57 protein-coding genes and 3 pseudogenes (1 of these 60 cut by a window edge) are annotated in these 54,742 nt (G+C 62.6%); 38 read left to right on the plus strand and 22 right to left on the minus strand.

Features of this window, described 5'->3' with window-relative positions:
• Positions 1–316: 316 nt before the first annotated feature.
• Entirely contained in the window at positions 317–2,134 is a 1,818-nt protein-coding gene (locus tag J6524_RS00005) for an ABC-F family ATP-binding cassette domain-containing protein (RefSeq protein WP_225668096.1), read from the minus strand.
• Positions 2,135–2,137: 3 nt separating this feature from the next.
• On the minus strand, positions 2,138–2,632 hold the full coding sequence (locus tag J6524_RS00010; protein ID WP_225668097.1) for a YaiI/YqxD family protein: 495 nt from the start codon (positions 2,630–2,632) through the stop codon (positions 2,138–2,140).
• A gap of 142 nt (positions 2,633–2,774) precedes the next feature.
• Between J6524_RS00010 and J6524_RS00015 the strand changes: the two genes are divergently transcribed.
• Positions 2,775–3,575 (plus strand): hypothetical protein, encoded by an 801-nt coding sequence (locus J6524_RS00015; protein ID WP_225668098.1) that lies wholly within the window; start codon positions 2,775–2,777, stop codon positions 3,573–3,575.
• An 86-nt stretch (positions 3,576–3,661) separates the two neighbouring features.
• On the plus strand, positions 3,662–4,042 hold the full coding sequence (locus J6524_RS00020) for a rhodanese-like domain-containing protein (RefSeq protein ID WP_225668099.1): 381 nt from the start codon (positions 3,662–3,664) through the stop codon (positions 4,040–4,042).
• 157 nt (positions 4,043–4,199) lie between these two features.
• Here J6524_RS00020 and J6524_RS00025 read toward each other — a convergent pair whose 3' ends face one another.
• Positions 4,200–6,575 (minus strand): xanthine dehydrogenase family protein molybdopterin-binding subunit, encoded by a 2,376-nt coding sequence (locus J6524_RS00025; protein ID WP_225668100.1) that lies wholly within the window; start codon positions 6,573–6,575, stop codon positions 4,200–4,202.
• Between the two features lie 199 nt (positions 6,576–6,774).
• On the opposite strand from J6524_RS00025, the gene J6524_RS00030 reads away from it, so the two are divergent.
• The gene (locus tag J6524_RS00030; RefSeq protein ID WP_225668101.1) at positions 6,775–7,818 is read left to right on the plus strand and encodes a Ppx/GppA phosphatase family protein; all 1,044 of its coding nucleotides are present in this window, start codon (positions 6,775–6,777) and stop codon (positions 7,816–7,818) included.
• A gap of 149 nt (positions 7,819–7,967) precedes the next feature.
• Here J6524_RS00030 and J6524_RS00035 read toward each other — a convergent pair whose 3' ends face one another.
• Positions 7,968–8,597 carry a phasin family protein gene (locus J6524_RS00035; RefSeq protein WP_225668102.1) on the minus strand — a complete coding sequence of 210 codons (630 nt, stop codon included), beginning with the start codon at positions 8,595–8,597 and terminating at the stop codon, positions 7,968–7,970.
• 211 nt (positions 8,598–8,808) lie between these two features.
• Here J6524_RS00035 and J6524_RS00040 point away from each other — a divergent pair, with 211 nt between their 5' ends.
• From J6524_RS00040 to J6524_RS00050, 3 genes are all read left to right on the plus strand, one after another.
• Complete coding sequence (locus J6524_RS00040) at positions 8,809–9,759, plus strand: alpha/beta fold hydrolase (protein ID WP_225668103.1); 951 nt, start codon at positions 8,809–8,811, stop codon at positions 9,757–9,759.
• A 92-nt stretch (positions 9,760–9,851) separates the two neighbouring features.
• Entirely contained in the window at positions 9,852–10,541 is a 690-nt protein-coding gene (locus J6524_RS00045; RefSeq protein WP_225668104.1) for an RlmE family RNA methyltransferase, read from the plus strand.
• Positions 10,542–10,734: 193 nt separating this feature from the next.
• Positions 10,735–11,574 carry a Crp/Fnr family transcriptional regulator gene (locus tag J6524_RS00050; protein WP_225669283.1) on the plus strand — a complete coding sequence of 280 codons (840 nt, stop codon included), beginning with the start codon at positions 10,735–10,737 and terminating at the stop codon, positions 11,572–11,574.
• Between the two features lie 24 nt (positions 11,575–11,598).
• Here the strand turns inward: J6524_RS00050 and J6524_RS00055 are convergent, their stop codons facing one another.
• From J6524_RS00055 to J6524_RS00065, 3 genes are all read right to left on the minus strand, one after another.
• Positions 11,599–11,820, minus strand: coding sequence for a hypothetical protein (locus J6524_RS00055; RefSeq protein ID WP_225668105.1), 222 nt, complete (start codon positions 11,818–11,820; stop codon positions 11,599–11,601).
• Positions 11,821–11,943: 123 nt separating this feature from the next.
• The gene (locus tag J6524_RS00060) at positions 11,944–12,396 is read right to left on the minus strand and encodes a phasin family protein (protein WP_225668106.1); all 453 of its coding nucleotides are present in this window, start codon (positions 12,394–12,396) and stop codon (positions 11,944–11,946) included.
• Between the two features lie 259 nt (positions 12,397–12,655).
• A complete protein-coding gene (locus J6524_RS00065; protein ID WP_225668107.1) occupies positions 12,656–14,134 on the minus strand; it encodes a DHA2 family efflux MFS transporter permease subunit in 1,479 nt (492 codons plus the stop codon).
• A 138-nt stretch (positions 14,135–14,272) separates the two neighbouring features.
• Here J6524_RS00065 and J6524_RS00070 point away from each other — a divergent pair, with 138 nt between their 5' ends.
• From J6524_RS00070 to J6524_RS00085, 4 genes are all read left to right on the plus strand, one after another.
• Positions 14,273–14,521: a hypothetical protein gene (locus tag J6524_RS00070; protein ID WP_225668108.1), complete on the plus strand. Its 249-nt coding sequence runs from the start codon at positions 14,273–14,275 to the stop codon at positions 14,519–14,521.
• Positions 14,522–14,729: 208 nt separating this feature from the next.
• Complete coding sequence (gene guaB, locus J6524_RS00075; RefSeq protein ID WP_225668109.1) at positions 14,730–16,220, plus strand: IMP dehydrogenase; 1,491 nt, start codon at positions 14,730–14,732, stop codon at positions 16,218–16,220.
• Between the two features lie 276 nt (positions 16,221–16,496).
• Complete coding sequence (curA, locus tag J6524_RS00080) at positions 16,497–17,522, plus strand: NADPH-dependent curcumin/dihydrocurcumin reductase (RefSeq protein ID WP_225668111.1); 1,026 nt, start codon at positions 16,497–16,499, stop codon at positions 17,520–17,522.
• A gap of 117 nt (positions 17,523–17,639) precedes the next feature.
• Positions 17,640–17,909, plus strand: coding sequence for a hypothetical protein (locus J6524_RS00085; protein ID WP_225668112.1), 270 nt, complete (start codon positions 17,640–17,642; stop codon positions 17,907–17,909).
• Positions 17,910–18,008: 99 nt separating this feature from the next.
• Here J6524_RS00085 and J6524_RS00090 read toward each other — a convergent pair whose 3' ends face one another.
• The 3 genes from J6524_RS00090 to J6524_RS00100 all read right to left on the minus strand — a co-directional run bounded on the left by J6524_RS00090 (position 18,009) and on the right by J6524_RS00100 (position 20,905).
• Positions 18,009–18,845, minus strand: coding sequence for a metallophosphoesterase family protein (locus J6524_RS00090; RefSeq protein ID WP_225668113.1), 837 nt, complete (start codon positions 18,843–18,845; stop codon positions 18,009–18,011).
• Positions 18,846–19,087: 242 nt separating this feature from the next.
• Complete coding sequence (locus tag J6524_RS00095; protein WP_225668115.1) at positions 19,088–20,056, minus strand: dienelactone hydrolase family protein; 969 nt, start codon at positions 20,054–20,056, stop codon at positions 19,088–19,090.
• 156 nt (positions 20,057–20,212) lie between these two features.
• Complete coding sequence (locus J6524_RS00100; protein WP_225668117.1) at positions 20,213–20,905, minus strand: acriflavin resistance protein; 693 nt, start codon at positions 20,903–20,905, stop codon at positions 20,213–20,215.
• A gap of 176 nt (positions 20,906–21,081) precedes the next feature.
• Here J6524_RS00100 and J6524_RS00105 point away from each other — a divergent pair, with 176 nt between their 5' ends.
• Together J6524_RS00105 and J6524_RS00110 are read left to right on the plus strand one after the other, a co-directional pair.
• Positions 21,082–21,504 (plus strand): MAPEG family protein, encoded by a 423-nt coding sequence (locus J6524_RS00105; protein ID WP_225668118.1) that lies wholly within the window; start codon positions 21,082–21,084, stop codon positions 21,502–21,504.
• 71 nt (positions 21,505–21,575) lie between these two features.
• Entirely contained in the window at positions 21,576–22,874 is a 1,299-nt protein-coding gene (locus tag J6524_RS00110) for an RsmB/NOP family class I SAM-dependent RNA methyltransferase (RefSeq protein WP_225668119.1), read from the plus strand.
• Positions 22,875–23,162: 288 nt separating this feature from the next.
• Here J6524_RS00110 and J6524_RS00115 read toward each other — a convergent pair whose 3' ends face one another.
• Positions 23,163–23,537 (minus strand): nuclear transport factor 2 family protein, encoded by a 375-nt coding sequence (locus J6524_RS00115; RefSeq protein ID WP_225668120.1) that lies wholly within the window; start codon positions 23,535–23,537, stop codon positions 23,163–23,165.
• A gap of 139 nt (positions 23,538–23,676) precedes the next feature.
• Between J6524_RS00115 and guaA the strand changes: the two genes are divergently transcribed.
• The 3 genes and pseudogenes from guaA (at position 23,677) to J6524_RS00130 (ending at position 27,640) form a co-directional block, all read left to right on the plus strand.
• Positions 23,677–25,275: a glutamine-hydrolyzing GMP synthase gene (gene guaA / locus J6524_RS00120; RefSeq protein WP_225669284.1), complete on the plus strand. Its 1,599-nt coding sequence runs from the start codon at positions 23,677–23,679 to the stop codon at positions 25,273–25,275.
• Between the two features lie 39 nt (positions 25,276–25,314).
• Positions 25,315–26,105, plus strand: a pseudogene (locus J6524_RS00125) (aminoglycoside adenylyltransferase family protein).
• Between the two features lie 285 nt (positions 26,106–26,390).
• Positions 26,391–27,640: pseudogene (locus J6524_RS00130) on the plus strand (serine hydrolase domain-containing protein).
• 701 nt (positions 27,641–28,341) lie between these two features.
• Here J6524_RS00130 and J6524_RS00135 read toward each other — a convergent pair.
• The gene (locus J6524_RS00135) at positions 28,342–29,055 is read right to left on the minus strand and encodes an SDR family oxidoreductase (RefSeq protein ID WP_225668121.1); all 714 of its coding nucleotides are present in this window, start codon (positions 29,053–29,055) and stop codon (positions 28,342–28,344) included.
• A 215-nt stretch (positions 29,056–29,270) separates the two neighbouring features.
• Between J6524_RS00135 and J6524_RS00140 the strand changes: the two genes are divergently transcribed.
• From J6524_RS00140 to J6524_RS00170, 7 genes are all read left to right on the plus strand, one after another.
• A complete protein-coding gene (locus tag J6524_RS00140; RefSeq protein ID WP_225668122.1) occupies positions 29,271–29,549 on the plus strand; it encodes a hypothetical protein in 279 nt (92 codons plus the stop codon).
• 83 nt (positions 29,550–29,632) lie between these two features.
• Positions 29,633–30,334, plus strand: a complete 702-nt coding sequence (locus tag J6524_RS00145) for a methyltransferase family protein (protein WP_225668123.1) — start codon at positions 29,633–29,635, stop codon at positions 30,332–30,334.
• 907 nt (positions 30,335–31,241) lie between these two features.
• The gene (locus J6524_RS00150) at positions 31,242–32,417 is read left to right on the plus strand and encodes a spondin domain-containing protein (protein ID WP_225668124.1); all 1,176 of its coding nucleotides are present in this window, start codon (positions 31,242–31,244) and stop codon (positions 32,415–32,417) included.
• A gap of 479 nt (positions 32,418–32,896) precedes the next feature.
• Entirely contained in the window at positions 32,897–33,334 is a 438-nt protein-coding gene (locus tag J6524_RS00155; RefSeq protein ID WP_225668126.1) for a styrene oxide isomerase, read from the plus strand.
• Between the two features lie 142 nt (positions 33,335–33,476).
• On the plus strand, positions 33,477–34,139 hold the full coding sequence (locus J6524_RS00160; protein WP_225668128.1) for an SRPBCC family protein: 663 nt from the start codon (positions 33,477–33,479) through the stop codon (positions 34,137–34,139).
• The gene (locus J6524_RS00165; RefSeq protein ID WP_225668130.1) at positions 34,139–34,501 is read left to right on the plus strand and encodes an ArsR/SmtB family transcription factor; all 363 of its coding nucleotides are present in this window, start codon (positions 34,139–34,141) and stop codon (positions 34,499–34,501) included. The genes J6524_RS00160 and J6524_RS00165 overlap by 1 nt, the downstream gene beginning before the upstream one ends.
• A gap of 38 nt (positions 34,502–34,539) precedes the next feature.
• Positions 34,540–35,238, plus strand: coding sequence for a DNA alkylation repair protein (locus tag J6524_RS00170; protein WP_225668132.1), 699 nt, complete (start codon positions 34,540–34,542; stop codon positions 35,236–35,238).
• 167 nt (positions 35,239–35,405) lie between these two features.
• Here the strand turns inward: J6524_RS00170 and J6524_RS00175 are convergent, their stop codons facing one another.
• The 5 genes from J6524_RS00175 to J6524_RS00195 all read right to left on the minus strand — a co-directional run bounded on the left by J6524_RS00175 (position 35,406) and on the right by J6524_RS00195 (position 38,447).
• The gene (locus tag J6524_RS00175; RefSeq protein WP_225668133.1) at positions 35,406–35,765 is read right to left on the minus strand and encodes a hypothetical protein; all 360 of its coding nucleotides are present in this window, start codon (positions 35,763–35,765) and stop codon (positions 35,406–35,408) included.
• Positions 35,766–36,089: 324 nt separating this feature from the next.
• Positions 36,090–36,911, minus strand: a complete 822-nt coding sequence (locus J6524_RS00180; protein ID WP_225668134.1) for a phytanoyl-CoA dioxygenase family protein — start codon at positions 36,909–36,911, stop codon at positions 36,090–36,092.
• 94 nt (positions 36,912–37,005) lie between these two features.
• Positions 37,006–37,503, minus strand: a complete 498-nt coding sequence (locus J6524_RS00185) for a peptide deformylase (protein ID WP_225668136.1) — start codon at positions 37,501–37,503, stop codon at positions 37,006–37,008.
• A 30-nt stretch (positions 37,504–37,533) separates the two neighbouring features.
• Positions 37,534–38,010: an RES family NAD+ phosphorylase gene (locus J6524_RS00190; protein WP_225668138.1), complete on the minus strand. Its 477-nt coding sequence runs from the start codon at positions 38,008–38,010 to the stop codon at positions 37,534–37,536.
• A gap of 2 nt (positions 38,011–38,012) precedes the next feature.
• Complete coding sequence (locus tag J6524_RS00195; RefSeq protein ID WP_225668140.1) at positions 38,013–38,447, minus strand: Xre family toxin-antitoxin system antitoxin; 435 nt, start codon at positions 38,445–38,447, stop codon at positions 38,013–38,015.
• 194 nt (positions 38,448–38,641) lie between these two features.
• Here J6524_RS00195 and J6524_RS00200 point away from each other — a divergent pair, with 194 nt between their 5' ends.
• Positions 38,642–39,853: an MFS transporter gene (locus tag J6524_RS00200; protein ID WP_225668141.1), complete on the plus strand. Its 1,212-nt coding sequence runs from the start codon at positions 38,642–38,644 to the stop codon at positions 39,851–39,853.
• Positions 39,854–40,039: 186 nt separating this feature from the next.
• On the opposite strand, the gene J6524_RS00205 is transcribed toward J6524_RS00200, so the two are convergent.
• Together J6524_RS00205 and J6524_RS00210 are read right to left on the minus strand one after the other, a co-directional pair.
• Positions 40,040–40,450: a cupin domain-containing protein gene (locus tag J6524_RS00205; RefSeq protein WP_225668143.1), complete on the minus strand. Its 411-nt coding sequence runs from the start codon at positions 40,448–40,450 to the stop codon at positions 40,040–40,042.
• Positions 40,451–40,515: 65 nt separating this feature from the next.
• Positions 40,516–41,190: a VOC family protein gene (locus J6524_RS00210; protein ID WP_225668145.1), complete on the minus strand. Its 675-nt coding sequence runs from the start codon at positions 41,188–41,190 to the stop codon at positions 40,516–40,518.
• A gap of 148 nt (positions 41,191–41,338) precedes the next feature.
• Between J6524_RS00210 and J6524_RS00215 the strand changes: the two genes are divergently transcribed.
• From J6524_RS00215 to J6524_RS00225, 3 genes are read left to right on the plus strand one after another with little or no spacing between them, the layout of a single operon-like run.
• Positions 41,339–41,869 carry a MarR family winged helix-turn-helix transcriptional regulator gene (locus J6524_RS00215; RefSeq protein WP_225668147.1) on the plus strand — a complete coding sequence of 177 codons (531 nt, stop codon included), beginning with the start codon at positions 41,339–41,341 and terminating at the stop codon, positions 41,867–41,869.
• Positions 41,870–41,922: 53 nt separating this feature from the next.
• Positions 41,923–42,900, plus strand: coding sequence for an SDR family oxidoreductase (locus J6524_RS00220; RefSeq protein ID WP_225668148.1), 978 nt, complete (start codon positions 41,923–41,925; stop codon positions 42,898–42,900).
• A 33-nt stretch (positions 42,901–42,933) separates the two neighbouring features.
• Positions 42,934–43,635 carry a GNAT family N-acetyltransferase gene (locus J6524_RS00225; RefSeq protein WP_225668149.1) on the plus strand — a complete coding sequence of 234 codons (702 nt, stop codon included), beginning with the start codon at positions 42,934–42,936 and terminating at the stop codon, positions 43,633–43,635.
• Between the two features lie 33 nt (positions 43,636–43,668).
• Here the strand turns inward: J6524_RS00225 and J6524_RS00230 are convergent, their stop codons facing one another.
• Positions 43,669–44,121 (minus strand): SRPBCC family protein, encoded by a 453-nt coding sequence (locus tag J6524_RS00230; RefSeq protein ID WP_225668150.1) that lies wholly within the window; start codon positions 44,119–44,121, stop codon positions 43,669–43,671.
• A gap of 114 nt (positions 44,122–44,235) precedes the next feature.
• Between J6524_RS00230 and J6524_RS00235 the strand changes: the two genes are divergently transcribed.
• The 11 genes from J6524_RS00235 (at position 44,236) to J6524_RS00285 (ending at position 52,639) form a co-directional block, all read left to right on the plus strand.
• Complete coding sequence (locus J6524_RS00235; protein WP_225668151.1) at positions 44,236–45,315, plus strand: adenylate/guanylate cyclase domain-containing protein; 1,080 nt, start codon at positions 44,236–44,238, stop codon at positions 45,313–45,315.
• Positions 45,316–45,390: 75 nt separating this feature from the next.
• Positions 45,391–45,744: an ArsR/SmtB family transcription factor gene (locus J6524_RS00240; RefSeq protein WP_225668152.1), complete on the plus strand. Its 354-nt coding sequence runs from the start codon at positions 45,391–45,393 to the stop codon at positions 45,742–45,744.
• A gap of 3 nt (positions 45,745–45,747) precedes the next feature.
• Positions 45,748–46,281, plus strand: a complete 534-nt coding sequence (locus tag J6524_RS00245) for an SRPBCC family protein (RefSeq protein ID WP_225668153.1) — start codon at positions 45,748–45,750, stop codon at positions 46,279–46,281.
• Positions 46,282–46,328: 47 nt separating this feature from the next.
• Positions 46,329–47,078, plus strand: a complete 750-nt coding sequence (locus J6524_RS00250; RefSeq protein ID WP_225668154.1) for a DUF899 domain-containing protein — start codon at positions 46,329–46,331, stop codon at positions 47,076–47,078.
• The gene (locus tag J6524_RS00255) at positions 47,075–47,368 is read left to right on the plus strand and encodes a hypothetical protein (RefSeq protein WP_225668155.1); all 294 of its coding nucleotides are present in this window, start codon (positions 47,075–47,077) and stop codon (positions 47,366–47,368) included. Before J6524_RS00250 ends, J6524_RS00255 begins: the two co-directional genes overlap by 4 nt.
• 67 nt (positions 47,369–47,435) lie before the next feature.
• Positions 47,436–47,849, plus strand: coding sequence for a GFA family protein (locus tag J6524_RS00260; RefSeq protein ID WP_225668156.1), 414 nt, complete (start codon positions 47,436–47,438; stop codon positions 47,847–47,849).
• 205 nt (positions 47,850–48,054) lie between these two features.
• Positions 48,055–48,771, plus strand: a complete 717-nt coding sequence (locus J6524_RS00265; protein ID WP_225668158.1) for an IclR family transcriptional regulator — start codon at positions 48,055–48,057, stop codon at positions 48,769–48,771.
• A gap of 111 nt (positions 48,772–48,882) precedes the next feature.
• Positions 48,883–49,743, plus strand: a complete 861-nt coding sequence (locus J6524_RS00270; RefSeq protein ID WP_225668160.1) for an NAD(P)H-dependent oxidoreductase — start codon at positions 48,883–48,885, stop codon at positions 49,741–49,743.
• Between the two features lie 133 nt (positions 49,744–49,876).
• Entirely contained in the window at positions 49,877–50,227 is a 351-nt protein-coding gene (locus J6524_RS00275) for a Lin0512 family protein (RefSeq protein ID WP_225668161.1), read from the plus strand.
• Between the two features lie 69 nt (positions 50,228–50,296).
• Positions 50,297–52,018, plus strand: a complete 1,722-nt coding sequence (gene ilvD, locus J6524_RS00280) for a dihydroxy-acid dehydratase (RefSeq protein WP_225668163.1) — start codon at positions 50,297–50,299, stop codon at positions 52,016–52,018.
• 78 nt (positions 52,019–52,096) lie between these two features.
• Positions 52,097–52,639, plus strand: coding sequence for a 2'-5' RNA ligase family protein (locus tag J6524_RS00285; RefSeq protein ID WP_225668165.1), 543 nt, complete (start codon positions 52,097–52,099; stop codon positions 52,637–52,639).
• A 40-nt stretch (positions 52,640–52,679) separates the two neighbouring features.
• Here J6524_RS00285 and J6524_RS00290 read toward each other — a convergent pair whose 3' ends face one another.
• Positions 52,680–53,330: an HAD hydrolase-like protein gene (locus J6524_RS00290; RefSeq protein WP_225668166.1), complete on the minus strand. Its 651-nt coding sequence runs from the start codon at positions 53,328–53,330 to the stop codon at positions 52,680–52,682.
• Between the two features lie 21 nt (positions 53,331–53,351).
• Positions 53,352–54,224: an SDR family oxidoreductase gene (locus J6524_RS00295; protein WP_225668167.1), complete on the minus strand. Its 873-nt coding sequence runs from the start codon at positions 54,222–54,224 to the stop codon at positions 53,352–53,354.
• An 80-nt stretch (positions 54,225–54,304) separates the two neighbouring features.
• On the opposite strand from J6524_RS00295, the pseudogene J6524_RS00300 reads away from it, so the two are divergent.
• Positions 54,305–54,742: pseudogene (locus J6524_RS00300) on the plus strand (glutathione S-transferase N-terminal domain-containing protein); it runs 266 nt beyond the window's last position.

Genomic DNA, 54,742 nt, shown 5'->3' on the forward strand with positions numbered 1-54,742 from the left:
AATCCAGCCCACAAGCAAATCGCTGCTGCAGCTTAACAAGGAGACGACAAGTCTTCGAGCGGGTCACGACACCAGCCCTCGAAGCGGAGTCCCTTCGCCGGGACGATGGATCAGGTCAGACCGTTACCCATCCAGTGGCGCTTGCGACCACGCGAAACGTAGATTGGTCGGCCTATCCTCTTCAGACCCCATCAGGTGGCGGCCCTGCGCCGACCCCGTACAGAAGCAAGACCCCGGCGAACGGTACGACGCCAAAAAGGGATTGACCTTCGAAGGCCCGTTACAGAAGGATGGGTAGCGCTTCGCTCCACCCATCCTACGCCTGCTCGATCTCTTCTCGCAAAACTTCCAGCTCCAGCCACCGGTCTTCAGCGGCCGAAAGTTCCTCCTGCGCCTTCGCAATCGCAGCCGAAGCCGCGTCGAACTTCTTGCGATCCTTGGCGTAGAGATCGGGATCGTCAAGCAGCTTCTGCTGTTTTGCGATCTCGGCGTGCAGCTTCGCGATCGTCTTCGGCAGGGTTTCCAGCGCGTGCTTCTCGTTGAAGCTCAGCCGGCGTTTTGGCGCGGCGGCCGAAGGCGTGGCCGCCTTCGCTTCCTTCTTTTCTTCGACAGGCGGCCCCGTCTTCAGCGCTTCCCGCGTCAAATCCTCGCCGCGCTGCGCCAGCATGTCGGTATAGCCGCCGGCATATTCGATCCAGCGGCCGTTACCTTCGGGCACGATCACCGACGTCACGACGCGGTCGAGGAAATCGCGGTCGTGGCTGATCAGAAGCACCGTGCCCTCATATTCGCCGAGCATCTCCTCGAGCACATCCAGCGTCTCGAGATCGAGGTCGTTGGTAGGTTCGTCCAGCACCAGCAGGTTCGATGGTTTTGCGAGTGCGCGCGCCAGCATCAGCCGGCCGCGCTCGCCGCCGGAGAGCGCTTCCAGCGGCGTGCCGCGCTGCTCCTGCGCGAACAGAAAATCCTTCATGTAGCCGATGACGTGCTTCGGCTTCCCGCCGACCATGACATGGTCGCCGCGTCCGCCGGTCAAGGCTTCCGCCAGCGTGGATTTCGGGTCGAGGCTTTCGCGATGCTGGTCGAGGGTTGCCATCTCGATATTGGCGCCAAGCCGCACCGAACCGGTATCTGGCGGATCGGTGCCGATCAGAAGATGAACCAGCGTGGTCTTGCCGGCGCCGTTGGGGCCAACGATGCCGACGCGGTCACCGCGCTGGATGCGGATCGAAAAGTTTTCGACGATCTTGCGGTCGCCATACGCCTTGCCGATATTTTTCGCTTCGATCACCAGCCGACCGGACTTTTCGGCTTCGGCGGCGGCGAGATTGGCATTCCCGGTCGTGCCACGATAATTGCGCCGCTGGTCGCGCAGCGCATGCAGATTGCCGAGCCGCTTGACGTTGCGCTTGCGGCGGCCGGAGACGCCGTAGCGTAGCCAGTGCTCCTCGTTGACGATCTTGCGGTCGAGCTTGTGCTGCTCGCGCTCTTCTTCGGCCAGCACCTCGTCGCGCCAGGCCTCGAACGCGGAGAAGCCGCGGTCGATCTGCCTGATCTGGCCGCGGTCGAGCCAAGCCGTCGAGCGCGACAGGTTAGAGAGAAAGCGGCGGTCGTGGCTGATCAGAACCAGCGCGCATTTGCGGCTTTCCAGTTCGCCTTCCAGCCATTCGATGGTCGGAAGATCGAGATGATTGGTCGGCTCGTCCAGCAGCAGGATGTCGGGTGAGGGCGCCAGCACCCGCGCCAGCGCGGCGCGGCGGGCTTCGCCGCCGGAGATATGCGCGGGATCTTCGTCGCCGGAAAGGCCGAGCTGTTCGACCAGATAGCGCGCCTGGTAATGATCGTCGCCGGGGCCAAGCCCAGCCTCGACATAGGCCAGCGTGGTCTTGTGATCGCCGAAATCGGGCTCCTGGGGCAAATAGCGGATGGTGGCGCCGGGCTGCACGAAGCGGCTGCCGCTATCCGGCTCGACGAGGCCGGCCGCGATCTTGAGCAGCGTCGATTTGCCTGAGCCGTTGCGGCCGATCAGGCAAACGCGCTCGCCTGATGATACCGAGAGTTCGACGCCCGATAGCAGCGGCGTGCCACCAAAGGTCAGGCGAATGTCTTTCAACTGAATCAGCGGCGGCGCCATCGTTCAACCCTGGTTTGGCGCAGGCTGCTGCGCCCGCTGGCGCTGGATGCGGCGGATGGTCTGGTCGAGCGCCGACAGGAACGCCGAGCGGTCGCGCGACGCGAACGATTTCGGGCCGCCGGTCACTTCGCCTGACGAGCGCAGATCCGTCATCAAATTGCGCACCGCCAGCGTCATGCCGATCGAATCTTCCGTGAACGGCTTGCCGTTCGGTGCGATCACCTCGGCGCCTGCTTTCACGCAGCGGCTGGCGAGCGGGATATCTGATGTGATGACGATGTCTCCCTTTCCGGCGCGCTCGGCGATCCAGTTGTCGGCGGCGTCCATGCTGGAACCGGCTGCGATGCGTTCGATCAGCGGATCCTGCGGCACACGGATGAAATTGCCGGCGACCACGCTGACGGGCAGGCCGTGTCTGGCTGCGACGCGATAGATCTCGTCCTTCACCGGGCAGGCGTCGGCATCGACATAGATGCGGGTGGGATTCACGTCAGGCATATCGGTTCGAAAGCACCTTCTTGCCCGCGCGTGTAACCTATTCGATGCCGGAATGCGAGGAAAACAGGGGGTGGAACACGCTTGCCACGGCACATTCTTTGCGTACCATAACCGGCGGAAAAACAACGAAAAACTACAGGAAATGGGAATGTCCATCGCGCCGTATCGCGTCCAGGCCTACAACACCGCCAAACAATCCGAAAACAAGATGCATGACGACACCGTGGCAAAGCGGTTTGGCTTTTCCGGCGGGCTCGTTCCCGGCGTCGACGTGATGGCCTACATGATGCACCAGCCAGTCGCAAAGTGGGGCCGCGCCTTCCTTGAACGTGGCCTGATCGATGCCCGTTTCGTCAAGCCGGTCTATGACGGCGAACTCACGGAGGTGGCGGCGACGGAAAGAGACGGCGTGCTCTCGATAGAAGTGACGAGCCGCGGCGAGCTTTGCGCTAGCGGCACCGCGTCATTGCCGGCCTCCGCGCCCGTGTTCTCACTTGCAGACTACAAGGAAGTTGCAGCGGTGGCAGAGCGCAAACCAGTCAACGCCGCTTCTTATGAAGTCGGCAAGTGGCTCGGCACCATGCCGCGCGACTGGGCAGGAGAAGCGGCCATGGAATATCTGGCCGATATAAGGGAAGCCGATCCGATCTACGCAAAAGAGGGCCTCGGTCATCCCGGCCTGCTGCAGCGGGTGATGAACCGGGTATTGGTCGACAACGCGATCTTGGGGCCGTGGATTCATGTCGGCAGCCGCATGCAGCTTTTGTCGGCTGCGAAGGCCGGCGACGTCATCACCGCCCGCGCCAAGGTGATCGGCAATTACGACAAGAAGGGCCACCGCTTTGTTGAGCTCGACGCGCTGGTGGTCGGCAACGGCAAGACGCCGCTGGCGCATTGTCGTCACATCGCGATCTATCAACCGCGCGAGCAGGCCGCGGCATAGGGGGCGATAAGCCGCATCGACGCAACGCGACCGCAAACATACGCTATGATGCGGGTCTAACGAGAGAGCGCAAACGGAGTAAAATGATGCCGAGTTCAGTGAAGGACCTACTTGCAGCGGCGAACAGTTCGGTTCCAACCATCAGCCCACAGGATGCCAAAGCGCTGATCGAGGGCGGCAAGGCACTTGTGGTCGATGTGCGCGACGGCACTGAATTGCAAAGCACCGGCAAGGTTCAGGGCGCGAAGCATGTCTCACGCGGCATGCTTGAGTTTCGCGCCGATCCCGACAGCCCCTATTATGACAATGCGTTCGATCGGGAAAAGACCGTCATCGTCTACTGCGCCTCCGGGGGCCGGTCCGCGCTTGCAGGCAAAACGCTGCAAGATATGGGCTACAAGGACGTGCGCAATCTCGGTGGCTTCAAAGGCTGGGCCGACAGCGGCGGCGCGGTCGAGAAGGTGTGACCGGTACGATCTCGCCGCACACACAACTCGTCATTCCCCGCGAAGGCGGGGAATCCAGTACGCCGCGGCTTCTCGTTTAACCACTGGCGTCTCTGGAATACTGGGTCGCCCGGTCAAGCCGGGCGATGACAGCCTTGAGCGTGATAGCAGCGCGGCCTCACGCCGCCTGCTTAGCCTTCGCATCCTGGATCGCGCGCCACACCCGTTCCGGCGTCAGGGGCATGTCGATATGGGTGATCCCATATTCCGACAGCGCGTCAACCACCGCGTTGACGATGCAGACGAGGCTGCCGGCGCAGCCGGCTTCGCCGCAGCCCTTGGTGCCCAGCGGATTGGATTTGGCGGGCGAGGGATGGTCGCCGATCTCCATCGGCGGAATGTCTTCCGCGCGCGGCAGCGCGTAGTCCATGAATGAGCCGGTGATCGGCTGGCCGTTAGCGTCGTAACTGACCTGCTCCATCAGGGCCTGGCCGATGCCCTGCGCCACGCCGCCATGTAGCTGCCCGGCGACGATCATCGGATTGACGACCGTGCCGAAATCATTGACGGCGAAATAGCGCACGATTTGCACGACGCCGGTCTCGGGATCGATTTCCACTTCTGCGACATGACAGCCATTGGGGAAGGTGGACGGCGTATCCTTGGTGGCATGGTCGACGTCGAGCGACAGCGGCGCGCCTTCGGGCATCTTGCCCTCGCGCAGGCGCTTCGCCAGATCCATGATGCCGATCGAGCGGTCGGTGCCGGCGATGGTGAAGCGGCCGCCTGTGAACTCGATGTCGGCTTCGGATGCTTCCATCAGATGCGCGGCGGCCTGCTTGCCCTTTGCAATCACCAGCGCGGACGCCTCCACGATCGCCTGACCCGTCGCCGTGATCGAGCGCGAACCGCCGGTGCCGTTGCCGAAGCGGACGAGGTCGCTGTCGTTCTGTTCGATCGTGATCTTCTCGAAGGGAACGCCGAGCTGGGCCGACAGCACCTGCGCGAACGGTGTAGCGTGGCCCTGGCCGTAATCGAGCGTCCCGGTCGTCAGCTTCACCGAACCGTCAGGCTCGAAGGTGATCTTGCCGAGTTCGCCGCTCGGCGGCGCGGTCACTTCGAGATAGGAGCCGACGGCGATGCCACGGAGCTTGCCGTTCTTCTTGCTCTCCTTCTTCCGCTTGGCAAAGTTGGCGTGGTCGGAAATCTCCAGCGCCTTGTTGAACACGCCGGCGAAATCGCCGCTGTCATAGGTGACGCCGCTCGCCGCCGCGAACGGTAGCTGCGAGGGCTTGATGAAGTTGCGCTTGCGCAGCGTCAGGCGGTTGATGCCCATCTCGTCGGCGGCGCGGTCGATCAGCCGCTCCATGTAGTAATTGGCCTCAGGCCGGCCGGCGCCGCGATAGGCGCCCATCAGCGTGGTGTTGGTGAGCACTGTCTTGATGTCGACGCCGAGCAGCGGTGTGCGGTAGACGCTGGCGAGGTTCTTGCCGGTGTTGAGCGACAATGGCCCCGGCGCGACGCCGGTGATATAGGCGCCGAGATTGCCGTAGCCGGACAGGCGCACCGCGAGAAACCTGCCCTCGGCGTCCAGCGCCAGTTCGGCATGGATGAGCTGCGCGCGGCCGTGGCTGTCGGAGAGGAAGCTGGTCGAGCGTTCATCGGTCCACTTCACCGGGCGGCCGAGCGCCTTCGCCGCGTGCAGGATGCAGGTGTATTCGGGATAGCTGACGTTCTTCATGCCGAAGGAACCGCCGACATTGGCGGTCAGGACGCGGACCTTGTCGTTCGGCACGTTCAGGATCTTCGCCAGCGTCACCTTGTTGCCGGAGACGCCCTGCGTCGGCACCTGCAGGGTGAAGCGTTCGGCCGCCTTGTCATAGGCGGCGAGCGCGACGCGCGGCTCCATCGACACCACGGCGACGCGGGTGTTGACGATGTCGAGTTTGGTGACATGCGCTGCGGAAGCAAACGCCGCGTCGATCTTGGCCGTGTCGCCATAGTGATAGTCGAGCGCGACGTTGTTCGGGATGTGATCGTAGAGAAGCGGCGCACCGGGTTTTGCCGCTTCCGCTGCATCCGTCACGGCTGGTAGCGGCTCGATGTCGACCTCGACGGCCTCCGCCGCATCACGCGCCTGCGCCAGCGTTTCCGCGACCACGAACGCCACGGGGTCGCCGACAAAGCGCACTTTGTCGGTCGGCAGCGCCAGGCGGTTGGTCTGCAACAGCGGCGAGCCGTCGCGGCTCTTCAGGGGCAGGCCGCAGGTGAAGGGATTGTAGCCGGCCGCCTCGAGATCGGTCCCGGTCCAGACACCGAGCACGCCCGGCATCGCCTTGGCGGCGGCCGTGTCGATCCCCTTGATGATTCCGTGGGCATGGCTGGAGCGCACCATCCAGCAATAGGCTTGGCCGGGCAGGGTGAAGTCATCGGTGTATTTGCCTTTGCCGCGCACCAGCGTGTCGTCTTCCTTGCGGCGCACCGGCTGCCCTACGCCGTATTTTTGCAGTGCAATAGCGTTGTCCAGGGAGGAGGCCGACGTGTGATCTTGCATTGAAAACACCTGAAATGCACAGGAAATCGCGCGGATTTCCAGGTTCCGCTCAGATAACGCACCGCATCAAACGCGACAACGCCTGATTGGGCATAGTCCTATGTATGGGTTGTTGCTTACCTCCTTGGCGCTGCTAAAGTTTCCGTGAACGGTGATTTTCTTCGGCGGGTCCGGAAGCGGCCGCGGAAAGACAGTTTTGATGAATGAGGATACGCGGCTGCGCGAAGGTCCGGGGGCCTGCGCAAGCCCGTCAGGGTCGGTTGCGGCGGCCGCGGCAAACGGTGTCTATGCCGCGCTCGATCTTGGCACCAATAATTGCCGGCTCTTGATCGCCAGTCCGGCCGGCGACAGCTTTCGCGTGGTGGATTCGTTCTCGCGGATCATCCGGCTCGGCGAAGGCATTTCCGCCACCGGTTCCATCAGCGAGGCGGCGATCGAGCGCGCTATTGCGGCGCTCAGCATCTGCAGCGACAAGATCCGCTACCGCAAGGCCAAGCGCCTACGGCTGATCGCGACCGAAGCCTGTCGCGCCGCTGCCAATGCAGAGAGTTTTCGCGCCCGCGTTGCGCGCGAGACCGGCATCCGGCTCGAGGTGATCGATCGCGAGACCGAAGCGACGCTGGCCGTGATCGGCTGCTCGCCGCTGCTCGATACCAGGGGGCGGGGCGCGATCCTGTTCGACATCGGCGGCGGCTCGACTGAACTGGTGCGGATCGAGCGCGATCCCGCCGAGCTGAATGCAGTGCCGCGGATCAAGGCGTGGATGTCGATCCCACTCGGTGTCGTGACACTCGCCGAGCATTTCGGCGGGCGCGATGTTACGGCCGATTCATACGGACGCATGGTGCGCCAGGTCGCGCAGCATGTGGCGCCGTTCGCCGCCGAGCATGGCGGGGATTTGCGCGACATGCATATGCTGGGCACCTCGGGCACCGTGACGACGCTTGCCGGCGTCCATCTCAATCTGGCGCGCTATGATCGCCGCCGCATCGACGGCATCTGGATGAACGGCTCTGACGTCACCGCCGTCATCCAGCGGCTGCTTGGCATGAGCTATCAGGAACGCGCCAATAATAGTTGCATCAGCATCGAGCGCGCCGATCTGGTGCTGGCCGGCTGCGCCATCCTCGACGCCATCCGCGATGCCTTCCCACTGCCGCGGCTGCGTGTCGCCGACCGCGGCCTGCGGGAGGGCATGCTGGTCGAGATGATGCGCGAGGACGGCGCGCTCCGCGCGTGCTGATGCGCAAGCCTTTTCAGCCAAACACATTCATCCACGCACCAGGCCTAGTCTAGTAATAGTTTCTGCAAAGACCCTCGTTCAAGAACGGCAAGAGCGGCTCGGGGGCTGCCGCTCTTGCGTCAGGGGCCATCCAACCGCGACACCCATGGCTAGGCGGCGCGCCGGATCTCTTCCATATTTTGATTAATCTGCTTTCCCGCGTCGTCGGCTATCTTGAGCGACAAATCGGCGATCCGGCGGCTGCTCTCCAGAACGGTCTCCATGGTCTCGCGCACCATGTCACTTTGTACGACTGCAAAGTCCTGAGGAGTTCGGCAGGTCCACAGTTCATTCATGTGGTCCATGTTCTTCTCGACCTGGTGCCGAACCAACTGAAGGTATTCTCGAGACATTCCACCCATCGCTTTGGCAGCAGCGCTGCTGGTGTAAAGTATGGATTGGGCATTGCGGGCTGACCGTTCGGTCGCCTGTTGCACCCCCTCTCCGGACAAGCCGAGCGTGCGACCAAATTGCTCGGTAGACCGGCCCATGACCGATGTCGCCATGTCCAGCCCGAAGCGCCAGGCGTTCTGGAACGTCTCGGCGTTTTGCTTGAGCAGACTGGCACTGGCGCGAGCTACTTCCGCTCCCGCTTCAGCCGCAGCCTGCCCAACACGCGCCGTCTGATCGGCTGCCGCTTGTCCTATACGGCTGGTCTGTTCGGCGGTCCTCTCGCTGGCGCGGCGGGCTGCGTCTTCCATTCCTTGCGTAGACTTTTCCTCCTGGCGTGGATTTGCCATCTTATTTCTCCGCTAGTATGCAGGTTGATGGACTTGCCCCAGCTCCTTCTCGGGCAACGCGATCTAGGTAAGACCGTTCCCGAGCCTGCCAGTCTTTTCCGCTATCCTCGGTGCCGCTTAGGAACGAGCGGATACATGTCCCGGTTATGCCGCAGACTGGCTTTTCCTCCGCCGCAATTCGGCTCGCTACTCACGTCACGAGGCTCAGCAAATGTCTGCTGGTGAAATCGTCTTCGTCATCGTTGTGGGCCTTCTTCTTCTGGTGATCGGGAACATCGTGTTCTCGTTGATGGCCGAACGGAAGAATCCGCCAATCGGCAGCTTTGTCGAGTGCGAGGGAGTAAGACTCCACTATCTCCCGCGCGGTGATCCGAGAGGTCCATCTGTTGTGCTGCTCCATGGCAATGGCTCCATGATGCAGGACTTCGTCATCAGCGGACTCGTGGATATTCTGGCCCGCCGCAACCGGGTTCTGTGCTTTGATCGACCAGGTTTCGGATACAGCGCGCGACCACGCGCGCGCCTCTGGACGGCGACATCCCAGGCGGCGCTGCTCGTCAAGGCGCTTAATCAGCTGGGCGTGCGCGATCCTGTCGTGCTGGGCCACTCATGGGGTGCGTTGGTCGCTGTCGCCATCGGATTTCAGAATGATTACCCGATCCGTGGTCTTGTGCTCGCTTCCGGTTATTATTTTCCGACTTGGCGGTGGGACTTCTGGATGATGTCAGGCCCAGCGATACCGGTGTTGGGCGATCTGGTTCGCTACACGGTAGCGCCAATCATCTCATGGGCCATTCTGCCGGCATTGCTTCGCAAGCTTTTTGCGCCTCGCTCCATTCCAGAGGACTTCAAGGATCTCTTTCCAGCCTCCCTGACGCTCCGGCCGAAGCAACTGAGGGCGGCCGCGGAGGAAAGTGCGCTTCTTATTCCGGAAGTGGCGCGCCTGCAGTCCCGCTATTCAAGCATTCGGTGCCCGGTTCATATTTTCCACGGAACAGGAGACCAGCTTGTCGAACCCGAACAGGCCAGGCGCCTACATGATGTGCTGAGCGGCTCCAACCTCCACCTCGTGGCTGATGCCGGGCACATGGTGACCTATGCCGATGATGGCAGGATTGCGCAGGCCGTCGATTCGCTGAGTAGCACCCGAATGGCCGGGTAGGCACCTCATCATACGCGCTTCAATGCGAATCCGGTTCCGTGCTATTGCTCCAAGCTTCGGGTCGGGGCTGATAGTTCAAGACAAGTACCAACATGGCAAAAGACACCACCGGACGGCTGCACGTCACGGTCAAGACCGCCGGCAAGCGCAAGCTGTCATCGAAGCTCTGGCTGGAGCGGCAGCTCAATGATCCCTATGTGGCGAAAGCCAAGCGGGAAGGCTACCGCTCGCGCGCGGCCTACAAGCTGATCGAGATGGATGACAAGTATCATTTTCTGAAATCCGGCATGGCGGTGGTCGATCTCGGCGCCGCGCCCGGCGGCTGGAGCCAGATCGCGGCCAGGCGCGTCGGCGCGGTGAATGGCAAGGGCAAGGTGGTTGCGATCGATCTGTTGGAGATGCCGGAAATTCCCGGCGTCAGTTTCGCGCAGCTGGACTTTCTCGCTGGGGACGCTCCCGAGAAACTGATCGCCATGATGGGCGGGGGCGCCGATGTTGTGATGTCGGACATGGCAGCCAACACGACCGGCCATCGCAAGACCGATCAGCTCCGCATTGTCGGTTTGGTGGAATATGCCGCTGCCTTCGCCAGCGATGTGCTTAATCCAGGCGGCACCTTCCTGGCGAAGGTGTTTCAAAGTGGTGCTGATGCCGAGCTGGTCGCACAGTTGAAACGCGATTTTTCCAGCGTACGTCACGTCAAGCCAGCCTCGAGCCGCCAGGATTCCTCGGAGCGCTACGTCCTGGCGATGGGCTTTCGTGGAAAGCCCCATCGCCTCTGAGCGCTGATGTTCATCGCATTTCCCGGTTTGGTTGCACGAGCCGGTTAGCCGCCAGGCCAAGCGATATGATTGGAACTTTTTCCTGAACGACGTATAGTAGTCATCCGGCGCGGTCTGTTCGTCCGCATGCCGCCTGACGCCAGCAGTAGTTCTGCAGCGTGAGGCGCGTCCGTCGGGGGAGGAATTTCCCGTGATGGAGCACAAGGCCAAAAATTTACTGTTAGCTGCATTGCCGCCAGCAGACCTCAAATTCCTTGTGCCTCATTTCAGGATGATACAGCTCGAACGTGATGCCGTGCTGTTGCGCTCGGGAGACCCGGTAGATCGGATTTATTTCCCCCTTAGCGGCCTCATCGCCTTCATCATGGACATGCCAAACGGCCAAACGGTCGCGACCGCCATTGTCGGCAACGAGGGAGCCGCGGGGGTTCTCTCGACACTGGGGCCGGTCCGCTCTCCGATGACAGCGGTGGTGCGGGTAGCGGGGCTGGCATTGCAGATTTCGCCGACGCGATTTCAGGCAATACTTGGCCGTAGCAATGCCTTGAACGGTGCGGTCCAGACCCACGCCAGGGCGCTGATGGCACAGTTTCAGCACGTCGCGGCCTGCAATGCGCTCCACTCGGTCGAGGAGCGTCTGGCGAGGTGGTTGCTGCACGTCCACGATCGGGTTGAGGGTGATGTCCTGCCGTTGACCCAGGAAACGCTCGCGGAATTTCTCGGCGTGCGGCGGACGACCGTGACGCAGGTCATTTCCAAGCTCCGCGAGCAGGGCGCCGTCCGATCCAATCGGCGGAGCTGGATCGAGATCGACCGGCCGCGGCTCGAAGCGACGGCCTGCGAGTGTTATCAGCTCATGCGCCGTCGGATCAGCCGCATCGTGCTGCCGGAAGACATGAGGTCGGCCGGTCACGCCCGGTCGGCCGATCATCCACGTGCCCAAGCCCAAGCCTCGCTGTTTGCCAAGACGGACGAGATGCATCCGCGCCCGCGCGCCCATGGGGCGGTCGGCCATCGATCAAAGAGTCATTGATACGTTTATGGCGTCTCGACGATTCTATGCCGGGAGCAGGGCAGGCGCTGCCCTCGGTGCGTGGCATCTCTCGTCCGGCTCGTGAATCCAGGCCTCTCTGGCGAACCATTCGTGGCTGGCCTTGCAGATCGAGCAGAAGGTGCGCGCGAAGAACACCGGGCTGCGGCGAAACTTTTCGCGATCTGCTTCCATACCCGTCGCAATGGCGCGTCCGCTCTCGGGGCACTTGATCATGACGACGCCCATCTTGGTCCTCCGTGGCTGGATACTCGTGCCGGCGGCATGGCGACTGCCTTCGGCTGGAGTGCGCTCTTCTGAGGGGAGCGCTTGTCCAGCCGATACCGGCCGCCGCAAAGGTGTAAATGAGAACTAGGCCGCCTTTGGCAGCGCGCCAGCAAAGCGCTTCTTGACGGGTTCGGCCGTGTCGGTCGCGACCTTGCGCGCGAGCTCCCAAAGCTCCCGGTTTTGCGCGGTCGTGACTTCGAAGTTCTTGCGGCCTTGCGTGATGGTGAGCAGCAGGATTTCTGAGGGCGACTTCGCGCCCGCAACCTGGCCAAGAAAATCGAATGCCGAACGGGTGTTGGCGGCCGAGAACTCGATCACCTTTGCGTTGTAGTACGCCGTGCCCTGAGCGTTAGCTGAATAGGCTTCCCGGAGTGCGTTGGTCATCTTCTCGATGTTTTCCGTCGCCCGCGCCAAACCTTGCCCGGTGATCCCTTCAAAAATGCCCGCTACCGCAAAGAAGGGCAGCTCAGAGCGGGGCTTTTCGTCAGCATGGTCTTTCGGATTGGTATTCGCTTCGTTCGTCTTGGCTTCATTCACGAGGGTTGATCCTTTCAAGCGAAACTAAGTCAGCACTAATCCGCCATGCGGCCCGGCCTTGCTCGCCGAACTGTGCATGGACTGGACGCCTGGAACCGAATGAGGCCCCCTTGCAGTCATGCTTGCTACGGATGACGCGCCGGCCATCCTGTCTGACCACACATGGCCGATCGGCGCCGGGCCTTCCGTTCGCTTTCTGACTCTCAACGCCGGATTTTTTTGGTGCTGGTAGTCGGACTTTCCAGCCTACGCGCCGCCGTCAGCCCAGCCGCTGATCGCGCGCATCTTCGGTGCCTTCGCTGGCAGCCTTCTTCGTCGCGGCCTTTTCGGCGCCCTTGCGGCTGGAAATCTCGACGAGCTTCCGGCCGGAGATTTCGTGGCCGGCATCATCAGGCATCTGCCAGAAGAACCAGGCCGACGCCGCCGAGATGATCGCGACCACGAGGAAGGCGGGCGGGAATACGCTGGCGTTCAGCTCGGCGACGTGTTGATAGAGCATGGTCGATTCCACCGAGAACGCACCGACGGCAACGCCTGCAGAAATCGCCAGTTGCTGGTTGACGCTGACGAGCGTGGTGGCCCGGCTCATCTGCGCCGGCTCGACCTCGGCATAGGCGACGGTGTTGATCGCGGTGAACTGCAGCGAGCGGAAGAAGCCGCCGACGACGAGGATGATGAAGATCAGCAATAGCGGCGTCGTCACGGTGAAGAGGGCGCAGGCCGCGAGGAAAGCCGCGCTGATGACGGCGTTGACCGTCATCATGTAGCGGAAGCCGAAGGCGCGGATGATGCGCGCAGCCAGCGTCTTCATTCCCATGGCGCCGACTGCCGAGGCAAACGTCACGAGGCCCGACTGGAACGGCGTCAGCCCAAAACCTTCCTGCATCAGAAGCGGCAGCAGGAACGGCAGCGCGCCGATGCCGAGGCGGAACAGGAAGCCGCCGACGATGCTGGCGCGCATGGTGGAGAGCCGCAGCAGCGAAAAGTCCAGCACCGGCGAGCCGGTCCGCTTCGCATGCATCACATAGAGCGTCATCGCGATCGTCCCGACCGCGACGAGGCCGGCGACGACTGGCCAGGGCAACAGGTTGAGGCTGGCGACCGAGAGGCCGAAGGCGATGCCCGCAAGTCCGATGCCGGCCAAAACCAGCCCATAGAGATCGAAGCGCTCGGGATCTGTGCTCTTGATCGGGTCGATGTACTTCATCGCCATGAAGATTCCGAGCAGCCCGATCGGGATGTTGATCAGGAAGATCCAGTGCCAGGAGAAATAGGTCGTGATGAAGCCGCCGAGTGGTGGGCCGATCACCGGACCGATGAGTGCCGGCACCGTCACCCAGGTCATCGCGTTGACCAGCGCGCTCTTGTCGATCGAGCGTAGCAGCACCAGCCGCCCGACCGGCGTCATCATCGCACCGCCCATGCCCTGCAGGATGCGCGCGATCACGAAATGGGTCACGTTCTGCGACAGCGCGCAGCCGATCGAGCCGATCATGAAAACGCCGATCGCGATCGAGAACACCATGCGCGCGCCGAAGCGGTCGGCGGTCCAGCCGCTGGCCGGAATGAACACCGCGAGCGACAGCAAATAGGAGGTGATGGCAAGCTTCAGCGTCAGCGGACTGGTGCCGATATCGGCCGCGATCGCCGGCAGCGACGTCGCGATTACCGTCGAGTCCATGTTCTCCATGAACAGGGCAGTGGCGACGATGAGCGGGATCAGGCGTTGCTTGTGCATCGTATCGGGGGGATTGGCGAAAAAGACAGGCGAGGGGCCTGTATCATCCGGCTGTCACACAAGCCATTGCGGAAGCGCGCAAACAACCTAAATCCTGCGTGACGCTGGTATGCACCGCGCCAGCCGTGGAGGTCCTAAATGATCTACGTTCTCGCTGCCTTGTTGCCGCCGCTCGGGCTGCTCCTGAACGGGCAGCCGTTTTCGGCGATCTTCAACCTGGTCCTGATCGTGTTCTGCCTGGTTTTCGGGCTGTTCTTCCATGTCCTGCTGCTGGTGCCCTCGGCGCATGCGCTGATCGCGGTCCATATGAAGCGGGAGGACCGCCGACATCGCGAAGTGGTGGAGGCGATCCGCCAGCATGGGCCGCCGCCGGGCTATCGGCTGTAAAGCGCTTGCCGTAACCCATTGGGACTGCGGCATTTCCTGAAAAGCCTGTGCATAGCTGGCAAACGCTTTGATTCGGCGTCTCGCCATGCTATCGACCACCGTCAACCCCACCGATGGGCTTCGATTCGACGGCGATGCCGAAAGCATCGCCGAAGGCGGCGTTCATCTCTGAGATATTGCGGCGGTGAGCCGCCGAAAGGAGTTGGCAATGGCCCAGGGACTTCAGGCTCTCCGCGAAGCCTTCACGTTCGACGATGTGCTTCTGAAGCCGGGTCTCTCGGATATTCTGCCCTCGGAGGCCGATATCCGCTCCCGCGTGACCCGCGCGATCCCGCTAAACATTCCGATCATCGCCTCCGCCATGGACACGGTCACCGAGGCGCGCATGGCGATCGCGATGGCGCAGGCCGGCGGCATCGGTGTCATCCACCGCAATTTCGATCCGGACGGTCAGGCCGCGCAGGTGCGGCAGGTCAAGAAGTATGAATCCGGCATGGTGGTCAATCCGCTGACCATCGGCCCCGACGCGATGCTGTCGGACGCGCTGGCGCTGATGAAGGATCACGGTTTTTCCGGCATTCCCGTCGTCACCGGCGCCAGCAAGAATTCGCCCGGCAAGCTGATCGGCATTCTCACGAACCGCGACGTCCGTTTTGCCACCGACCCCAAGCAGAAGGTGTCGGAACTGATGACGCATGAAAATCTCGTCACCGTGCGCGAGGGCGTCAGCCAGGACGAGGCCAAGCGGATGCTGCACAAGCACCGCATCGAAAAGCTACTCGTCGTTGACGACCAGTATCGCTGCGTCGGCCTGATTACCGTGAAGGACATGGAGAAGGCGGTCGCGCATCCGCTCGCTTGCAAGGACGAGCATGGACGCTTGCGCGCGGCCGCCGCGACGACGGTCGGCGAGGGCGGCTTTGAGCGCACCGAGCGACTGATCGACGCCGGCGTCGACCTGATCGTGGTCGACACCGCGCACGGCCATTCCTCGCGCGTGCTGGAAGCGGTCAACCGCATCAAGCGGCTCTCCAACGCAGTGCAGGTGATCGCAGGTAACATTGCGACGAAAGAGGGCGCGCAGGCGCTGATCGATGCGGGCGCGGACGCAATCAAGGTCGGCATCGGCCCCGGCTCGATCTGCACCACGCGCATCGTCGCCGGCGTCGGCGTGCCGCAGCTCACCGCGATCATGGATGCGGTGGAAGCGGCGAAGAAGGCCGATGTGCCCGTGATCGCCGACGGTGGCATCAAATATTCCGGCGATCTCGCCAAGGCGCTTGCCGCCGGCGCTGACATCGCCATGGTCGGCTCGCTGCTCGCCGGCACCGACGAGACGCCCGGCGAGGTGTTTCTCTGGCAGGGCCGCTCCTACAAGGCCTATCGCGGCATGGGCTCGGTCGGCGCGATGGCGCGCGGCTCGGCCGACCGCTACTTCCAGCAGGACATCAAGGACACGCTGAAGCTGGTGCCCGAGGGCATCGAGGGCCAGGTGCCGTACAAGGGGCCGGTCGCCAACGTCATGCACCAGCTCGCCGGCGGCCTGCGCGCCGCGATGGGCTATGTCGGCGCCCGCAACCTCGCCGAATTCCACGACAAGGCGCAGTTCGTCCGCATCACCGGCGCGGGCCTGCGCGAGAGCCACGTCCACGACGTGACGATCACGCGCGAAAGCCCGAACTATCCGGGCGGGGTGTAAGGATCCTCCGCGCTGTCATTCCGGGGCGATGCGAAGCATCGAACTATGGTGCGCAATTGCGCACCTGAGGTCTGGTGCTTGCGCACCACCCGAAATGACGGCGTCTGAGCAGGGACGCGGTACTCGCCACCGTCATTGCGAGGAGCGTTAGCGGCGAAGCAATCCATTTCACCGCTTGCCGAGGCGTGGATTACTTTCGCCTTCGCTCATTGAGCTACGGCGGACAAGTCGCTACGCTCGCGATGACGAACTAACAAGAACTGGAGGAAGCACCCCATGTCCGCATCCGGCAAACGCATCGTCCTCGCCTCACGCCCCGTCGGCGAACCCAAGCCTTCCGATTTCCGCCTCGAAGATTGCCCGATTCCGACGCCCGGCGCGGGTGAAGTGCTCCTGCGCACCATCTGGCTGTCGCTCGATCCCTATATGCGCGGGCGCATGAGTGAGGGGCCATCTTACGCGCAGCCGGTGCCAGTCGGCGGCGTGATGGAGGCGGGCACCGTCAGCGAGGTGATCGCCTCGAACAATCCAACCTTTGCCAAGGGCGACATCGTACTGTCGCGCGCCGGCTGGCAGACGCATGCGATCTCCGACGGCAAGGGTCTGTCGAAAATCGATCCCACGATCGCGCCGATCTCGACCGCGGTCGGCGTGCTCGGCATGCCCGGCATGACGGCCTATACGGGCCTGCTTGACATCGGCAAACCACAGGCCGGCGAAACGGTCGTCGTTGCGGCGGCCTCCGGCGCGGTCGGCTCGGCCGTCGGCCAGATCGCCAGGATCAAGGGCGCCCGCGCGATCGGGATTGCCGGCGGCAAGGACAAGTGCGCCTATGTCAAGAATGAGCTCGGCTTCGACGAATGTCTCGATCACCGTGATCCCGATCTCGCGGCGAAGTTGAAGGACGCCTGCCCGAAGGGCATTGACGTCTATTTCGAGAACGTCGGTGGCGCGGTGTTCGAGGCGGTGTTCCCGCTGCTCAATGCCTTTGCGCGTGTTCCCGTGTGCGGCCTGATCGCGCATTACAACGACACGCAGGCCGTGATGCCGAAATGGGCGCCGTCGCTGATGCGCGCGGTGCTGACCAAGCGGCTGACCATCCGCGGTTTCATCGTCAGCGATTTCGCCGCGCGTCACGCTGACTTCCTGCGCGACATGTCGGCATGGGTGCGCGAGGGCAAGGTCAAGTACAAGGAGTTCGTAACCGAGGGCCTCGAGAACGCGCCGGCCGCGTTCATGGGCCTTCTGAAGGGCGCCAATTTCGGCAAGCAATTGGTGCGCGTCGGGCCCGACAAGGCGTGACGTGAGTTGCGGTGGCCCTGGGGAACACGCACAATGAACCTCACGGTCACTTGAGGCTATTGGAGGAACGTCCGTTCGCAGGCATCGTTTGGCCCTGACATCTAATGGAGAAGCCAAATGATGAACTTCAAGAAACTATCGCTCGGCCTGGTTGCCGCCACGATGATGGCCACTCCGGTGATGGCACAAAGCATCTATGTGGAACCCGGCGTGACCGGCTATAGCTATCCGAACTCCGCTTACGGCTACGGCGTCCGGGTTGCTCCCGGAGCGAGCTACTATTACGGCAACCGGTTTCACCCGGCGCCACGCGTAGGCGCGTTTGCGACAGCACCGTGGGATGATGGTTCCTACGGCTATTATGGCATCGTTGAACGCCAGTGGTGACGCGCTGACGTCTGAAGCGTGATCCAAAAATCTTTCGCGAAGATCATGCTCGAATCGATGGAGCGCAGGTGACGATTTGAGAAAACGTCACCTGCTCCATCATTTCAGGCCAATCAGCGAATCCAGGTCAACATCGGTCTGGCCCGGCGCCTTGACGAACCGGACCTCGAAAGCATCCGGCTGGAAGCGATATTCCACCAGCCCGACTTCCTTCGTGCCGATCACTTCCTGAATCCTGTCGGGGATGATGAAGCCCGCTGACGGCGACCAGACGTGGCGCGTGTGGCGGTAGGTGAAATCGCGCCGCTGATGCACATGGCCGCTTGCGACCAGCCGCACATCGTGGGCGCCGAGCATCTCCACCAGTTTGGCGCGCACCGGCTGCGGCACGAAGCGGATCGCGGTGCTGGCTTCCTCGGGATCGCCGGGGGTGTTCAAGAATAGCGGCTTGTGCAGAAACAGCGCCACCGGCTTGCCGTTCGCGCCTGACAGCTGCGACGCCAGCCATTCGTGCTGCTCGATCTCGCTCGAAATTCCCGTGTTCATGATCAGCGAATTGAGCCCGATGAAACGCCAGCCCGCAGCTTCGAATTGCCAGCGGTCTTCGCCGAACACCTCGACGAAGGCGGCACGATCCTTCTCGTTCGCCGGATGCGAGGGCGCATCACCGACCGCGGTCGGGTTGTCGCCGACGTCGTGGTTGCCCGGCAAATAGCGGCAGTCCACCGGCAGTGCCGCGTGCAGTTCCTTCGCGAATTCCATATCGCCGCGGTTGGTCGGGCCATCCCAGGATACATCGCCGCTGTTGACGACGAGGTCGGGCCGCGCCGCATCGATGTGCTCACTGACGCGATGAAAATTCGCGGTCAGACTGGCAAAGCGGTCGGCGCGGGAGAGGTGGGTGTCCGAAATCTGGGTCAGGCGGAATTCGTGCATGCAATATTTCCTTTTGAAATGGATCATAGACAGATGGAAAAGTCAGAACGATGACGACTCTGATGACATCCAATGTCTCCGCCCATCCTCATTCGTCATACCCCGCGAAAGCGGGGTATCCAGTACGCCGCGGCCTCTCGATTCAACAACCGGCGTCTCTGGAATACTGGATCACCCGCATTCGCGGGTGATGACAGCTGTCGACGTTGATGGACTTCCCGTTCGCCGCAACAATCGCGCGCTCACCCCAGCGTCCTTCGCCAGAACGCCAGCATGTCCGTCTTGAACAGTTCGGCATCGCCATCGCGGCTTCCGATTCTAGCACCCTTGCGGCCATAGCCGGCCTTCAGCGCATAGATCATCAGGTCGCGATCTGTGAGTTTGCTGTCGGCAACGCCCGTGAGCGGATGGATGAAGGCGCCGTCATCGGCGACATAGGCCGTCGGCGCGGCCGGGGAGACCGATGCGTCGGGAACGTTCTCGATTGCCGTGCCGCGGTCAAAACTGTGCTGCGCGCCGCCGATCAGCCGCATCGTCGCCTTGCCGCCGGTGAGACGGATCGCCTGGCAGTGGCCCTGCACCTGCATCGGCGAGCACCATTCATCCGCATCGCCCATCAGCACGCGGATCTCGGTCTCGTCGACGGAGGGATCGAGAAACTGATGGCCGCTCCAGGGATAGGCGGCGAGCACGCTGCGAAACCCGGCGCCGGCGCCGACCACCGCATCGGCAAAGCGCCGCGTTGCTGCCGTGAGCACCGCCGAGCCGCCGCGGCTGTGGCCCTGCGCGCCGATACGCGACGCGTCGATGTCAGGATGAACAGCCAAAACCTGCCAGGCTGCCAGCACGTCATAGGCACTGGCCGCAAACGAAAACTGCGTCTGGTTCGCGACGGTCGAGGTCACATTGCGCGCGCCAAAGCTGTCGAGCACGAACGCCGCAAAGCCGTCGCCGACAACAGTTTCGGCATGCGCCAGATGCGAGGGCGCAACCCCGAGGCTGCCCGGCACCACCATCACCAGCGGCAGCTTGCCATTGCGCCTGCGATTATCGGACGCCGGCAGGAACAGCTTGCCGTCGATCACCAGCCGCGGCAGGTCAAAGGCATTGCTGATGACGTGGAAGTAATTGACCGGATTGGCAGTGAGAATGTCGACATTCTCACCCCTGGCGCCGCCAGCGAAGACAATGTCCTGATCGCGAAATCGCAAGTTACAATCCTCCCGCAGCCGCTCTTTGTCGGCGGCTGTCGGGGATAGAGTAGAGCGCTGGTTGCTCCCGTCAAAGCAAATGTTCCCTGCGGTTGCGCCGCTTGCGCGTCGGTCCAGGCCGCGATCGGCAGGGCCCCGATCGCCAACGATCATGCCTCACAGCACGCGATAGCGGATCGCAAGCGTGTCGTGGATCTCCGTCGTCATCGTGCCGCCGCCGGCGGGCACGATGTCGTCGGCGAGGTGCCATGGCCCGAACCCGGAGGTGCGCGACGGGCTTGCCGGCAGCCGCAGCCGGAACATGCTTTGCGCCTGGCCGGGCAGGTTCAACAGCATCACGCGCTCGGTCGTGCGATAATCGAGCGTCACAGTGCCGCGCAAGATGCTGCGGCCGTCGTCGGTTGCGGCCAGCGCCCGCTGAACTTTTGCAAGTTTCTGGTTCCGGTCGGTCAATAGTTCGATCTGGGTGTCGGCGGCGGTCGTCAGCGTTCCCTTCGGCAGGCGGATTTCAAACTCCACCGCGGGCTTTGCCGGATTGATGCCGAGATAGGCTTGCGCCGCCTGGCGCATATCAACGATCACGAAGGCGACCAGGACGAACACCGCAGAGGCGGCAAGCCCGTGCCTTAAGACATCGCGCCGACTGCGGTGGCCGGTGCGGAAATAGACGGACAGCATAATCGCGACCGCGAGCGCCGCGGCAACGCCTGATAGCGCCGACATCACGATGCCGAGCCCGCCGTCGGGCCCGTCGCTAAGGCCGATGGTGCGGAGCAGGGAGCTCATGGAATCCCCGGGCAGTTGGGCCGCGCGGCCGGCGCCGGTCAGGATGGGGGAGGTGATGTTCATCGCGGGCTCGCGAGGGGCTTCATGGCTGGTCTTAAGGACCAGAACAAAAGGAATTCTCAGGTGTTGGTCGCCCGCGTTCCACCTCCGGTTCAACCAACCCTGCCCAAGCTGATTTGTCAGGTGAGCGCCGTGTCGTTATTGCTTTTAAGACAGTGCAGGCTTCGGGGGAGATTCTCATGTCGCTTCAAATGGTTTTGCTGCCGGTTTTCGTTCAAATCGGGCTCACTTTCGCCCTGCTGTTCTGGATGGTGACGGCCCGCACCAAGGCGGTGAAGGCCCGTGAAACCAGCCTGAAGGACATCGCGGCGGGACAGCCGAAATATCCGGCCCGTGTGGCCCAGATCGGCAATTGCTTCTCGAACCAGTTCGAAGTACCCGTCCTGTTCTACTTCCTGATCGCGCTGGCGCTGCCGCTGCGGCGGGCCGATCTCTTCATCGTGCTGATGTCCTGGGTATTCGTGGTGACGCGATTTGCCCATGCCGGCATTTTCGTCACCACCAACAACATCCAGCAGCGCAGCCTCGCCTGGTTCGCCGGCGCGCTGGTGCTGCTGGCGATGTGGATCTACTTCGCGCTGAAGCTGCTGCTTCTGATCTGATTTTTGTTTGACGCGTTTTCTTCACGCGAACCGGTACCCACTTCGCTCGAAAACGCTATGGAAAGCTCTTGATGACTCCCGCTGCCCGCCTCTCCGCCGCCATCGAACTGATCGACACCATCGACGCCGAACGCGTTCCCGCGGCGAAAGCGTTGAAGGAGTGGGGCACCGCGCACCGCTACGCCGGTTCGGGCGACCGCGCCGCGATCTCTGGCCTGATCTGGGACGTGCTGCGGCGGCGCTCATCGAGCGCATTTCTGATGGACGCGGATACGCCCCGCGCCCGCGTGCTCGGCATGCTCAAGCTCGAGCGCGGCATGGATGTCGACGCTATCGCCGCGCTCTGCGACGGCTCGCGCTTTGCGCCGGAGCCGCTAACAGCGGCCGAACGCTCCGCGCTCACCGCGCGCTCGCTGGAGGGCGCGCCGCCGCACATCGCCGGCGATTATCCGGAATGGCTCGATCCGCATCTCGCCGCCGTGTTCGGCGAGGATCGCGTGGCGGAGGCGACCGCGATGGCAAGCCGCGCGCCGCTGGATCTCCGCGTCAACACGCTCAAGGCCAAGCGCGAGAAGGTGCAGGCGTCGCTGAGGCATCTCGGCGCCAAGCCGACGCCGTGGTCGCCGATCGGCCTGCGCATCGAGCTCGGCGCCGACGCGCGCAATCCGGGCGTTCACGCCGAGGAAGATTTCGTCAAGGGCGCGATCGAAGTGCAGGACGAAGGCTCGCAGCTTGCCGCGCTGTTCACGGCCGCAAAGGCCGGCGAGCAGGTGATCGATCTCTGCGCCGGCGCCGGCGGCAAGACGCTGGCGCTTGCGGCGATGATGGGCGGCAAGGGCCGGCTGATCGCAACCGACCGCGACAAGCGCCAGCTAGCGCCGATCTTCGAGCGGCTCTCGCGCGCCGGCGTCCACAATGCCGAGGTCCGCGCGCCGAAGGGCGACGCTGATCCATTGGCCGACATCAAGGCCTCGGCCGATCTCGTGCTGATCGACGCGCCCTGCACGGGAACCGGCACCTGGCGCCGCAACCCCGATGCCAAATGGCGCATGCGCCCCGGCGCGCTCGAGATCCGCTTGAAGGACCAGGCCGAAGTGCTTGATCGCGCGGCAGCGATGGTCAAGCCCGGCGGCCGCATTGCCTATGTCACATGTTCGGTGTTGCCGAGCGAAAACGGCGAGCAGGTGCGCGCCTTCGTCGCGCGCCATCCGGAGTTTTCAATTCAGCCATTGAACGAGACGGCGAGCGTGCTGTGGGACAAGGCGGAAGATTTTGAGAGGACAGCGCTGAGGTCGGCCGAAGGCTGGCTGATGACGCCGCGGCGAACAGGCACGGACGGGTTTTTTGTCTCGGTGCTTAGGAAGCGATGATCGCTAAATGTGTAGGGTGGGTTAGCGCAGCGTAACCCACCGATGTCTCGAATGCCGTTCGACCTGCGGTGGGTTACGCCTTCGGTAATCCACCCTACGAACTAACGCCTACGGCACAACTCCATCCCCGTCATTGCGAGCCAACGGGTCGCGCGAATGCGCGCCCGATGACAGGCTCCGCGAAGCAATCCATCGCGCGGCATAGCGGAGAATGCTTCGTCGCATTCGCTCCTCGCAATGACGGCGTTAGGCCGTCGGGCCGCGTTGCGAACGCCTCGCGCAAGCAGCTCAATGCGCCAGATGGTTCGCCGAACCCTGCCGGATCTTCCCCCGCTCATCGAGCCGCAGATATTCGCAGATCTGCGCGCCGCGTTCGTTCTGGTAGAACACGACGACGCTGTCGGGACTGACATAAGTGTCGATCAGGTCGAAATGCAGGTTGGGCAGCAGCTGGAACGCCTTGCTCCAGTACATGCGAAGCTGGTCCTTGCCGCGCAGCGTGCCGCTAGCGTCCAGGCCAAGCGCCACGATCTTGTCCGAGGTCATCTCGGCATCTTCGGCATAGAGCGCGAGGATGCGCTCGAGATCGTGCGAGTTCCAGGCCGCGATCCACTCCCGGCCGAGCGCGGCCAGATCGGCCGCCGCGTAGTGCTGGCGTTGCATGGTTTCCTCCCTTTCCCGCCGTAAGGGCAAATTAGGTCAATAATACTGACCCATAGCTTCCTGTCCATCCCCTAAGAAGAATGTGGGCCGTCCGTCTGCCGCGGTTGCGGGGGCGGTCGCCGTCGCGTATCTGCTTGCCATGACAGCCCAACAACAAGCCCGCGAGTCGTCGACGCCTTCAGTGGCCTCGGCGCATGACAAGATTCTGATCGTCGACTTCGGCAGTCAGGTGACGCAACTGATCGCCCGCCGCGTGCGCGAGGAGGGCGTCTATTCCGAGATCGTGCCGTTCCAGAAGGCCGAAGCCGCCTTCGACGAGATGAAGCCGAAAGCGGTGATCCTCTCCGGCGGCCCGGAATCGGTGCACGAAACAGGCTCGCCGCGCGCTCCGCAAAAAATCTTCGATTCCGGCGTACCCGTGCTCGGCATCTGCTACGGCCAGATGACCATGGCGGCCCAGCTCGGCGGCGAGGTCGAGGGCGGGCACCACCGCGAATTCGGCCGCGCCGATCTCGAGGTCAAGACGGCGAGCAAACTGTTCGACGAGACCTGGTCGATGGGCGAAAAGCATCCGGTCTGGATGAGCCATGGCGACCGCATCACCAAGATGCCGCCGGGCTTCACTGTCGCCGGCGTCTCGCCGAACGCGCCGTTCGCGGTGATCCAGGACGAGAAGCGCAAATATTACGGCCTGATGTTCCACCCCGAAGTGGTGCACACGCCCGACGGCGCCAAACTGCTCCGCAATTTCGTCCGCAAGGTCGCCGGCTTCACCGGCGACTGGACCATGCGCGCCTTCCGCGAGGAAGCGATCGAGAAGATCCGCGCCCAGGTCGGCAAGGGCAGGGTGATCTGCGGCCTCTCCGGCGGCGTCGATTCCGCTGTCGCCGCGGTGCTGATCCATGAAGCGATCGGCGACCAGCTCACCTGCGTCTTCGTCGACCACGGCCTGCTTCGGCTGAAGGAAGCCGAGACGGTCGTCGACCTGTTCCGGCATCACTACAACATCCCGCTGGTGCATGTTGATGCATCGAAGCAATTCCTCGGCGAGCTCAAGGGCGTCAGCGATCCCGAACAGAAGCGCAAGACGATCGGCCGCCTCTTCATCGACGTGTTCGAGCAGGAGGCCAAGAAGATCGGCGGCGCCGAATTCCTGGCGCAGGGCACGCTCTATCCTGACGTGATCGAAAGCGTCTCCTTCACCGGCGGCCCGTCGGTGACGATCAAGTCGCACCACAATGTCGGCGGCTTGCCTGATCGCATGAACATGAAGCTGGTCGAGCCCTTGCGCGAATTGTTCAAGGACGAAGTCCGCGTGCTAGGCCGCGAGCTCGGCCTGCCCGAAATCTTCGTCGGCCGCCACCCATTCCCGGGCCCGGGCCTCGCCATCCGCTGCCCCGGCGACATCACCAAGGAAAAGCTCGACATCCTCCGCAGCGCGGATGCCGTCTATATCGACCAGATCCGCAAAGCCGGCCTCTACGACCAGATCTGGCAGGCTTTTGCGGTGCTGCTGCCGGTGAAGACTGTCGGCGTGATGGGCGATGGCCGCACTTACGAATACGTCGTCGGCCTGCGCGCCGTCACCTCCACCGACGGCATGACGGCAGACTTCTATCCCTTCGACATGAGCTTCCTCGGCCAGACCGCCACGCGCATCATCAACGAGGTGAAGGGGGTGAATAGGGTGGTGTACGACGTGACGAGCAAGCCGCCGGGGACGATCGAGTGGGAGTGAGCACGAGGCTCTCACTATCGCGCGCATTTCATGAGCACTATGTCTAGTGTTCCCGATGAAATCGCTGAGCAGCTACAGCAGGCGCTTGCCGTCATCGAGCGGCATCTCAGCGGTCAGGTTCATGCTATCCATCTGTTCGGCTCTGCTATCGACGGCGGGCTGAAGCCGCATAGCGACATCGATTTGCTGGTTACTATCCGTGCCGCGCTTTCGCCTGCCGCGCGCACCTCGCTCATGACGGACTTGCTGGCGGTGTCGGGAACGCCGACGGGCGGCACGCCGCTGCGTCCGCTGGAAGTGACAGTCGTCGTCAAAGCCGAAGTAGTGCCATGGCGCTATTCCCCAAGGCGCGAACTGCAATTCGGCGAGTGGCTGCGCGGCGACCTGAAACGCGGGATCATCGAACCTCCTGTCGAAGATCGTGATCTTGCGATCCTGTTGACAAAGCTGCGTCGGCACAGTGTCGCCTTGAAGGGCCCATTGCGTCCGATTTTTTCGATCCTGTGCCGCCGGCCGACTTTCGCCGCGCGCTGCACGAAACATTGTCACTGTGGAATTGTGAGGACGATCTCCGCGGCGACGAGAGGAACATCATTCTTACGCTCGCCCGCATCTGGTTCAGCACCTGCACGGGCGAAATCGCATCCAAGGATGCTGCGGCCCGATGGACGCTTGAACGCCTGCCACACCAGCATTGGCCCGTCATGGAGACGGCGCTGCGGGCCCATCTCGGCGGGGGCGGAGACGATCTGGGTGATCGTCTCGATGAAGTCCTGGCCTTCGCCCGTTTCTGCAAGGCGGAAATCATCTCGCCGTCACTTCCACAGTGATCGCTCGCCCGTTGGTCTGCCCCTGCAAACTGGCGCATTGGGATTAGAGTTTTCAGCGCATAAGGTGGTGATAAAACGGCTGCAGATTGATTTGCCTTCCCTCCAAGCGCAAGCTCGCTTGCGCGAGTGTGACGACGTGCGGCGGGTTACGCCAATTGCTAACCCCGCCTTACGTGCTGCTCCGCAGCCCGCTTACCGTGACGGTCACCCCGGCGCAAACGCGGGATGTGTGGTGCGAGGCTACATGGTACGACATCGGGATCGCCTTTTTTGGAGTGATCCTCGATGCCTGTCACGACCGCCGCTAGCCAACAGCCTGCAACCGCCGCCGAAACCGATCCGCAAACGCTGGGCTGGATGCAGGGCTTTCCCCCGCCGCCGGATAAGACCATCACCTTCCACGACGGATCATTCCGCAGTTTCCCCGAACTGCGCTGGGCGTGGAGCAATATCCGCCAGTTGGTGCCCACCGTGAATGTCTGGCGCGGAGCAGGACCCGCATCGGTGCTGCCGCGCGAGGATCATGATATCGGCGCGTCCGCATCGGTCACGATGGACGGGCGGCCGATGACGTTTGCGCGCATGATCGAGGAAACTTATGCCGACGGCATTGCCGTGCTGCACCGGGGCAAACTGATCTACGAGCGCTATCTTGGCGCGCTGAAGCCGCATAAGCCGCACATCGCGATGTCGGTCACCAAATCGTTCACCGGCACGCTCGCCGGCATTCTGGTGGCGGAAGGCAAGATCGACCCGCAGGCGCCGGTCACGGACTATGTGCCGGAGCTGAAGACCAGCGCGTTCGGTGATGCGCGCGTGCACGAGGCGATGGATATGACGACAGGCCTCGAATACACCGAGGTCTATACCGACAAGAATTCCGGCGTGTTTGGGCTCAGACGGGCGAACGGAATGGCGCCGATCGAGCCGGGCTACGCGGGCCCAACCAATATTTTCGATTTCCTGTGCGCGCAGAAGAAGCAGGGCGAGCACGGCAAGGCATTCGCCTACAAGACCGTCAATTCAGACGTGCTGGCCGGCGCGCGAGCGGAATGACCCTGTCCGATCTGCTGTCGGAGCGCATCTGGATTCCAATGGGTGCGGAAGAGGACGCGCATTATCACGTCGATCGCATCGGCACCGAAAGCGGCGGTGGCGGGCTTTCGACGACACTGCGCGATCTCGCCCGCTTCGGCGAGATGATCCGCAATCACGGCCGCTTCAACGGCCGCCAGATCGTGCCGTCTCAAGTCGTCGACGACATTGCGCGCGGCGGCGATCCCGAAAAATTCAAGCCGGCCGGCTACACCACATTGCCCGGCGCCTCATACCGGAACCAGTGGTGGGTGACGCATAATGCGCACGGCGCCTTCATGGCGCGTGGCGTTCACGGGCAGGGCATCTATATCGATCCGAAGGCCGAGATGGTGATCGCCCGCTATGCCTCGCATCCGGCCGCCGGCAACACCGCCAACGACCCCGTGACGCTGCCGGCTTACATGGCGCTAGCGAAGGATCTGATGGCGGGAGGCTGACGCAATCCGCTCTAAGGACCTGTGCGTCCTACGAGCTAATACAGCCATTCCCCGCGAGATCGGCCAAGTCGGCAGCTCATGCTTGCTCCCAAATGTGAAGTGGCACACAGACAAGAGCTGTCCGATCTGATTTGTACAAAGTGGATGGCCGCCCCTCAGCTCCGCTACGGGCCGTTCGTTTAGGAGTATCGTTATGCGCGGTTTTAATCGCACGGCTATTACGATTTGCCTCTCTCTCATTCTTGAGTCCATCTTGAGCGGGTGAACCAAAAGAGGTTTCGCGTGCGCTGATTACCGCGTACAGAGATTTATTGGGCCCCGCCGGCGACGGACGGGGCTTTTCTATTTCTTTTCTCCGCCCACTGCTGCCCGGCGGTGCCCCTGTGAACAAGGACACAGGGGTCATGTGGTACTTTTGGCCCGATTTAGCATTTGATCTTGTCAAAGGGCTGGTAGCCGGAAGTGCTTCTATGGCGCTTCAAGCGCTTGCTCCCAGGACGCTTCGCGCTTTGAAGCGGTTGCGAGCGCGTTGGTCTGCCCGGAAAGCTGCAAGAAAAGCATCCCGTAGGAAAGAATAGCTTGGCGTATTCCGCCGTCGCTCAGCTTGTAAGGTCGATTGACCCCACGGGTCAACGCGAAGCGCGGCCCGATGATAGGCTCCGGCGTAATCCACCGCATTACCTCATCAGAACGAGTTGGTGCTAATCAGGCTTGAGGTTATCGAGGAGCGCACTCCAGCTCTCCCGCCGCAGACCTTTGCCCCACACGATTTCGAATGTCGCACGTGACGCGCGAGGATGCTGCATCGCTTCGACGAACGCTTCGGCAACATCCGCGCGGGCAATGCGGTTGCGAAACGCCAGGGGTAGGGTGCCCTGGCTGACATTGACTGCACGCTCGCCGCCCGGCCGGTCGAGGAGGAAGCCGACGCGGATAATCGTGTAGTCCAAGTCGCTACTGCGGATTTTGTCTTCGACGCGTCGACGCCAAACCAGCGTATTCCGCTTGAGCAGGTTGATCAGGAAACCCGCCAGTGAGTTCGTCTTGATACCGATCGAGTTCAGATAGACGAAGCGACCCCGGAACCCGGCGCTTCGCGCTGCCGTGAGCGTATGGATGACTCCGTCGTAGTCTGTCGTCTTGACGAGGTTTTCCGAGGCGTATCGTCCGCTCGGCGCGCCGGCGGTGAAGATGATGTGGTCCACATCTCGCAATGCAGGTGGGAGCGTGTCCGCCTTCGTGAGGTCTCCGGCGACTACCTCAAACGCGGAGCCCAGCTCGGCAAAAGCTCTGGCAGGATCGCGAGCCAGCACGCGAACTTCATAGCTTCGTTCGTGCAGCAGCCTGGCGATCAGGCGCCCGGTACCCCGTGTGCCTCCGACAACCAGGACGCGGTTTCCTCCAGCCTTGCTCATCGGGACCCCGGCGCAAGTGCTTTTTCGCGACACCAGGATTACGGTGACAATGCACTAGGGTGACAATGCACTAGATTGCAACGGCGACTTAGGGCCGCGTTTCACCGCTGCTTGGTTCCGTTTCATGCAAACGCAATCCACGGCGCTCGGACTGCATCGCTTCGCTGGCATGATGCAATTGGCTTATCGAGCGCAGCAAAACTGGGAGGAGTCCGATGCTTCCCTATTTCGTAGCCGCAATCATCGTCATTGTGTTGCCGACGCTTTACGTCGCCGTGCGATACCGCGAGTATCGCAAGTTCCTCGCCGGCGCGTTCTTCGTCAGCAGCGGAATGCAACTATACGTCTACTTTGCGAAAATCCCGATCCCTCTGATCGGAACCGAGGCCGTCCAGTCGCCAGAGCTCAGCGCCGTGCGCGGCATGATCCACTTCGTGCTCTTCCTTGTCTGTCTGTATTTCGGGTGGTTCTTCCGCAAGCGATCCGCAGCTTAGCCGGCTGCCGCGCGGGATCTGCGAAGCTGCCAATGGTTCCATGTCCTCGCTGCCAGTGAGGGGAGTTCGAAAGGACGCAACCGATGACTTCCGCTGTCGATCCTAAGCCGATGTCACGTACCAAGGCGATCCTCTACGCTGTAGGTTCGCCGTTGATCCTTGTGGCGCTGGTCTTCCTGCCGGCAGGCAGGGTCGACTGGACTCCCGGTTGGATCTTCATCGCGGTCCTGGTCTCGCTCTTCAGTCTTTCTGCGCTGCTGCTGGCGCGTGTGAATCCAATGATCTACCGCGCCCGCAGCCGCTTCCAACCGGGCACCAAGAAATGGGACCTGATCCTGCTCACGGCCTTGTTGCCGGCCATGATCGCTGAAATCCCTCTCGCGACGCTCGACGCTGGCAGGATGGGATGGTCGAATGTACCGCTATGGGTCGTTCTGATTGGCTATGTCCTGCTTGCCGGCGGCATCGCGGTCACGACCTTGGCTCAGGCTGTCAATCCATTCTTCGAGCCGGGCGTCCGCGTCCAGAACGAGCGCGCGCAGCACGTGATCACGTCCGGGCCGTACAGATACGTCCGCCATCCCGGCTATGCTGCCGCGATTGCAATGTTTGTCGGAATTCCACTCGCGCTCGCCTCCTGGTGGGGCTTGCTGCCGGCTGGGCTGGCGATCGCGTTGCTGGTTGTCCGGACAGGTTGGGAGGATCGCCTGCTCCAGGCTGAGCTACCTGGCTATGCCGACTATGTTCGCCGAACGCGTCACAAGCTCGTGCCGGGCCTTTGGTGACGGCTGCAAGCTGTTGACGGCATTTTTATGCCTGCTGGTGCACAAAGCGCTTGAAGTTACGAAAGTGCACTAACTGAATTACGGTGCACCAAATTGAACGGTGACATAGGTCGCGTTTCACTCGTTGCTTGGCCCCGCCTCATCGCAATCCAGCGACGCTTATGGTCTGCATCGCTTCGCCCGCAATGACGAAGTTGGCTCATCGAGCGCGACAAGCTGGCATGACGGACCGGCAAATCACTTCTGATTTTCAGAAATCATGTCAACCCCACGAATCAAAAATATTCTGCTTTCGTTTTCACCCAAATCAGTTGCATAACTGCGCCCGTCTCACGGCGGATGAGGGGCGTTGGCCATCGTCACTGACGCGCGGTGAGATGCGGTGGACGCTGAATGCGCGCTAGACGTACGCGCAGGATGCGTACGGCGAAGTCGTGTGGTTCGGGCGCCGCGGTGCTGGCGTTAAGCGTGCGATAAGAAGCGCAGGCGACGGAGGCAAAAGAGCCGTTCTCCGGGAAGAGCACGAAGTAAGCCGTAAAGCCACTGCGCAGGGAAGGCCGGGATGCCCCCGCTGTACCTGTATGCTCGTGTGCGTGTTCTTTATGCGCAATGGCACACGAGACCTCGGGTGCAGCAAGCACCCGGTCTTCCCTGCGCCCTCTGAATAAGAGGAGGGCAAAAGAAGATGCAAAGCTCGGACGCAACGCGCCGCGAGAATGCGGATCCATACCCTCCCACTGTTTGAAATCTTGAATCAGAAAGATGCTTCGTATTACGAATTGCGATGGGTCAGGTCGTATGTCGCAACGCCTTGTGAATGGACGTGAGCTATTGTCATTTGATTTGATCGAAGGCGCAAACTAGTGACGTGATCCGCTGGGGGCCCCGCAGTCGATGGGAGGCGTCCATGACTGATCTCCGGGTCACAATCAAAAATACCTCCGAAAGCGGCGGCACATTTTTGACGCCGGTCTGGTTCGGCTTCCACGATGGAAGCTTCGATCTGTTCAACGTCGGCGAAGCGGCTTCGGCGGGGCTCGAGCAATTGGCCGAGGACGGCGCCGCCGCGATACTTGGCACCGAGCTCGTCGCTGCCGATGCGGATGGACAGGGCTTTGTCGTCACAGGCGCCGCCGGCCCGATCGCGACACAGGAGATCACCTCGGCCATCCTCGACGTCGACGGTGTCTCCAACCCCTTCGCCAGTTTCGGATCGATGATTATTCCGTCGAACGATGCGTTCATCGGCACGGGTGAGGCGTTGCAGCTGTTCGACGACCAGGGTCGCTTCCTCGGCGAGACGACAATCACATTCGCGGGCAGCGATGCTTACGACGCCGGCACCGAATTGAACACCGAACTTGACGCGGCCTTCATCAACCAGACCGCGCCCAACACTGGCGTGGATGAGTTCGGTGTCGTTCACCTCCATCCCGGATTCAATGGCTCTCTGGGCAACCCGGTCGGCGAAGGCGACCAGATCATCCTCGGTGGTGTCAATGACGCCGGCGAGTTCATTGATCCGGTCGCAGCCGACTTCACCCGTCCCGACGCGCAGCTCGCTGAAGTCCACATCAACACGGTTCGCGTTCGGGAAGGAACGGACGATCGCGATCTGATCATCGGCCGCGGAGACGACGACCTTGTCACGGCGGGCGGGGGTAACGATGCGGTGTTTGGCGGCGCCGGATGGGATGTGGTCGATGGCGGCGCCGGCGATGACAAGATTTTTGGCGGCCGGGGCGACGACCAGCTCAATGGCGGCACCGGCGATGACAAGATCTTCGGCGGCCGGGGTGACGACCTGATTGCCGGCGGCGAGGGCGACGACTGGATGGCGGGCGGTGCGGGCGCCGACACGTTCATGTTCCAGGGCGGCGACGGCGACGACGGGATCGCGGGGTTCGGCAAGGACGACCGCATCGCGCTCAATGTCGAGGGCGTCGACAGCTTCGAGGACGTGCTTGCGCACGCGACACAACGCGATTTCGGCGTTGCCATCGACTTCGGCGACGACGGCAGCATTTTCCTGCTGGGAGAATCGCTCCGTGGTCTCTCGGCCGACAACCTGCTGTTCGCCTAGGGGTGTCGGCGTGTGGGCCGAAGCATCGGCTGATCGCACGCCTTCGGGCAGCATCGTGGTGGCGCCATCGCTGTGGGCGATTTGATCGATAGCGAAAGCTGCCGATGCTTGGCGACATGACGCTCCGCCCGCCGATCCATACCGGCGCGCCTTAGGAGAGCTGCGTTCGCGGGCCGATCGTCACCGTCGCCACAAATCAGCTGTCGGAGCAATATGTGCGGTCGAGTCGATGGCAGCATCCTCCTTTCCGCCGGAAATCATTCGCGGGAAGAAGCGCAAGCGCCAGGACGGCGGCACATTCTCTAAACGGCGCCAGTACAGTCCCGTTCCCCGAGCTATTTTCAATTGTGCAACCGGCGGTCTCGCAGCGCGTTCATGCCTCAAACTTAGGCGAGAACCAAAGCCGCAGGAACTTCGCACCGCGGAGGCGATAGCCGATTACGCTCGGCATCACGGCTACAACCGAAAGGGAGCAACGCATGAGCGCGACCCGACTGGCCGTCCAAGGGCACCGGCTGATCCAGATCGGCGTGGTCCTGTTCCTCTTCACGAGCTTCCAGGGATTTGCGGTGCCGTATTTTGCCGCACCAAATCTCGGCCGCTCGGTTCACACGCTCAGTGGATTTACCGGAGTTTTTCTTGTGGGCTTGGGTCTGGTCTGGCCGAGGCTGAAGCTCACGTCGATGCTGTCACGGCTGGCATTCTGGCTTCTCATTTATTCCGCGCTTGCAACAATCGCCGGCTTCGTGATCGCGGCTCTCTTGGGAGCAGGTGGCTCGATCATTCCGATAGCGGCGGCCGGCCATCGTGGGAGCGACGCTCAGGAGATGCTGATCCAACTCGTCATGTACCCAGCCGCTCCGACGGGAATCATATCTTTCTCGCTGATCCTCTGGGGGCTTCGCGGCGACGCATAGCGTGGCTTCCGTATGAGCTCCCTGCGCGCGCCTCTAGCCGCGCTGGTTCCGGACAGCTCCTTCTCGGTAGCCGGATATTTAAGTCTTGACTTATATAAGCCTGGACCGATATTCATTTGCCGGAAACGACAAGGAGGACCGGATGGAGATCGACGTCGCCAGGGTATTGGGGCTTGTCACGCGCTCGGTGCGCCATTTTGAGAAGGACGGCAAAGCAGCTAGCGCGGTGACGCTGACACGACTTTACGACACTGATGTCGATGACCTCTGGGACGCAGTTACCAGCAAGGAACGCATCCCGCGCTGGTTTTTGCCGGTCGAGGGAGACCTTCAGTTGGGCGGAAGATACCAGCTCAAGGGCAATGCGGGCGGGACCATCACGGCGTGCACGCCGCCCAGGCATTTTGCAGCGACGTGGGAATTCGGCGGCGCGACGAGCTGGATCGACGTCACGCTGGCAGCAGAACGCGATCAGGCGCGGTTGACGCTGGAGCACACCGCGATCATCGAGGATCACTGGAATCGGTTCGGTCCAGGCGCGGTGGGTATCGGTTGGGACCTCGCGCTTGCAGGACTCGAGGGGTATCTTGCGACGGGGGCATCGGTCGATCATGAAGCGGCCGAGGCGTGGATGGGCTCCCCAGACGGCAAGGAGTTCATGACCGGGAGCGGCGAATTTTGGCGCGCGGCGCATGTCGCGAGCGGGGTCGATCCGGCCTCGGCGAAGGAGCGGTCTGACCGGACCATCGCTTTTTATCGCGGCGAGATGCCGCCTGACATCGCGCATCCGGGCACGGGAAGCTGATGCACGTCTTCGAGGTCCTCGCCGATCCGGTGCGCCGACGCATCCTTGAGCTGCTCGGTCCCGGGGAAATGGCGTCTGGCGAAGTGGTAGAGGCGATCGGCGCCGAGTTCGGGATCACGCAGGCAGCGGTGTCGCAGCATCTCAAGGTGCTGCGCGAGAGCGGCTTTGCAAGAGTCCGGGCGGACGCGCAACGGCGGCTCTATTCGGTGGATGCCGCGGGGCTTCGGACAGTGGACGCATGGATCGGCCAGTTCAGGAGCTTCTGGGAGCCGAAGCTCGACGCGCTGGCGACGGAGATCGCGCGAGGCAAACGGGATCGGCGTAACGCACCTCTGACCAAACGGACCGGGAAGAGGGCCTAAGGGAGATCGCGCGAAGTAAGAATGGCGAAGGAGGCATCATGTCATCAGAAAAGACGATCAAGGACGTCATGCGCGAGCTTGCCGCGCTCGAAGATCCGAAGATGCGGAAGGCCAACGAAAGCCGCGGCGATGATCATGGCGTGAACCTCACGCATTTGCGCGCTCTAGCCAAGCGCCTCAAGACGCAGCATGACCTTGCGCTCGAGCTGTGGGCCACCGGCGACACGGCCGCCCGCCTTCTCGCAACCCTGGTGTGCAGGCCGAAAGCGTTCTCGGCGGCCGAACTTGACGCGATGATCCCCAACATTCGCTCGCCCAAGCTGCTCGATTGGTTCATCGTGAACGTGGTGAAGCCTGGTCCACATGCCGAGGAGCTTCGCCAGCGCTGGAAGGACGGCGATGACCTCGTCGGTCGGGCAGGCTGGAGCCTGACAACCGAAAGGGTCGTCAAGAAGCCTGCCGGCCTCGACCTCGACGCGCTGCTCGACCAGATCGAGAAAGAGATGAAGCAAGCTCCAGCTCAGAAGCAGTGGGCCATGAATCATTGCCTCGCCGAGATCGGTATTCGTCACGCCCAGCATCGCGCGCGTGCCATCGCAATCGGCGAGCAACTTGCTGTCCTGATCGACTTTCCGGCATCGCCGGGCTGCACCCCGCCTTATGCGCCGGTCTGGATCGCTGAGATGGTTCGCCGCAGCGAGGGCACGCAGCGCCTACGACGTCGCGCTAACGATTGAAGTCGGAGAACCAATAAGCCCCGGCGTACTGGATCCCCGCCGGAGCCTGTCATCGGGCGCGCGTTCGCGCGACCCGGTGCGGGGGATGACACTCGCAGCTTGGTTCGTGACGACGTGGCTAAACTGCAGCGTGCCCACCGTGCGCCACTAGGCGCTACGAACTCACATCAATACCGCGGCGTATTGTACTGCGGACAGCGATGCACGTAGTCCCAGGGAATGTCGTAGACGCAGGTGAAACGGAGATCGTCCGATTGTTTGATGATTGGCGGTGCCTCTACGACCGGTCGCTCGACTTCGGCCGGCAGGCCGTAGAACACGCCAACGCCCGGATGGAAACCGCCGCGATGGTGGTGATGGTGCATCGATCGGAATGCGGGGAAAGCCGGACGCGCCGGCGCAGCGCCTGGGCCGCCCGGCGCAGCGCCCGGGCCGTGCGCGCCGGGTGGGTTGGCCAATGTCTCGCCCGCGGCAAGAACAAGCGCGACTGCACTGAGAGACGCGATCAACGTCGTTCGATAGGTCATGGCACTCAATCCCATCATAGATTGCTGGGCAGCTTTCCCAACGCTAGGCCGTGCCTTTCGCGCCCGCAAAGACATAATTAATCATTGGTTAAGGCGTAATCTTAATCGCGAGGACCTCTTAAGATCACGCTCGTTAGCCTTGGGACATTCGCATGAATTCAGCTGAAACCGCGTCACATCCGGGTGAGGCGAGGTGCTCCTTGACGAGCGCGGCATCGTTGAAGGATGACGTTAACGGGTGCAGCTAAGTGGGTTTTGCGAATGTCTGATTCAAAGCTGAAGCGAACTGTCGCTGAGCTCGCAGCCGTCTCGGCCGCCGACGCGTTATCCGCGCAAGGGCGCCACTCGATTGATCTGCAGGGAAGCTGGCGCGCCGTCGTAGCGCGGGAAGATTTCTTGCCACCACGCGGCGATGGTAGGCCATTCGTCCGCGTTCGGCAGGGCTGGATGCATCGCAAGATGCGCGCGGATGGACTTGGGAAGAGCGCACCAGTTCGGCACGAACGAGAACAGCACGGCATCGCGCCGCAACAGGCTGCGATTGGGATGCGTTCCGTGCAGCAGGCGGTAGTCCACGATGGCGGCATCACCCCGGCCCAGATTGAGCGTCACTTGTCCGTCCTGGTCGCTGAGGGCAGGGTGGTCAGGCGCTAGCTGCTCGGCCGCTGCGCTATGCGGCTCAGGCAACTCGGCGTGGATCGGCAGGCCGCGCCGATGCGAGCCCGGAAGAACGCGCAGCGCGCCGGTATGCCGACCCGTGTCGCAGAGATAGCAGAGCACGGCGATCTGCGGTGCGGCCGGCGCGAAGCTGATAGCGTGGTCCCAGCACCACCAGTCCTGGTGCCACAATAGCGCGGGCATCGAGCCGGCTTTGGACGAGATGTAGGCCGAGATCCAGCGCAGGTCCGCAGCCGCGACCGCGGCCCTGATGCGAGCAAGCGCGGATGTCCTCTCAAGCAAGTGCGTGACGATCGGATCATTCCAGCGCAACGGGATGAGGTCGTTGCCGACGCGGTTCATCATCGGATCATGCGGCAGAGCGAGTTGGCGCTGAACCTGCTTCTCGATCTCGTGCAAGTCCCGCTCCTCAAAGAGCGCCGGGATGGCCGTGAAACCATCGGCAGCAAAATCGCTCGAAGCTAACATGCGGAGGTCCCTGGACAGATCACGCCTCGTTAGATGATTCGAAGTGGTCGTGGGTGACAAGGTTGCCGTCGGCCGTTCGCCTGCCAGCTTCATCTCAACTGCGCGACATCTTCTCAAATCGCTTGATCAGCCGCTCGCGCCTGAGGCGGGACAGCCGCCTGATCCAGAATACACCGTTGAGCTGATCGTTCTCATGCTGGTGGCAGACCGCGCGCAGCCCCTCCGATTCCTCGGTGTTCAGATTGCCGTCGACGTCCTGATAGCTGATCCGGACGCGTGCATGACGGCTCACCTCGTCGTTGACGCCAGGCATAGAAACGCTGCCTTCCCGGTGCAGGATGGTCTCGGAAGATGCCCAGGTGATCTCTGGATTGACATAGGTCCGCGCGCCCTCGGCCGGGTCGAGTTCGAGCACAACGACTCGCAGCAAGACGCCGACATGCGGCGCGGTGATGCCGATCCCGGGCGCGGCGTGCATCGTCTCGAGCAGATCGGCGGCGAGTTCACGCAGCGCCGCATCAAACGTGGTCACGGGCTGCGCCTGCAGCGCAAGTCGCGGATCGGGATAACGGACAATCGGGCGGATGGTCATGATCTCGTTGCCGTTATGTTGGTGAATGTCTTACCGCCCATAAAGCCGTTCATCCCACCACACCGGTTCGGGCAAGGTGTGCGTGATGCCCTTGGCGTCTGGATGCGCCGGGTTGATCAAAAAATTGCGCTCCAGCCGCGCGGGGATGGAGGGGACGATCAGGATCGCCGAACGTTTTTCCTCAAACCATGTCTGGCCGAACGTCTTGCAGATCGTTTCGTTTCGCAAATCCCAGCCGGGATGCGCTGCGGTCTGGAATACTTCGTACGAAATGCCGTTGGGAATCGTAATTTCGATGAAGTGCTGATTGGCAGGCATCACGAGGTTCGTGTGCACCAGCTTTTCCAGCATGGCGGTGGAATAGTGCTCGGATGTGTAGATCATCGGGCTGGTGCGCGTGTTCCACCGCCCGGGGTAAAGCCGCGCGCCCTCGGCGTCATACACCGCGTAGGCGCCGTCCGGGTCCCCGATGCGATAGCAAGTCAGAACACGATCGCTGTTCGGCACGCCTAGACGCCGCCGCTATAGGCCGCGCGCCCCAGCAGATTCACGACGGCATCCGTCCCGGGACCGGTCGCCAGCGCCAGTTCGAGCGGGGTCTTGCCTTCCAGCATCGGGTGCGGCCGATTGAGGAAATCACGTACTTTGGCGTCATCGCGGAATACTTCGAGCCCAAAGGCAAACACCTTCGCGACGCGCGCCAGGCGGTCGCTCTCCTCGGTCGTGAGATGCTGCTTTGCCCTGCGCCGCCGCTCCAGCGTCGGTTTCGGCACCACGCGATAGGTAAAGTCGCGAACATCCTGCGGACACACCCGGTCGGCGATCTTATCCAGCGCCGACACCGGCAGCCCCTTCTCGACGGAGCGGGCGAGGGTGAGCGTGGTCTCGGTGTTTTTCGGCTTCACGCCGAGCAGATCGGCCAGGATCGCGGCTTGGTGGCTCATGGCAGCCTCAAATCAGTTGAGGCAAATATAAGCCTCATGTGAGGCGAGGTCAAGTATGCGGAATACAACAGCCGTAACTTAGGGGGCGCCACTTTGCAGGCCCTCCATTCCTCGCAAAAAAGTGAGGCGCGGCTGTAGCTTTTGGCCCCTTCCGTTCGTCTTGCACCAGAACGCGTCAAAAGGGGAGACCAGGAATGACCAATTTGCACTATCGCTGGGTGATTGTCGCGGCCGGGGGGCTGCTCGGCTGCGTCGCGATCGGCGGGATGTTTTCGCTGCCGGTATTCCTGCAGCCGATCGCGCGCGATACCGGCTGGTCGGTGACGGGAATTTCCAGCGCCATGACCATCGGTTTCCTCGCGATGGCTTTCACCAGCATGATCTGGGGCACGCTGTCCGACCGTTTCGGTCCGCTGCCGGTGGTGCTGACCGGGTCGGTCGTGCTGGCATCTAGCCTCGGATTGGCCAGCATTGCGACATCGCTGGTCGTGTTTCAGTTCGTCTTCGGGCTGATGGTGGGCGGTGCCGCTGCGGCCATTTTTGCGCCGATGATGGCGACCGTCACCGGCTGGTTCGATACCCATCGCAGTCTTGCGGTGTCGCTGGTCTCGGCCGGTATGGGCATGGCGCCGATGACGATGTCGCCGCTCGCCGCATGGCTGGTCTCAAATCATGATTGGCGGACCTCGATGCAACTCGTCGCGCTTGTTGTGGCCGCGATCATGATCCCGGTCTCATTGCTGGTGCGCCGCCCGCCGGCGCTCGCAAACCCGCAAGCCGCGCCGTCGGGCGAAGCCGCGGGCGCGGAAATCTCGCTCGCGCAGGCGCTGCGCTCGCCGCAATTCATCACCCTGGTGCTGACGAATTTCTTCTGCTGCGCCACCCATTCGGGGCCGATCATCCACACGGTCAGCTACGCCATCAGTTGCGGCATTCCGATGATCGCTGCAGTCACTATCTACAGCGTGGAGGGCCTCGCCGGCATGGGCGGCCGCATCGCTTTCGGCCTACTTGGTGATCGCTTCGGCGCCAAGCGTGTGCTCGTGTTCGGCCTGCTGGCGCAGGCGTTCGGCGCGCTCGGCTATGTCTTCGTGCGCGACCTCGCCGCGTTCTATGCGGTCGCGGCGCTGTTCGGCTTCCTCTATGCAGGCACCATGCCGCTCTATGCCGTACTCGTGCGCGAGAATTTTCCGCTGCGGATGATGGGCACCGTGATTGGCGGCACCGCGATGGCCGGTAGCCTCGGCATGGCGACCGGGCCGCTCGCGGGCGGTCTGATCTACGACACCTTTGCCAGCTATGCTTGGCTCTACATCGGCTCCTGGATCATGGGGATCGGCGCGTTCCTGATCATCATGACGTTTCGCCCGGTGCCGGTGGCACGGACGGTGCCCGTGCCGGCGTGAAGGGGTACGCGACGCTCTAGCCGTCATTGCGAGGAGCGAAGCGATGAAGCAATCCACGCTTCCAAGTGCGGCGCTATGGATTGCTTCACTTCGCTCGCAATGACAATGTGAAAGCGGAATCGTAGGGTAGGCAAGGGCGCGACTGCGCTGGGTGTGTGAAGTCCAACGCAGTTATGACCGCAACCGTCACTTCACCAGTGTCAGGAGGGGTTTGCCTTTCTCGACGATGTAGGTGGCGAGCTCGCTGCCTTTGACGTTGCCGGGATTCCTGGCCGAATGAGGCGTTCCGGCCGGGATGAAGAGCACGTCGCCTGCTTTCAGTGTCACGGGCGGCTTGTCGCCGACCTGGTATTCGAGCTGTCCCTCGAGGACATAAATGATCTCTTCGCCGGGATGCGTGTGCTTGCCGAATGCCACGCCAGGGGCAAGGTCGACGCGGACCTGGATGGCCTCACGCCCGGGTGCGCTGAGATCGTGCCGCTGCAGGTCGGTCCGTGTAACGCCATTCTGCTGCGCCTGAGCGCCAAGCGGCGCCAGAACGGCTCCGGCGACAAGCGCCGCCATTGCCGCGATTTGTAGCTTCTTCGCCTTGGTCATGTTGAACTCCTGTGTTTGAGATCCGTCGTCGGCGGCTCGCCGCCGCCGATCATCGCTTGGCTTCTTCATGCGGCCTGCTGCTGACCGGCCTGTTCGCGAATGATGTAATCGGCGTACCAGTCCGGCCAGTTCGCATCGTACTGACCGCCGTTCCGCTTTTCGTATTCGCCATGAGCTGCCGCGGCGCGGCGCAGTGCTGCGGCAAGATCGGCCTGTGAGGTAAAGGCCGTGCCGTTGCTATCGATGCGTCCGGGCAACCGCGCGGTCACCTCCTGCAACAGCCAGCCATTGCCGTCTGGGTCGTTGAACGAGGCATAGGAGCGATAACTGCCGCGCTCGGGATGCGGACCGTTCAGCCGATTGCGTCCGAACAGATAGGGCTCGTCCGTGCCAACGTGCACGTCGCCGTTGGCGTGAAATACTTCGCTGATCGCGACGCCGCGGTCGAGCAGTTCCTTGCGCGCGGCCTCGATGTCGGAGACGACCAGGTACAGGCCCTGCGCCGAGCCGGGCGCCGCCGGGGTAACGTTCTTGCCGAAGATCACCGAGGCGTTGGAGCCGGGCGGGGTGAATTGGATGACGCGGTAGTCGTCCGGGCCGGCGAAATCGGCGTCGAGCCGCCAGCCGAGCTTTTCATAAAACTGCTTGGCGCGATGAACGTCGGAGACGGGGATGACGATAACTTCGAGCTTCAGGTCGACGGCCGACGTGTTGGTGGTGCGTTGGGCGGTAGCGGTCATGGCTTTCTCTCCTTATTGGATCGTGTACGATATATTCGCGTGCGAGCTATAAAGTCCCGCCGAGAGCTAATGTCAAGCCTTCCGATTTAATCGGATGCGATATATATGGATACGAGACTTCACATATTCGTGTCGGAAAGGACGACTCATGAGAGCGAATGAAAGTACCGGATCCGCGTCAAATGCGGTTGTCCGGGACAATTCTCGAGACAATTCAAAGGGCAACCCGAAACCCAAACCGGCTGCAGGGGAGCGCCGTCTTGGCGACTTCCTGTGCTTTGCGATCTATTCGGCCAATCTCGCCTTCGGCCGGGCCTACAAAAAGGGCCTTGAGGAACTCGGCCTCACCTATCCGCAATGGATCGCGATCGTGGCGCTGTGGGAGCAGGACGGCCAGACTGTGAGCGAACTCGGTGAAAAGATGTTCCTGGAATCCAACACGCTGACGCCGATCCTGAAGAAGCTGGAGCAGATGGGCTATCTGAGGCGCCAGCGCGACCCCGCGGACGAACGGCAGGTGCGCATCAGCCTGACCGAGGCCGGCCGGAAGCTGCGCGAGAAAGGAATGCACATGAACCTCGTTGCTGCGACCGGATTGAAGCCTGATGAATTCGCACGGCTTCAGCAAAATGTCGTCACGCTCCGCGACAATCTGATCAAGGCAACGGCCGAAGCGTGATGTGCGCTTCCCGATCTGATCGGACACAGGCCGCGGGTGCAGATGAGGGAGGGATGAGCGTGGTGTTACACGAAAGTGCGCTTCGCGGACGTATCGCCGTCGTGGCAGGCGCCACGCGCGGGGCCGGCCGCGGCATCGCTGCGGCGCTCGGCGAGGCGGGCGCGACGGTGATCTGCACGGGCCGCAGCAGCGCCCGCGCGGATGCATCGACGCGATCGGACTACTACGGCCGGCCTGAGACGATCGAGCAGACAGCCGAACTCGCGACCAGCCTCGGCGGCAAAGGCATCGCCATCGCCGTCGACCATCTCGAACCTTTGCAGGTCGCTGCGTTGGCCGAGCGTATTCGCACCGAGCATGGCCGTATCGATGTGCTCGTCAACGACATCTGGGGCGCCGAAGTGCTGAAGGGCGGGCCGCCGCAATGGAATACGCCGATCTGGAAGCTCGACCTGCAGAAGGGCTTGCGGATTCTGCGGCTCGGCATCGAAACGCATCTCGTGACATCGCATTATCTGCTGCCGCTGCTGGTGGCGCAGCCCGGCGGCCTGCTCGTCGAAGTCACCGATGGCACCGCCGGCTACAACGCGCAGCATTACCGGATCTCGGTATTCTACGATCTCGTCAAGCAGGGCGTGAATCGTCTGGCCTTCTCGCAAGGCCACGAACTTGCGCCGCACGGCGGCACGGCGATCGCGATCACGCCAGGGTGGCTGCGCTCCGAGATGATGCTGGAGAATTTCGGCGTCACTGAAGCGAACTGGCGCGAGGCGCTGACGGCGCGGGAAGGCCGGCACCAGGCGCCGCCGGACTTCGCCCTGTCAGAATCGCCGCGCTATATCGGCCGCGCCGTCGTGGCGCTCGCCGCCGATGCCGATCGTTCGAGGTGGAATCAGAAATCGGTTAGCTCCGGCGAACTGGCACGATATTACGGCTTTACGGATATCGACGGTTCGCGCCCCGATATCTGGCGCTACACCACCGAGGTCCGCGAGGGTGGTAAGGTGGCGAACCGCAACGACTACCGCTAAGGTTGTTGGGCCATTGAGAATGAGGGCAGCCCGATGTCCGTGCATGACAGCTCCCGCCATCCGCTCGACCAACCGATCTGGACTGCACTGACGACCACGCAGCAGGCGTTGGCCGAAGGTGATGGGCGCGCGCTACGCTATCCGACAGAAGTGACGCCGTTCGCCGATATGCCGGATATGTCGCCTGAAACCTTTTCAGCGCTCGGCGCCCTGATGTCGCCAACGGACATCGCCGTGCTGTTCACCCCGAATGCTGTGAGCGCGCCGGCCGAATTCAAGGTCGTGCTGGCCGATACCGGCGAGCAGATGATCGGAACGCCGGTCGAGACGTCGATTAACGGCGTTGAGATCCTCACCCTCGGCGTCAACGACGTTCCCGATATGATCGAACTGACCGCGCTCACCAAGCCCGGTCCGTTCAGCACGCGGACCCATGAACTCGGCACCTTCCTGGGCATTCGCGTCGACGGCCAGCTCGTCGCCATGATCGGCGAGCGGATGAAACCCGCCAACTACACCGAGATGACCGCCATCTGCGTGCATCCATCGCATCGCGGCCGTGGCTACGGGCAGATGCTGCTGTCAGCGATATCCCGCCAGATCGTGTCGCGCGGCGAGATTCCCTTCCTGCATGTCTTCACCAACAATCACTCCGCGATCGCGCTCTACCAGCGACAGGGCATGGTAATTCGCCGCCGTTTCCACGTGACGGTGTTGAAGAAAGAGGAGCAATAGCCACGGCGATGCGCGCCTCGACCGCTGCCATCCTCACGCGTTGCGGGTGCCGTTCGGCCCTCGATCGGGCCCGGGATCCTCACCCGAGGCGACCTTGGTCAGCCTGTCGATATAGTGCGCCCAGCCCTTGGCGTGACTTGCTTGATGTGTGGCGCTGGGCAGGTCGCTATGAGTCATGCGCAGCAGCGTGCCGCCATCGCGTTCGATCAAGTCGATTTCGATCAGGCCCGATCCCGGCGGCACCTCGTCATTTCCTTCCCAGCCAAAACTGTAGGCGAGGCGGTGCACCGGCACGACCTCGCGGAACGTGCCGCGCGCAGTGGCGCTGCCGACCTTCAGAAGATAGAGCCCGCCCGGATGCATCTCCGTCACGGCCTCGCTGCCCATCCATTGCACGATCTTCTCGGGGTCCGTCAGGAAAGCGAACACACTGGCGCGCGGCGCGGCGATCTGGGTCTCGCGCTGGACCACAAATGACTCTGGCATCGAAAACCTCGTTGCTTGGCGGCATGACGGTGCTGCAACCGTGCCAACATATGACGGCGCGGGAATTTACCAAGTGCCAATGACAATGCGTAGTTCCAGCGAGATGACCGGGCCATGCAACTGAGTTCGACGCTGACATGGCTGATCGATGCTGCCAGCGCTTCGCCAGGCGCCGACCGGTTCCTAGCTGAGCTTGGCACGCACCTGATCAAGGACGGCATCCCGCTTGCCGGCGGCGCGCTGACGCTTGCCGTGCCGCATCCGATCATCGCCCGCCGCACCTGGCTGTGGCGGGCCGAGAATGGCGAAGTGATCGAGGCGGTGGGGTTCGCGCCAGCGGGACTCGCAGGGGATTCATCCGGCGATGCCGGCCGGCGCTGGTTGAGCGGGCTCGCCGCTGGCGCGGTGCATGAAGACCTGGTCGGCTCTGCCGAGCGTGGGCCGCTGCTTGGCTGGATCGCACAACGGAGATTCACGGAAGCCGAGACAGATCGGCTACGCGATGCTGCCCGCTTCGCCGCAGCGCCGCTTGCTGCGCTCTCGGCGCGCGCGACGCTCTCAGCGGCGCTCGAAGCCTATCTCGGCCGGCGCAGCGCCGCGCGCGTGCTGGCAGGGCCGTTGCGGCGCGAAGTCGGCGAGACCATTCGGGCCGTGTTGCTCTACGGCGATCTGCGCAGCTTCACCGCGCTGTCGGAGGCGGAGCCTCCCGCCGCCGTCATCACCGCACTGGGCGGCTGGTTCGATTGCATCGGCGGCGCCGTCCATGCCTTCGGCGGCGAGGTGCTGAAATTCATCGGCGACGGCGTACTCGCGATCTTCCCGGTCGGCGACAGGCCGCGGGAGGCCTGCGACGCTGCGCTACGCGCAGTCGCTTCTGCGAAAGCCGGAATGGCGCATCTCGATACGACGCGGCGCGAGCATGGGTTGCCGCCGCTTTCGTTCGGCGTGGCGTTGCATCTCGGCGAAATTCTGTGGGGCAATGTCGGCGCGGCCGATCGGCTGGATTTTACGGCGATCGGTCCTGCGGTGAATCTCGTCAGCCGGTTGGAAGGACTCTGCCGGCCCCTCGGCCGCACGGTTCTCATCTCCAGCACCATCGCCACTGAGGCAAGCACCGCGCTCGTCCCGTTGGGAACGCATGCGCTACGCGGCATCGCAACTCCCTGCGCCGTCTACACTTTGCCGGACGATTAGGCGGCCGCGGAGCCCATCACGAAGATGTTAAACCGATCGGTTGACTATTTTGGTCGCACCTCTATACTAAACCATATGGTTGAGTATTCGAAACATCTCGACGCTGTTTTTCATGCACTGGCGGACCCAACGCGCCGGGCGATGCTTGGACAATTGGCCGAGCGCGAACTCACCATCGGCGAACTGGCAACACCTTTCGAGATGAGCTTTGCCGGCGCGTCGAAACATGTGCGGGTGCTGGAGAACGCCGGCCTCGTGACGCGCTCGATCCGGGGCCGCACGCATCTGTGTCGCCTCGAGCCGGCGCGACTCGCGGAAGCCGACGCGTGGCTTCGCCGTTACGAACGATTCTGGAGCGCAAAGCTCGACTCGCTGGAAGCCCTGCTGCGTGCAGAGGACGAGGCGAAAGCAAAGCAGGTGAAGGAGTAGAAAATGAATGCAACGTCAAAGCCCGATGCCTATGGCGAACTGATCGAGCCGACCACGCTCAGGATTCAGCGGCTGTTGCCCGGCCCGATCGAACGCATCTGGGCCTATCTCACCGACAGCGAGCTGCGCAGCAAGTGGCTGGCGGCGGGGCAGATGGAGATGAAGGTCGGCGCGCCCGTCGAATTGGTCTGGCGCAACGACGAGCTCAACAATCCCCCGAGCAAACGGCCGGCAAATTTTCCCGAGGAGCACCGGATGCAAAGCCGCATCACCGAGCTCGAACCGCTTCGCAAGCTGTCCATCGCCTGGAACAACAGCGGCGACGTGACGTTCGAACTGGAGCCTAAGGGTACAGGCGTGCTGCTCACCGTGATCCATCGGCGTCTGCCCGATCGCTCGACCATGCTCAAGGTCAGCGCTGGCTGGCATATGCATCTCGATGTCCTGGTCGCCCGCGCCAACGACAAGGAACCGGCACCATTCTGGGACGGCTGGGCTCGTCTGCAGCAGGAATACGATCGCCGGCTGCCGGCCTGAGTGGCTCGACCTACGCAACAAGCGTCGCAACAAACAGGAGATCAGCTATGCAGATTCACACTGTTTCAGCGCAGGAATGGGAAGCCGCGCGTCAAAAGCTGCTCGTGAAGGAAAAGGAGCTAACCCGCGCCCGTGATGCGATGGCGGCAGAGCGTCGGCGGATGCCGTGGCTCGCCGTGGAGAAGAACTACGTGTTCGAGGGACCGCGCGGCAAGGCGAGCCTGCACGATCTGTTCGAAGGCCGCCGTCAACTCATCGTCTACCGCGCCTTCTATGAGCCTGGCGTGTTCGGCTGGCCCGAGCATGCCTGCCGCGGCTGTTCGATGGTGGCCGACCAGGTGGCGCATCTCGCGCATCTGAACGCGCGCGACACCACGCTGGTGTTCACCTCGCGCGCGCCGCAGGCCGACATCGCGCGGCTGAAGGCGCGGATGGGATGGGAGATGATCCCCTGGTACACGATCACGGACAGCTTCGATGCCGATTTCGACGTCGGTGAATGGCATGGCACCAACGTGTTCTTCCGCAACGGCGACAAGATCTACCGTACTTACTTTGTCAACAACCGCGGCGATGAGCAGATGGGCAGTACCTGGAACTATCTCGACATCACGCCGCTCGGCCGCCAGGAGGTCTGGGAGGATTCGCCCGAAGGCTATCCGCAAACCCCGACCTACAAATGGTGGAACTGGCACGACAGCTACGTCGAAGGCGCCGCGCCCGACAAGAGATGGGTCGAGGTGTCTGACGCCGGGGAGGCCGCGTTCCGGAAGCAGAGCGCGAGCGAGAAGCAATGAGCCAAGGCTATTGCGACGGATCCGGCGGCGCGCCCCGCCGGAACGCCGCCACGCGCAGGGTAGCCAATTGGCTCTATCTCGCAGCCGCACCGACCTTCGCGACAATGGCGATACTGACCGGCGCGTTCAGCGACGGATCGGCGGATGCATTGTGTTCGACCGCGAGTGCGTCACCTCTCGGTGGAATGGTCCCGATGTATTTGCTGATGAGCGCGTTCCATCTGGCGCCGTGGCTGAAGCTGATCTCCAGCCGCACGTGGACCTCGCAGATCAGCATAAGCCGAACATGAGACGTACGGCGGCGCATTCGAAGGCGTTGGTGGTTCACCCGTGTTGTTTTACCGAAGGAGAAAAAACTTGAGCGAGGCCTATACCGGCGGATGCGCCTGCGGCGCCATCCGATATGAAATCTCTGCCGAACCGATTGAGATGAACGACTGCCAGTGCCGCCAATGCCAGCGCAAGAGCGGCACCGGCCACGGCTCATATTTGACGTTCCCGCGACCAGCCGTGAAGGCCCAGGGCGATGCAAGACATTGGAACGTGATCGGCGACGGCGGAACGGTCAAGTCCCGCGCCTTCTGCCCGACATGCGGCTCACCGGTCTATCTGACATTTCCCGGCATTCCCGAGATATTCATCGTCCATGCAGGAAGCCTCGACGATCCCAGCCGATACAAGCCGCAGAAAGTCCTCTGGACCGCCGCCGGCCACGCCTGGGATCATCTGGACCCGGGCGCGACGAAATTCGAGAGGATGCCGCCGAGGTGAGATTCGGCAGGCGCGGATGGTCGGCGGCTTACATCGCAATGCAAGCTGTCACACCTGCGGATATTGGATTCAATTGGCCATCGCAAATTATCGGATACCCTTCGACAGCCGCAATTGAGTTGCAAATAATTCAACACCGATGGACTTGCCGTTCGGGGACGCCTCGCCAAATTAGCGAGCAATGTCTATCACCCATGAACGCGCAATGTCGGAGCCCCGGCTAATTCAATCCATCGAGCGCGCGGCAGCGATCCTCGAAATCATCGCCCAGGAAGGGGGTGCCGCGCGGCTGCAGCAGATTGCTGAGCAGGCGAAGCTCGGCAAGACGACTACGCACAACCTTCTGAAGACGCTGGACGAGCTCGGTTACGTGCATCGCCGCGCCGGAGATACGCGCTATCATCTCGGTGGCCGTATTCTCAATCTGGCGCGGATCGCCGGGGACGATGGCGCGCTTCGCAGCCGCCTGCGGCCGGTGCTCGAATCGGTCGCCAAGCGGACCGGCGAGATGGTCTATCTCGCCGTGCCGAGCGGTGACGAGGTCTACTATCTCGATGCGATCGACTCCTCTCACGCATTGAAGGCGGGTGCTTGCCCGATCGGGGTACGCGAACCCCTGGAGGGCTCTGCCGTCGGGCTCGTATTTCTCGCCTTCATGCCGGGGCTGGGCAAACGTGTTCTCGCCAGCCGTGCCGATGCGCTCGGTCCGCATATTCTGTCCGAGATCAAGACGGTGGCGACGCGCGGCTTCGCGCTCGATCTCGAGAATTACCAGCCGGGCCTCCACTGCGTAGCCATTCCCTGGCGTGAGGGCGGCGAGGTTCGTGCGAGCGTCGGACTGAGCGGGCCGTCAGCGCGCTTGTCGCCGCAAACACTGACTGACATGGCGTGGATGATGATGAAGGAAGTCGAACGCGCATGAGTTCAGCATTGCTGAACATTTGACGTTTGGCGGATCAGATCGCTCGCCTTTGTGATTTTGCCCACCATGTTGAGGCCATCGCGCCACGCGCAATCTCAACAGGAGCAAGTCTTGAGCAACGTCCTCATCGTCCATGCGCATCCGGAACCGAAATCACTTACCAGCGCCTTGAAAGATCTGACGGTCGAAACGCTCACCGCACAAGGGCATGCGGTGCAAGTCTCCGATCTCTATGCGGCCAACTGGAAGGCGGTCGCCGATCGCGGAGATTTTCTCGAGCAGAAGCAAGCGGATCGCCTCAGTTACGCCGTGGAGTCGCGTCATGCATTCGCTACTGGCACGCAGACGCCGGACGTTGAGGCCGAACAGCAAAAGCTGTTGTGGGCTGACGCCGTTCTCCTGAGTTTTCCGATGTGGTGGTTCGGCATGCCGGCGATCCTGAAGGGCTGGGTCGATCGCGTCTTCGCCTATGGATTTGCCTACGGCGTCGGAGCCCATGGTGGCGAAAGATGGGGCGACCGATACGGCGAAGGCACCCTCAGCGGACGTCGCGCCATGCTGTCGGTCACGATCGGCGGGCGCGCCCCGCACTATGGCGAGCGTGGCGTGAATGGGCGGCTCGACGATCTCCTATGGCCGATCCAGCACGGCATGCTGTTCTACCCGGGCATGCGGGTGCTGCCGCCCTTCGTCGTCTATCAGAGCGACCGGCTGACGGATGCTGAATGGCCCGCGGTTGCGGAAGCCTATCGGCAGCGCATCGCACAACTCTTCAGCGATGAGCCGATCCCGTATCGCGCCCAGAATGGCGGCCACTATGACGGTCAGCAGGTTCTGAAATCGGGTCTAGGCGCAGGACAGAGCGGTACGCGCATTCACCTCGTCCAGCCGGGCGATCCAAAGGAGGTTCTGGACGGTGCGCATCTCGCGGCTCCCGCAACGCGCAAGCTGGAGGTTTGTCAGGATTCATGACCGCGCGGCGTGCCGCGCAAGCGCCGCATGCCATGTCGCTGGAGGTCAGGCTTGACGTCGCCACAGCAAGCGACGATTGAAAGGGCAGGCCTTTACCGAGCGATATCTCCAGCCAACGACAAGAGGAAATGCCATGGCACGTGTGCGCTGTATCACCGAGATGGGCATGGGCGTCGACGTCCACGGACGCGACGCCACGAAAGCCGCTAAGCGCGCCGTCTCGGACGCCATCCGCCACTCCAGCCTCGGCTTCTTCCGGATGCTGGGCAAGACCGCCAACGACATGTTCGTCGATGTCATGATCGCGGTGCCGAATCCGGAGGGGGTGGATTCCGCCGCGGTGGCCAAGGAATTGCCGTACGGCACGGTGAAGGTAACGGCGGTCGCCGGCGGGCTGGAAATTCCGTCCGAGAGCGGTAACGACCCTATCCTGATTGCGAACGCCGCCGTGATCGTCAGTTTCGACGACGGCAAGACGGCCTAATCTCGTTCAGTGCCAAACAGGCGGACGCTGGCGTCCCCACGCATACAATCAGAAGACCTGGAGCACGTCATGACGACGCAAGACAGCAGCACATACTGGAAGCGGGGGCGGGTGGAGTTGCGTGCGGCTGGGTTCGATCCCGACCGTGCGGCGCAGACCAATGCAGTGGTGACGATTGCCAGCGCCTACACCAACGCTCATCGCTGCAACAACCGCGTGCGAGCCATCACGGACCTGCTGGTGGAAATACTCGCCGAGCGCGGCGGGCAGGGGCTGATCGTCGGCGCGCCGGCGGTGTCGGATGCGCTGACGCAGGGCACGCCGACGGCGGGCTACAGCCTCGTGTCTCGCGACGTCGTCGCCGATTGCTTTGAGATCGGCCACTACGCGCACCACGGCGACGCCATGATCGTGATTTCCGGCTGCGACAAGACCGGCGCGGCGGCGCTGATGCCGCTGGCGCGCACCAATGCCTTCGGTCTGGTGCTCTATCCCGGCACCGGTACGCCGGGCCGGGTCTCGTTCGGAGCATGGGCCAGCAAGGGCAATAATCTCACGATCATGGATTACGCCGAGGCGCGCGCGGCCAATGAATCCGGCCGCCTTTCAGGTGAGGAACTGCTGGAAGTCGAGCGCAACGTCATGCCGGGCAGCGGCACCTGTGGCGCGATGTTCACCGCCAACACCATGAGCACGATTGCGGAAGCGATCGGCATGATGCTGCCGCGCGGCGCCTCGCACCCCGCCGACTACAACGCCAACAGCGACATCCACGCCGATGTCAAGGCGCAGGCGCGTGCCTCTGTCGATGCCCTGTACCGACTCATGCAGGCAGGCATCCGGCCGCGCGACATCATGACCGAGCGTGCCTTCGAGAACGCGATTGCGACCATCTATGCCATGGGCGGTTCGACCAATATGTACCTGCATCTGCTCGCGGTCGCGCGCGAAGCGCAGGTGCCGATCACGATCGAGCGCATTCAACAGGTCGGCGAGCGCATCCCTTTGCTGGCCAATTTGCAGCCGCACGGCCCGTACGCGATGGTAAGTCTGCATGCGATCGGCGGCGTTCCCGTCGTGATGAAGGAATTGCTGCGGGCCGGTTTTTTGCATGGCGACGTCATCACAGTGACCGGCAAGACGCTGGCGGAAAATCTCGCTGACGTTCCGATGCTGGAACAGATGCCGCCGCAGGAGATCGTTTTTCCGGTGTCGAAACCGATCGCACCGGCCAATAATCACATCAGCGTTTTGAAGGGCAATCTGGCGCCGGAAAGCTGCCTACTCAAACTGTCAGGCAAGACGCTCGAGAAGGGGCAGTTTCGCGGCACCGCGCGCGTGTTCGAGTCCGAAGCTGATACGATGGCCGCGATCCGCGCCGGCGAGATCGTATCGGGCAATGTCATCGTGGTGCGCAATGTCGGCCCGGTTGGCGGTCCCGGGATGCCAGAGATGGTGATGCTGACGATCCAGCTGCAGGGGCGGGGCCTTGGCGAAGACGTCGCCCTGATCACCGACGGCCGTTTCTCCGGCGTCTCGCACGGCATTCTGATTGGTCACATCTCGCCGGAAGCCGCGCGCGGCGGCCCGATCGCGGCGGTGCGCGACGGCGACATCATTGCGATCGATCCCGGCGCCCGCACCCTCAATCTCGAAGTGCCGGCAGAAGAGATCGCCCGTCGCATGGCCGACTGGCGCGCACCGGCCTCCGTCGCCGCGGTGCGGCCCGGCTCGGTGCACGATAAATACATCCGGCTGGTGTCGTCAGCGCATTACGGGTGTGTGTTGTAAGATCACGGGAATTTGCCAAAGGCTAATTGTGTTCCGGCCTTGCCACAACTTTATGTTCATGATTTGTTCTGCGTTATCATGGACAAGTTTGCAAGCTCTAGTGGTGGTCGTCTCTTCCTCGCCATACTCCCGGACGCAGCCACGGCGGAGCGAATTCATCGGCTCGCCAGCGTGCTCAAGCGTGCGCATCGCTTCAACGGCAAGCTCATCGCGCCGGACCGGCTGCACGTTTCGCTGTTCTCTCTGACCGGTTTGCCGGATCGCCAAATTTACGCAGCATGCGAGGCGGCGACCGAGTTGCGGACCGAGCCGTTTGACGTGTCGTTCGATCGAACGACGAGCTTTCGGGGCGGGCCGGGTAATCGTCCTTTTGTCCTGATCGGCGAGCAAGGCCTGCGCCGGCTGCAGTCATTTCGGCAGCTGCTAGCCGTCGCGCTCACGCGAACAGGATTGAGGCGGTTGGCCGATGCCAATTTCACGCCGCACGTCACGCTGTTGTACGACGCGCGAAGCGTGGATGGATATCCGGTCGAGCCGGTTGACTGGACGGTGGCCGAGTTTGTGCTCGTTCACAGCCTGAAGGGTCATCAGCACCTCGCGCGATGGTGCTTGCGGTCGTGACTGTCATCGCGGCGACGTGTACGGCAAGCTTCGCCCGGCATTATTTTGTTGTGACGAGCCGCTCGGTCATTTCTTCGATCGAGTTGAACATATGGGTCGGTCCCGCCGCTTGCAGCGCGGAAGGGAGGGCGTAGCCCCAGGTTACGGCGCCTGAATCCATCTCGGCGGCTTTTGCCGCTTCGATATCGCGGATCTCGTCGCCGATGCAGATCGTATCCGCTGGCTTCACTCCCAGCCGGCGGGCGACACGCCGGAACTTCCAGTGTTTGCCGAACATCGCGGCGCCGCAGTCGAAACTGGTGATCAGGCGCGTCGCGGATCCGAGCACCTGCCGGACCGATGCTTCGCTGTCAGAACTGACGATCGCGATCTTGATCCCGCAGGCCTGCAGGTCGCCCAGCATGGCCGGTATGTCCTTGAACAGCGATATCTCGCTCGCGGCGGCAAGCTTGCGTTTGCGCATGTCGCTGACGATGGCCGGCAATTGCAGCATCGATACGTTGAGCCGTGCCATGATTTCGCGCGCGGACATGCCGCGCAGCCCTTCCAGCTCCTCGGCTGGGACGGGCGTCAGATTGAAGCGTGCGACCATGTCGTCAAAGGACGCGCGAAACCAGGGAAGCGAGTCGGCCAGCGTGCCGTCGAAATCGAAGATGACGAGGCGATAGCGCGTCGTAGGCGGGGATTCCATGGGCAATCGGCTTTCAGCGTGTCACTTGGCGTCGCCGCCGAAATAGGCCGGCTTGCCGGTGGTCCAGGTCTCGCCCCAGAGCTGACTGCCGCCGTCGACCGCCAGCGTTTCGCCGGTTACGAATTTCGCTGAAGGCCCAGCGAGGAAAGCGACCGCTTCCGCGACCTCCCAGGGGGAGCCGACGCGCATCATCGGGTTTGAATGCGGGTACGTGGCGCGCGCTTCCGGCGTGTAGACGTTCCAGCCTTCGGTTTCGATCGCGCCCGGCGCCACGCAATTGACGCGAATGTTCAAGGGCGCCCACTCGACTGCCACTGCACGTGACAGCCCGATCACGCCGCTCCGCGCGGCGATGGTGTGCGCGATGCCGTAGAGGCCGTGCGTCGTCACCACCACGATATTGACGATGCTGCCGGGATGCTTGTGGTCGCGCCAGTGCTGCGCGGCGGCCTGCATCATGTACCAGGTGCCGTTCAGATTGGTGTTGATGACGGCATTCCAGCCCTTCACGGAAAAATCGATCGCAGCTTGCGGAAACTGTCCGCCCGCGCTGTTGACGAGGCTGTCAACGCGGCCTTGCGCGGCCCAGATCGTATCAAACAGGCGATTGACCGCATCGGGCTCCCTGATGTCGGCGACGTGCGCTGACGCATTGAGGCCGCGACCCGCCAATTCGGCCACGAGCGTATCGAGCTTGCCACCGTCGCGCCCGACCACGGCGACATGCGCGCCCATCCGCGCGAGCAGCCAGGCAATGGCGCGCCCGATGCCGCCGGCGCCGCCAGATACGACAACGACCTGATCCTTCAGCACGTCGCTTGCAAAGACCGTCGGGTGAGCCGCGAGCTCCGCGTCGGTCAGGCCGAGCTTTGGTGGGGGTGGATGGTCAGTCATGGGTCGGAGCAGGTCTTGTTATGTGCGGCATCAGCCGTACATTAGCCCGGCACCGGAAACCAAGCAAAAGAACGAGTTTGATGCCCGATCTCTCCGCCTTCCTGATCACAAAGCGCTGGCCCGCCAAACATCCCGACCGCCTTCAGCTCTATTCGTTGCCGACGCCGAACGGCGTCAAGGTCTCCATCATGCTCGAAGAGATCGAGTTACCTTATGAGGTGCATCTGGTCGATTTCGGCAAGGACGACCAGAAGACGCCGGAATTCCTGTCGCTGAATCCGAACGGCAAGATTCCGGCTATCCTCGATCCTAATGGACCGGGCGGCAAGCCGCTGCCGCTGTTCGAGTCCGGGGCGATCCTGCAATATCTCGCGGACAAAACTGGCAAACTTCTACCTGAGGATCCGGCGCGGCGATATCAGACGATCCAGTGGCTGCATTTCCAGATGGGCGGCATCGGACCGATGTTCGGCCAGGTCGGCTTCTTCCACAAATTTGCCGGCAAGGAATATGACGAC

Source organism: Bradyrhizobium hereditatis, assembly GCF_020329435.1.
Taxonomy (GTDB): Bacteria; Pseudomonadota; Alphaproteobacteria; order Rhizobiales; family Xanthobacteraceae; genus Bradyrhizobium; species Bradyrhizobium hereditatis.

Coding starts and splice junctions, on each gene's coding strand:
- J6524_RS00295 (WP_225668167.1), bottom strand. CDS start 54,224: ATGACTGACCATCCACCCCCACCAAAGCTCGGCCTGACCGACGCGGAG.
- guaB (WP_225668109.1), top strand. CDS start 14,730: ATGGCCCAGGGACTTCAGGCTCTCCGCGAAGCCTTCACGTTCGACGAT.
- J6524_RS00180 (WP_225668134.1), bottom strand. CDS start 36,911: ATGTTAGCTTCGAGCGATTTTGCTGCCGATGGTTTCACGGCCATCCCG.
- J6524_RS00160 (WP_225668128.1), top strand. CDS start 33,477: ATGGAGATCGACGTCGCCAGGGTATTGGGGCTTGTCACGCGCTCGGTG.
- J6524_RS00290 (WP_225668166.1), bottom strand. CDS start 53,330: ATGGAATCCCCGCCTACGACGCGCTATCGCCTCGTCATCTTCGATTTC.
- J6524_RS00185 (WP_225668136.1), bottom strand. CDS start 37,503: ATGACCATCCGCCCGATTGTCCGTTATCCCGATCCGCGACTTGCGCTG.
- ilvD (WP_225668163.1), top strand. CDS start 50,297: ATGACGACGCAAGACAGCAGCACATACTGGAAGCGGGGGCGGGTGGAG.
- J6524_RS00195 (WP_225668140.1), bottom strand. CDS start 38,447: ATGAGCCACCAAGCCGCGATCCTGGCCGATCTGCTCGGCGTGAAGCCG.
- J6524_RS00105 (WP_225668118.1), top strand. CDS start 21,082: ATGTCGCTTCAAATGGTTTTGCTGCCGGTTTTCGTTCAAATCGGGCTC.
- J6524_RS00235 (WP_225668151.1), top strand. CDS start 44,236: ATGCAACTGAGTTCGACGCTGACATGGCTGATCGATGCTGCCAGCGCT.
- J6524_RS00175 (WP_225668133.1), bottom strand. CDS start 35,765: ATGACCTATCGAACGACGTTGATCGCGTCTCTCAGTGCAGTCGCGCTT.
- J6524_RS00090 (WP_225668113.1), bottom strand. CDS start 18,845: ATGCACGAATTCCGCCTGACCCAGATTTCGGACACCCACCTCTCCCGC.
- J6524_RS00025 (WP_225668100.1), bottom strand. CDS start 6,575: ATGCAAGATCACACGTCGGCCTCCTCCCTGGACAACGCTATTGCACTG.
- J6524_RS00100 (WP_225668117.1), bottom strand. CDS start 20,905: ATGAACATCACCTCCCCCATCCTGACCGGCGCCGGCCGCGCGGCCCAA.
- J6524_RS00010 (WP_225668097.1), bottom strand. CDS start 2,632: ATGCCTGACGTGAATCCCACCCGCATCTATGTCGATGCCGACGCCTGC.
- J6524_RS00250 (WP_225668154.1), top strand. CDS start 46,329: ATGCAGATTCACACTGTTTCAGCGCAGGAATGGGAAGCCGCGCGTCAA.
- J6524_RS00275 (WP_225668161.1), top strand. CDS start 49,877: ATGGCACGTGTGCGCTGTATCACCGAGATGGGCATGGGCGTCGACGTC.
- J6524_RS00140 (WP_225668122.1), top strand. CDS start 29,271: ATGCTTCCCTATTTCGTAGCCGCAATCATCGTCATTGTGTTGCCGACG.
- J6524_RS00135 (WP_225668121.1), bottom strand. CDS start 29,055: ATGAGCAAGGCTGGAGGAAACCGCGTCCTGGTTGTCGGAGGCACACGG.
- guaA (WP_225669284.1), top strand. CDS start 23,677: ATGACAGCCCAACAACAAGCCCGCGAGTCGTCGACGCCTTCAGTGGCC.
- J6524_RS00150 (WP_225668124.1), top strand. CDS start 31,242: ATGACTGATCTCCGGGTCACAATCAAAAATACCTCCGAAAGCGGCGGC.
- J6524_RS00210 (WP_225668145.1), bottom strand. CDS start 41,190: ATGACCGCTACCGCCCAACGCACCACCAACACGTCGGCCGTCGACCTG.
- J6524_RS00285 (WP_225668165.1), top strand. CDS start 52,097: ATGGACAAGTTTGCAAGCTCTAGTGGTGGTCGTCTCTTCCTCGCCATA.
- J6524_RS00230 (WP_225668150.1), bottom strand. CDS start 44,121: ATGCCAGAGTCATTTGTGGTCCAGCGCGAGACCCAGATCGCCGCGCCG.
- J6524_RS00070 (WP_225668108.1), top strand. CDS start 14,273: ATGATCTACGTTCTCGCTGCCTTGTTGCCGCCGCTCGGGCTGCTCCTG.
- J6524_RS00115 (WP_225668120.1), bottom strand. CDS start 23,537: ATGCAACGCCAGCACTACGCGGCGGCCGATCTGGCCGCGCTCGGCCGG.
- J6524_RS00165 (WP_225668130.1), top strand. CDS start 34,139: ATGCACGTCTTCGAGGTCCTCGCCGATCCGGTGCGCCGACGCATCCTT.
- J6524_RS00020 (WP_225668099.1), top strand. CDS start 3,662: ATGCCGAGTTCAGTGAAGGACCTACTTGCAGCGGCGAACAGTTCGGTT.
- J6524_RS00040 (WP_225668103.1), top strand. CDS start 8,809: ATGTCTGCTGGTGAAATCGTCTTCGTCATCGTTGTGGGCCTTCTTCTT.
- J6524_RS00200 (WP_225668141.1), top strand. CDS start 38,642: ATGACCAATTTGCACTATCGCTGGGTGATTGTCGCGGCCGGGGGGCTG.
- J6524_RS00145 (WP_225668123.1), top strand. CDS start 29,633: ATGACTTCCGCTGTCGATCCTAAGCCGATGTCACGTACCAAGGCGATC.
- J6524_RS00065 (WP_225668107.1), bottom strand. CDS start 14,134: ATGCACAAGCAACGCCTGATCCCGCTCATCGTCGCCACTGCCCTGTTC.
- J6524_RS00205 (WP_225668143.1), bottom strand. CDS start 40,450: ATGACCAAGGCGAAGAAGCTACAAATCGCGGCAATGGCGGCGCTTGTC.
- J6524_RS00220 (WP_225668148.1), top strand. CDS start 41,923: ATGAGCGTGGTGTTACACGAAAGTGCGCTTCGCGGACGTATCGCCGTC.
- J6524_RS00225 (WP_225668149.1), top strand. CDS start 42,934: ATGTCCGTGCATGACAGCTCCCGCCATCCGCTCGACCAACCGATCTGG.
- curA (WP_225668111.1), top strand. CDS start 16,497: ATGTCCGCATCCGGCAAACGCATCGTCCTCGCCTCACGCCCCGTCGGC.
- J6524_RS00015 (WP_225668098.1), top strand. CDS start 2,775: ATGGGAATGTCCATCGCGCCGTATCGCGTCCAGGCCTACAACACCGCC.
- J6524_RS00265 (WP_225668158.1), top strand. CDS start 48,055: ATGTCGGAGCCCCGGCTAATTCAATCCATCGAGCGCGCGGCAGCGATC.
- J6524_RS00110 (WP_225668119.1), top strand. CDS start 21,576: ATGACTCCCGCTGCCCGCCTCTCCGCCGCCATCGAACTGATCGACACC.
- J6524_RS00045 (WP_225668104.1), top strand. CDS start 9,852: ATGGCAAAAGACACCACCGGACGGCTGCACGTCACGGTCAAGACCGCC.
- J6524_RS00255 (WP_225668155.1), top strand. CDS start 47,075: ATGAGCCAAGGCTATTGCGACGGATCCGGCGGCGCGCCCCGCCGGAAC.
- J6524_RS00240 (WP_225668152.1), top strand. CDS start 45,391: ATGGTTGAGTATTCGAAACATCTCGACGCTGTTTTTCATGCACTGGCG.
- J6524_RS00085 (WP_225668112.1), top strand. CDS start 17,640: ATGATGAACTTCAAGAAACTATCGCTCGGCCTGGTTGCCGCCACGATG.
- J6524_RS00155 (WP_225668126.1), top strand. CDS start 32,897: ATGAGCGCGACCCGACTGGCCGTCCAAGGGCACCGGCTGATCCAGATC.
- J6524_RS00035 (WP_225668102.1), bottom strand. CDS start 8,597: ATGGCAAATCCACGCCAGGAGGAAAAGTCTACGCAAGGAATGGAAGAC.
- J6524_RS00055 (WP_225668105.1), bottom strand. CDS start 11,820: ATGGGCGTCGTCATGATCAAGTGCCCCGAGAGCGGACGCGCCATTGCG.
- J6524_RS00030 (WP_225668101.1), top strand. CDS start 6,775: ATGAATGAGGATACGCGGCTGCGCGAAGGTCCGGGGGCCTGCGCAAGC.
- J6524_RS00245 (WP_225668153.1), top strand. CDS start 45,748: ATGAATGCAACGTCAAAGCCCGATGCCTATGGCGAACTGATCGAGCCG.
- J6524_RS00050 (WP_225669283.1), top strand. CDS start 10,735: ATGGAGCACAAGGCCAAAAATTTACTGTTAGCTGCATTGCCGCCAGCA.
- J6524_RS00170 (WP_225668132.1), top strand. CDS start 34,540: ATGTCATCAGAAAAGACGATCAAGGACGTCATGCGCGAGCTTGCCGCG.
- J6524_RS00005 (WP_225668096.1), bottom strand. CDS start 2,134: ATGGCGCCGCCGCTGATTCAGTTGAAAGACATTCGCCTGACCTTTGGT.
- J6524_RS00215 (WP_225668147.1), top strand. CDS start 41,339: ATGAGAGCGAATGAAAGTACCGGATCCGCGTCAAATGCGGTTGTCCGG.